At 41.4% G+C, this 55,951-nt stretch carries 65 protein-coding genes and 2 pseudogenes (1 of these 67 running past the window's edge); 28 read left to right on the forward strand and 39 right to left on the reverse strand.

The annotated features are described in order from the left end of the window. From VXQ11_RS02805 to VXQ11_RS02870, 14 genes are all read right to left on the reverse strand, one after another. A protein-coding gene (locus VXQ11_RS02805; RefSeq protein WP_416705372.1) for a hypothetical protein crosses the window boundary here: on the reverse strand, nucleotides 1-1,460 show its 5' portion. The gene continues 283 nt to the left of window position 1, outside the view; 1,460 of the gene's 1,743 nt are visible here — the first part of the coding sequence; it begins with the start codon at nucleotides 1,458-1,460; its stop codon lies off the left edge, out of view. Beyond that, entirely contained in the window at nucleotides 1,399-3,639 is a 2,241-nt protein-coding gene (locus tag VXQ11_RS02810) for a hypothetical protein (protein WP_416705373.1), read from the reverse strand. The genes VXQ11_RS02805 and VXQ11_RS02810 overlap by 62 nt, the downstream gene beginning before the upstream one ends. 12 nt (nucleotides 3,640-3,651) lie before the next feature. Beyond that, nucleotides 3,652-3,996 (reverse strand): hypothetical protein, encoded by a 345-nt coding sequence (locus tag VXQ11_RS02815; protein WP_416705374.1) that lies wholly within the window; start codon nucleotides 3,994-3,996, stop codon nucleotides 3,652-3,654. Then, nucleotides 3,996-4,754, reverse strand: a complete 759-nt coding sequence (locus tag VXQ11_RS02820) for a hypothetical protein (protein WP_416705375.1) — start codon at nucleotides 4,752-4,754, stop codon at nucleotides 3,996-3,998. Before VXQ11_RS02820 ends, VXQ11_RS02815 begins: the two co-directional genes overlap by 1 nt. A 348-nt stretch (nucleotides 4,755-5,102) precedes the next feature. After that, nucleotides 5,103-5,429: a hypothetical protein gene (locus tag VXQ11_RS02825; protein WP_416705376.1), complete on the reverse strand. Its 327-nt coding sequence runs from the start codon at nucleotides 5,427-5,429 to the stop codon at nucleotides 5,103-5,105. Next, nucleotides 5,429-6,361, reverse strand: coding sequence for a hypothetical protein (locus tag VXQ11_RS02830; RefSeq protein ID WP_416705377.1), 933 nt, complete (start codon nucleotides 6,359-6,361; stop codon nucleotides 5,429-5,431). The genes VXQ11_RS02825 and VXQ11_RS02830 overlap by 1 nt, the downstream gene beginning before the upstream one ends. Continuing rightward, entirely contained in the window at nucleotides 6,348-6,728 is a 381-nt protein-coding gene (locus VXQ11_RS02835) for a hypothetical protein (RefSeq protein ID WP_416705378.1), read from the reverse strand. The genes VXQ11_RS02830 and VXQ11_RS02835 overlap by 14 nt, the downstream gene beginning before the upstream one ends. Nucleotides 6,729-6,804: 76 nt before the next feature. Next, nucleotides 6,805-7,212: a hypothetical protein gene (locus VXQ11_RS02840; protein ID WP_416705379.1), complete on the reverse strand. Its 408-nt coding sequence runs from the start codon at nucleotides 7,210-7,212 to the stop codon at nucleotides 6,805-6,807. Nucleotides 7,213-7,297: 85 nt separating this feature from the next. Then, on the reverse strand, nucleotides 7,298-7,969 hold the full coding sequence (locus VXQ11_RS02845; protein ID WP_416705380.1) for a hypothetical protein: 672 nt from the start codon (nucleotides 7,967-7,969) through the stop codon (nucleotides 7,298-7,300). 2 nt (nucleotides 7,970-7,971) lie between these two features. Next, a complete protein-coding gene (locus VXQ11_RS02850; protein ID WP_416705381.1) occupies nucleotides 7,972-8,832 on the reverse strand; it encodes a RyR domain-containing protein in 861 nt (286 codons plus the stop codon). Nucleotides 8,833-8,919: 87 nt separating this feature from the next. Next, nucleotides 8,920-9,396, reverse strand: a complete 477-nt coding sequence (locus VXQ11_RS02855; RefSeq protein WP_416705383.1) for a hypothetical protein — start codon at nucleotides 9,394-9,396, stop codon at nucleotides 8,920-8,922. Between the two features lie 56 nt (nucleotides 9,397-9,452). Continuing rightward, nucleotides 9,453-10,745, reverse strand: a complete 1,293-nt coding sequence (locus VXQ11_RS02860; RefSeq protein WP_416705384.1) for a DUF4043 family protein — start codon at nucleotides 10,743-10,745, stop codon at nucleotides 9,453-9,455. Nucleotides 10,746-10,765: 20 nt separating this feature from the next. Beyond that, nucleotides 10,766-11,800, reverse strand: a complete 1,035-nt coding sequence (locus VXQ11_RS02865; protein ID WP_416705385.1) for a hypothetical protein — start codon at nucleotides 11,798-11,800, stop codon at nucleotides 10,766-10,768. Nucleotides 11,801-11,976: 176 nt separating this feature from the next. Further along, a complete protein-coding gene (locus VXQ11_RS02870; RefSeq protein WP_416705386.1) occupies nucleotides 11,977-12,732 on the reverse strand; it encodes a restriction endonuclease in 756 nt (251 codons plus the stop codon). 118 nt (nucleotides 12,733-12,850) lie between these two features. Between VXQ11_RS02870 and VXQ11_RS02875 the strand changes: the two genes are divergently transcribed. Continuing rightward, on the forward strand, nucleotides 12,851-13,825 hold the full coding sequence (locus VXQ11_RS02875) for a hypothetical protein (protein ID WP_416705387.1): 975 nt from the start codon (nucleotides 12,851-12,853) through the stop codon (nucleotides 13,823-13,825). 799 nt (nucleotides 13,826-14,624) lie between these two features. Here the strand turns inward: VXQ11_RS02875 and VXQ11_RS02880 are convergent. From VXQ11_RS02880 to VXQ11_RS02910, 7 genes and pseudogenes are all read right to left on the reverse strand, one after another. Then, nucleotides 14,625-14,987 (reverse strand): hypothetical protein, encoded by a 363-nt coding sequence (locus VXQ11_RS02880; RefSeq protein ID WP_312602749.1) that lies wholly within the window; start codon nucleotides 14,985-14,987, stop codon nucleotides 14,625-14,627. Between the two features lie 359 nt (nucleotides 14,988-15,346). After that, nucleotides 15,347-15,652, reverse strand: a pseudogene (locus VXQ11_RS02885) (Gp49 family protein); the annotation flags it as partial. 17 nt (nucleotides 15,653-15,669) lie between these two features. Continuing rightward, complete coding sequence (locus tag VXQ11_RS02890; protein ID WP_416705388.1) at nucleotides 15,670-15,861, reverse strand: hypothetical protein; 192 nt, start codon at nucleotides 15,859-15,861, stop codon at nucleotides 15,670-15,672. A gap of 97 nt (nucleotides 15,862-15,958) precedes the next feature. Next, entirely contained in the window at nucleotides 15,959-16,396 is a 438-nt protein-coding gene (locus VXQ11_RS02895; protein WP_312602748.1) for a DUF6367 family protein, read from the reverse strand. 443 nt (nucleotides 16,397-16,839) lie between these two features. Further along, nucleotides 16,840-19,137 (reverse strand): hypothetical protein, encoded by a 2,298-nt coding sequence (locus VXQ11_RS02900; RefSeq protein WP_416705389.1) that lies wholly within the window; start codon nucleotides 19,135-19,137, stop codon nucleotides 16,840-16,842. A 13-nt stretch (nucleotides 19,138-19,150) separates the two neighbouring features. After that, nucleotides 19,151-20,812 carry a terminase gene (locus VXQ11_RS02905; protein WP_416705390.1) on the reverse strand — a complete coding sequence of 554 codons (1,662 nt, stop codon included), beginning with the start codon at nucleotides 20,810-20,812 and terminating at the stop codon, nucleotides 19,151-19,153. A gap of 88 nt (nucleotides 20,813-20,900) precedes the next feature. Next, nucleotides 20,901-21,587 (reverse strand): hypothetical protein, encoded by a 687-nt coding sequence (locus tag VXQ11_RS02910; protein WP_416705391.1) that lies wholly within the window; start codon nucleotides 21,585-21,587, stop codon nucleotides 20,901-20,903. Nucleotides 21,588-21,965: 378 nt separating this feature from the next. On the opposite strand from VXQ11_RS02910, the gene VXQ11_RS02915 reads away from it, so the two are divergent. Together VXQ11_RS02915 and VXQ11_RS02920 are read left to right on the forward strand one after the other, a co-directional pair. Beyond that, nucleotides 21,966-22,895, forward strand: a complete 930-nt coding sequence (locus VXQ11_RS02915; protein WP_416705392.1) for a DUF2971 domain-containing protein — start codon at nucleotides 21,966-21,968, stop codon at nucleotides 22,893-22,895. Nucleotides 22,896-23,043: 148 nt separating this feature from the next. Continuing rightward, entirely contained in the window at nucleotides 23,044-23,682 is a 639-nt protein-coding gene (locus tag VXQ11_RS02920; protein WP_416705393.1) for an FMN-binding negative transcriptional regulator, read from the forward strand. A gap of 124 nt (nucleotides 23,683-23,806) precedes the next feature. On the opposite strand, the gene VXQ11_RS02925 is transcribed toward VXQ11_RS02920, so the two are convergent. The 11 genes from VXQ11_RS02925 to VXQ11_RS02975 form a co-directional block, all read right to left on the reverse strand. Next, on the reverse strand, nucleotides 23,807-24,328 hold the full coding sequence (locus VXQ11_RS02925) for a hypothetical protein (protein ID WP_416705394.1): 522 nt from the start codon (nucleotides 24,326-24,328) through the stop codon (nucleotides 23,807-23,809). Between the two features lie 9 nt (nucleotides 24,329-24,337). Beyond that, a complete protein-coding gene (locus tag VXQ11_RS02930; RefSeq protein ID WP_416705395.1) occupies nucleotides 24,338-24,763 on the reverse strand; it encodes a DUF1064 domain-containing protein in 426 nt (141 codons plus the stop codon). Between the two features lie 7 nt (nucleotides 24,764-24,770). Further along, entirely contained in the window at nucleotides 24,771-24,968 is a 198-nt protein-coding gene (locus tag VXQ11_RS02935; protein WP_416705396.1) for a hypothetical protein, read from the reverse strand. A gap of 110 nt (nucleotides 24,969-25,078) precedes the next feature. Continuing rightward, complete coding sequence (locus tag VXQ11_RS02940) at nucleotides 25,079-25,744, reverse strand: adenylosuccinate synthase (RefSeq protein ID WP_416705397.1); 666 nt, start codon at nucleotides 25,742-25,744, stop codon at nucleotides 25,079-25,081. Beyond that, nucleotides 25,741-26,196, reverse strand: a complete 456-nt coding sequence (locus tag VXQ11_RS02945) for a hypothetical protein (RefSeq protein WP_416705398.1) — start codon at nucleotides 26,194-26,196, stop codon at nucleotides 25,741-25,743. Before VXQ11_RS02945 ends, VXQ11_RS02940 begins: the two co-directional genes overlap by 4 nt. Nucleotides 26,197-26,269: 73 nt before the next feature. Next, complete coding sequence (locus VXQ11_RS02950; protein WP_174894461.1) at nucleotides 26,270-26,923, reverse strand: hypothetical protein; 654 nt, start codon at nucleotides 26,921-26,923, stop codon at nucleotides 26,270-26,272. Further along, nucleotides 26,920-27,399 (reverse strand): hypothetical protein, encoded by a 480-nt coding sequence (locus tag VXQ11_RS02955; protein ID WP_416705399.1) that lies wholly within the window; start codon nucleotides 27,397-27,399, stop codon nucleotides 26,920-26,922. The genes VXQ11_RS02950 and VXQ11_RS02955 overlap by 4 nt, the downstream gene beginning before the upstream one ends. Before the next feature lie 59 nt (nucleotides 27,400-27,458). Next, nucleotides 27,459-28,406, reverse strand: coding sequence for a helix-turn-helix domain-containing protein (locus VXQ11_RS02960; RefSeq protein WP_416705400.1), 948 nt, complete (start codon nucleotides 28,404-28,406; stop codon nucleotides 27,459-27,461). Beyond that, nucleotides 28,403-29,176 carry a phage antirepressor KilAC domain-containing protein gene (locus tag VXQ11_RS02965; RefSeq protein ID WP_064102105.1) on the reverse strand — a complete coding sequence of 258 codons (774 nt, stop codon included), beginning with the start codon at nucleotides 29,174-29,176 and terminating at the stop codon, nucleotides 28,403-28,405. Before VXQ11_RS02965 ends, VXQ11_RS02960 begins: the two co-directional genes overlap by 4 nt. Nucleotides 29,177-29,225: 49 nt before the next feature. Beyond that, complete coding sequence (locus VXQ11_RS02970) at nucleotides 29,226-29,513, reverse strand: hypothetical protein (protein ID WP_064102104.1); 288 nt, start codon at nucleotides 29,511-29,513, stop codon at nucleotides 29,226-29,228. An 8-nt stretch (nucleotides 29,514-29,521) separates the two neighbouring features. Beyond that, on the reverse strand, nucleotides 29,522-29,710 hold the full coding sequence (locus VXQ11_RS02975) for a hypothetical protein (RefSeq protein ID WP_064102103.1): 189 nt from the start codon (nucleotides 29,708-29,710) through the stop codon (nucleotides 29,522-29,524). Between the two features lie 105 nt (nucleotides 29,711-29,815). On the opposite strand from VXQ11_RS02975, the gene VXQ11_RS02980 reads away from it, so the two are divergent. The 15 genes from VXQ11_RS02980 to VXQ11_RS03050 all read left to right on the forward strand — a co-directional run bounded on the left by VXQ11_RS02980 (nucleotide 29,816) and on the right by VXQ11_RS03050 (nucleotide 37,242). Further along, nucleotides 29,816-30,496 (forward strand): XRE family transcriptional regulator, encoded by a 681-nt coding sequence (locus tag VXQ11_RS02980; protein WP_064102102.1) that lies wholly within the window; start codon nucleotides 29,816-29,818, stop codon nucleotides 30,494-30,496. Nucleotides 30,497-30,517: 21 nt separating this feature from the next. Beyond that, complete coding sequence (locus VXQ11_RS02985) at nucleotides 30,518-30,709, forward strand: hypothetical protein (protein ID WP_064102101.1); 192 nt, start codon at nucleotides 30,518-30,520, stop codon at nucleotides 30,707-30,709. Then, the gene (locus VXQ11_RS02990) at nucleotides 30,693-30,995 is read left to right on the forward strand and encodes a hypothetical protein (protein WP_064102100.1); all 303 of its coding nucleotides are present in this window, start codon (nucleotides 30,693-30,695) and stop codon (nucleotides 30,993-30,995) included. Before VXQ11_RS02985 ends, VXQ11_RS02990 begins: the two co-directional genes overlap by 17 nt. A gap of 91 nt (nucleotides 30,996-31,086) precedes the next feature. Further along, a complete protein-coding gene (locus VXQ11_RS02995) occupies nucleotides 31,087-32,034 on the forward strand; it encodes a hypothetical protein (RefSeq protein ID WP_064102099.1) in 948 nt (315 codons plus the stop codon). After that, nucleotides 32,009-32,464, forward strand: coding sequence for a hypothetical protein (locus VXQ11_RS03000; protein WP_064102098.1), 456 nt, complete (start codon nucleotides 32,009-32,011; stop codon nucleotides 32,462-32,464). Before VXQ11_RS02995 ends, VXQ11_RS03000 begins: the two co-directional genes overlap by 26 nt. Before the next feature lie 225 nt (nucleotides 32,465-32,689). Next, nucleotides 32,690-32,932 carry a hypothetical protein gene (locus tag VXQ11_RS03005; protein ID WP_064102097.1) on the forward strand — a complete coding sequence of 81 codons (243 nt, stop codon included), beginning with the start codon at nucleotides 32,690-32,692 and terminating at the stop codon, nucleotides 32,930-32,932. Next, on the forward strand, nucleotides 32,929-33,318 hold the full coding sequence (locus VXQ11_RS03010) for a hypothetical protein (protein WP_064102096.1): 390 nt from the start codon (nucleotides 32,929-32,931) through the stop codon (nucleotides 33,316-33,318). The genes VXQ11_RS03005 and VXQ11_RS03010 overlap by 4 nt, the downstream gene beginning before the upstream one ends. Before the next feature lie 25 nt (nucleotides 33,319-33,343). Next, the gene (locus VXQ11_RS03015; protein ID WP_064102095.1) at nucleotides 33,344-34,423 is read left to right on the forward strand and encodes an ATP-binding protein; all 1,080 of its coding nucleotides are present in this window, start codon (nucleotides 33,344-33,346) and stop codon (nucleotides 34,421-34,423) included. 9 nt (nucleotides 34,424-34,432) lie between these two features. Continuing rightward, entirely contained in the window at nucleotides 34,433-34,765 is a 333-nt protein-coding gene (locus tag VXQ11_RS03020; protein WP_064102094.1) for a hypothetical protein, read from the forward strand. 13 nt (nucleotides 34,766-34,778) lie between these two features. Then, a complete protein-coding gene (locus VXQ11_RS03025) occupies nucleotides 34,779-35,003 on the forward strand; it encodes a helix-turn-helix domain-containing protein (protein WP_064102093.1) in 225 nt (74 codons plus the stop codon). Nucleotides 35,004-35,025: 22 nt separating this feature from the next. Next, nucleotides 35,026-35,922 carry a hypothetical protein gene (locus tag VXQ11_RS03030; RefSeq protein WP_064102092.1) on the forward strand — a complete coding sequence of 299 codons (897 nt, stop codon included), beginning with the start codon at nucleotides 35,026-35,028 and terminating at the stop codon, nucleotides 35,920-35,922. A gap of 226 nt (nucleotides 35,923-36,148) precedes the next feature. Further along, nucleotides 36,149-36,394 (forward strand): hypothetical protein, encoded by a 246-nt coding sequence (locus tag VXQ11_RS03035; protein ID WP_416705401.1) that lies wholly within the window; start codon nucleotides 36,149-36,151, stop codon nucleotides 36,392-36,394. Next, on the forward strand, nucleotides 36,387-36,743 hold the full coding sequence (locus VXQ11_RS03040; RefSeq protein WP_416705402.1) for a hypothetical protein: 357 nt from the start codon (nucleotides 36,387-36,389) through the stop codon (nucleotides 36,741-36,743). The genes VXQ11_RS03035 and VXQ11_RS03040 overlap by 8 nt, the downstream gene beginning before the upstream one ends. Beyond that, nucleotides 36,740-36,895, forward strand: coding sequence for a hypothetical protein (locus VXQ11_RS03045; protein WP_416705403.1), 156 nt, complete (start codon nucleotides 36,740-36,742; stop codon nucleotides 36,893-36,895). The genes VXQ11_RS03040 and VXQ11_RS03045 overlap by 4 nt, the downstream gene beginning before the upstream one ends. 128 nt (nucleotides 36,896-37,023) lie before the next feature. Next, nucleotides 37,024-37,242, forward strand: a complete 219-nt coding sequence (locus VXQ11_RS03050) for a hypothetical protein (RefSeq protein ID WP_227499332.1) — start codon at nucleotides 37,024-37,026, stop codon at nucleotides 37,240-37,242. Nucleotides 37,243-37,335: 93 nt separating this feature from the next. Here the strand turns inward: VXQ11_RS03050 and ybaK are convergent, their stop codons facing one another. Next, nucleotides 37,336-37,803, reverse strand: a complete 468-nt coding sequence (ybaK, locus tag VXQ11_RS03055) for a Cys-tRNA(Pro) deacylase (RefSeq protein WP_416705404.1) — start codon at nucleotides 37,801-37,803, stop codon at nucleotides 37,336-37,338. A 972-nt stretch (nucleotides 37,804-38,775) separates the two neighbouring features. Here ybaK and aroQ point away from each other — a divergent pair. Genes aroQ through accC form a run of 3 tightly spaced genes read left to right on the forward strand, consistent with a single transcriptional unit; the run spans nucleotide 38,776 to nucleotide 41,047 of the window. Beyond that, nucleotides 38,776-39,231 (forward strand): type II 3-dehydroquinate dehydratase, encoded by a 456-nt coding sequence (aroQ, locus tag VXQ11_RS03060; protein ID WP_064096126.1) that lies wholly within the window; start codon nucleotides 38,776-38,778, stop codon nucleotides 39,229-39,231. Nucleotides 39,232-39,247: 16 nt separating this feature from the next. Further along, nucleotides 39,248-39,664, forward strand: a complete 417-nt coding sequence (gene accB, locus VXQ11_RS03065; protein WP_100355001.1) for an acetyl-CoA carboxylase biotin carboxyl carrier protein — start codon at nucleotides 39,248-39,250, stop codon at nucleotides 39,662-39,664. Nucleotides 39,665-39,682: 18 nt separating this feature from the next. Further along, nucleotides 39,683-41,047, forward strand: coding sequence for an acetyl-CoA carboxylase biotin carboxylase subunit (gene accC / locus VXQ11_RS03070; protein ID WP_144725126.1), 1,365 nt, complete (start codon nucleotides 39,683-39,685; stop codon nucleotides 41,045-41,047). 55 nt (nucleotides 41,048-41,102) lie between these two features. On the opposite strand, the gene VXQ11_RS03075 is transcribed toward accC, so the two are convergent. Beyond that, nucleotides 41,103-41,546, reverse strand: a complete 444-nt coding sequence (locus VXQ11_RS03075; protein WP_171486399.1) for a hypothetical protein — start codon at nucleotides 41,544-41,546, stop codon at nucleotides 41,103-41,105. Nucleotides 41,547-41,862: 316 nt separating this feature from the next. On the opposite strand from VXQ11_RS03075, the gene VXQ11_RS03080 reads away from it, so the two are divergent. Together VXQ11_RS03080 and VXQ11_RS03085 are read left to right on the forward strand one after the other, a co-directional pair. After that, nucleotides 41,863-43,293: a diguanylate cyclase gene (locus VXQ11_RS03080; RefSeq protein ID WP_416705405.1), complete on the forward strand. Its 1,431-nt coding sequence runs from the start codon at nucleotides 41,863-41,865 to the stop codon at nucleotides 43,291-43,293. A 49-nt stretch (nucleotides 43,294-43,342) separates the two neighbouring features. Continuing rightward, on the forward strand, nucleotides 43,343-44,833 hold the full coding sequence (locus tag VXQ11_RS03085; RefSeq protein WP_416705406.1) for an amidase: 1,491 nt from the start codon (nucleotides 43,343-43,345) through the stop codon (nucleotides 44,831-44,833). 16 nt (nucleotides 44,834-44,849) lie between these two features. Here VXQ11_RS03085 and VXQ11_RS03090 read toward each other — a convergent pair whose 3' ends face one another. From VXQ11_RS03090 to VXQ11_RS03105, 4 genes and pseudogenes are all read right to left on the reverse strand, one after another. Beyond that, on the reverse strand, nucleotides 44,850-46,016 hold the full coding sequence (locus VXQ11_RS03090) for an MFS transporter (protein WP_064096121.1): 1,167 nt from the start codon (nucleotides 46,014-46,016) through the stop codon (nucleotides 44,850-44,852). A gap of 460 nt (nucleotides 46,017-46,476) precedes the next feature. Then, nucleotides 46,477-46,665: pseudogene (locus tag VXQ11_RS03095) on the reverse strand (I78 family peptidase inhibitor); the annotation flags it as partial. A gap of 335 nt (nucleotides 46,666-47,000) precedes the next feature. Further along, nucleotides 47,001-47,138: an I78 family peptidase inhibitor gene (locus VXQ11_RS03100; protein WP_416705489.1), complete on the reverse strand. Its 138-nt coding sequence runs from the start codon at nucleotides 47,136-47,138 to the stop codon at nucleotides 47,001-47,003. A gap of 439 nt (nucleotides 47,139-47,577) precedes the next feature. Continuing rightward, on the reverse strand, nucleotides 47,578-47,862 hold the full coding sequence (locus VXQ11_RS03105; protein ID WP_416680061.1) for a hypothetical protein: 285 nt from the start codon (nucleotides 47,860-47,862) through the stop codon (nucleotides 47,578-47,580). A gap of 1,559 nt (nucleotides 47,863-49,421) precedes the next feature. Between VXQ11_RS03105 and VXQ11_RS03110 the strand changes: the two genes are divergently transcribed. From VXQ11_RS03110 to VXQ11_RS03130, 5 genes are all read left to right on the forward strand, one after another. After that, nucleotides 49,422-50,627, forward strand: a complete 1,206-nt coding sequence (locus tag VXQ11_RS03110; RefSeq protein WP_416680060.1) for an alpha/beta hydrolase family protein — start codon at nucleotides 49,422-49,424, stop codon at nucleotides 50,625-50,627. A 411-nt stretch (nucleotides 50,628-51,038) separates the two neighbouring features. After that, a complete protein-coding gene (locus tag VXQ11_RS03115; RefSeq protein WP_064096117.1) occupies nucleotides 51,039-51,254 on the forward strand; it encodes a hypothetical protein in 216 nt (71 codons plus the stop codon). A gap of 155 nt (nucleotides 51,255-51,409) precedes the next feature. Then, nucleotides 51,410-52,552, forward strand: a complete 1,143-nt coding sequence (locus VXQ11_RS03120) for a catalase family protein (RefSeq protein ID WP_416680057.1) — start codon at nucleotides 51,410-51,412, stop codon at nucleotides 52,550-52,552. A gap of 182 nt (nucleotides 52,553-52,734) precedes the next feature. Next, nucleotides 52,735-53,973, forward strand: a complete 1,239-nt coding sequence (locus tag VXQ11_RS03125) for an alpha/beta hydrolase family protein (protein ID WP_416680056.1) — start codon at nucleotides 52,735-52,737, stop codon at nucleotides 53,971-53,973. A gap of 367 nt (nucleotides 53,974-54,340) precedes the next feature. After that, a complete protein-coding gene (locus tag VXQ11_RS03130; RefSeq protein WP_179992347.1) occupies nucleotides 54,341-54,976 on the forward strand; it encodes an SOS response-associated peptidase in 636 nt (211 codons plus the stop codon). Nucleotides 54,977-55,017: 41 nt separating this feature from the next. On the opposite strand, the gene VXQ11_RS03135 is transcribed toward VXQ11_RS03130, so the two are convergent. Continuing rightward, complete coding sequence (locus VXQ11_RS03135) at nucleotides 55,018-55,164, reverse strand: hypothetical protein (RefSeq protein ID WP_171254943.1); 147 nt, start codon at nucleotides 55,162-55,164, stop codon at nucleotides 55,018-55,020. Nucleotides 55,165-55,951: the final 787 nt, after the last annotated feature.

The raw sequence follows: 55,951 nt of genomic DNA on the forward strand, positions 1-55,951 counted from the left end.
TTCGGGATCACTGGCATACGTGGACCTACATGCAAACTTTGCGGCATGTACTGCGTTCCACCTCTGGAATTACCCATGGCCAGTGCGCTATATCCGCTAGGCTTGATGGTCCGGTGGAAAAACTCAATCAAGTGCTGGCCAATGGAAAGCGTACTTAAACCCGGCAACCGAAGCTGCACATCTTTATCCTTGGCCAAGGCAATACCAGGTCGGCCAAATACAGCAAAGTCATTTAACTGGCGGTGTGTGATTTCCTGGGTGCCATCCCCGGCACTATGCCAGCCAAAGCGATAGGCTTGAAATCCTTTCACATCCACATAGCGTCGTTTCAGTTCAACCGTTGGGGTGCCATAGCCGTTAAATGGTGAAACACTTTTGGCAGCGAGATTAGGGTTATGGATCCAGACACGTGCTTCGCCAAAGACTTCACCTGGCTTTCTGGCACCCCCATCACTATTGACGGCATGTAGATTAACCACACGATGATTGTCTTTTGCCTGTTGCGGTGCTTCGGTCACGGCATAAATGGTATGCGGTGATAAACGTGGCATGCCGACGGTGATCGGATTCTCAATCCCAACCACACCGATACTACGCCTGGCCAGCTGGACATGCGGTGTACCGAGTTCCTTGTCTAGCTTGATGCCGTTCTCAATCAGGATGCCGTTGGAGTGAATATCTGTCGTGCCAAACAAAGTGGCTTGATAACCAAGTGGCCGGATCACATTGCTGCGCACGGATGGATGTGCTACCTGCTGAAAAGGTACCGCGATACCTTGGCCATCCTTCACCACATTGGTGTCATCTTCGGGTGCTTCCCCACGGTTTTCCACGTTGTTCAGGAAAATATACTGTGTGGATAGCGGAGGACTAGAAGTACCGCGAATACGCAAGGCCGACCCAATCGCACCAGCGACAAAACTGCTGACGGTAATTTTCCGGTCACGGTCTGCAATGACCGGCTTGCCGAACAGTTGCGCGTTATCCCCGAAGGTATCTACATTGCGCCATTGGGTACGGATTAAAGCCTGGCCAAATTCCTCAGCATTCCGGCCCCGGGTTTTAACTTCTGGTGTGACATTGCGCAGGTAAACATCACCAAACAGGTCACGCAAATACCAGCGTGGCGTGATGATCTTCTTGTGAATGGACAATGAAGGCACACCAAGTACCGCGAAATCATTCGATATGGTTTCGACATAACGTGTGTACAGCTCCACTTTATGAATTGGAATATAAATCGGGCCAATGGAATGACGTGATTCAATCGATACACCACGATACTTGAAGCTGATCATGGGCGATCCAAACATCAGGCTTTCAAAATTACCGATCCGTGGGAAGTAGCGACGTGTATTTACAGCTGCAGCCCTGCCAAATATTTCAGAATTAAAGCCCTTAGGCGAAACGACTGCAGCGGCATTGTGCAGAGGTCCAGCCTGAGATATATGGCGGCTCAATCCCTTGCAGATGGATCCGACGAATACCAGGTGCAATAAAGGCGATACCCAAAGGACGTGAATCAATTCCCCCTGGCTGCATTAAGGTCGCATTATTTTTAATGAAGGCACGGCCAAACAGGGCCATATTGCCACCACTAATCCCCAAAGTGCGGTTGCGATTAATGATGCTCGTCCATCCCTGCATTTTCGGAGGGTTTAGGTCGCTATCAATATCAAAGGTCTGGATAATGTACTGGCGCGAATTATAAACCTTGGCACGGCCCCAGCGGTCTGCTGGTTGTTGGCCACCGGTAGCAAAACCGGTAGCAGATAAGATCTCACGTGTTTTATGCAGTTTGGCCAAACCAAATACTGCAGATGCAAAATTGCTGGCCAGAATATCCTGGCTTTCTGGAATGATCCGGCTACCAAAGCGAGAAGCATCAAAGCCCTGGGCCTTGATATGCTGTGTACCACCGATCTTATGGCCATACTGCAGCTGATCATCATAGATCGATACCGGTGCAATGGAGCGTACCCGGAACCAGACCTGATGACTGTTGCCATACAAGCTGTGAGTTGCACCCTTGGCCAATAGCTCACGTACACCATGACTGAGTATCGGACCACCCAGGCGCATAGAATCAAAGCCATCCACCGCAAGTTTACGCTTGGCCATACCGATAGTGGCCTGACCGATTGCGGTCATCATCCGGCCAGAATTGACGATATAGCGCGTATACAGCGTTAAGGTCGGTTGACCTAAATCAAATGGCGCAATCGAACCAGGAGAAAGCTGTGGTGTCTTGGTGACAACCGGACGGCCAAAAGCTAATAGGCTGAATCCAGGCGTATTGATACGACGGATCCGTTCCGCGACCAGGGCCTTACCAAATTCGGCACCATTCCATCCATCCGGTGTGAATGAAGGTGTACCGTTATTGATAGATGCTGTACCAAACAGCGACGTATCAAAGCCTTTAAGCTGGTAATAACGTGCCGTGTTTTCTACTTTGGTCCAGTCGGACAGTGGCGGTGCTTCAATGGATCCAGGCGCAATTTTAAAATTAAGATTGCGAATCTGAATATCACCAAAAATACCACCCGGAATTACACCGGTGATAGTAACAGTCTGCTTGGCATCAAAGATTTTCGCTGAACCAAACTCGGTCAGTTCGCCAATACCTACTGTGTAAAAGCGCGGACTACGCGATACCCAGGCGGTACCATACTGCTCACTATTCCAACCTTTCGGACTTGGGTTACGCTGAACGTAAGGACTGCCCCACTGCGTACCCAAGATACCGCGAACGGTCAAGATCTGCGGTGATACGTTAGGACGTGGGAACGTAGGTGGAGCAATACCACTAAGTACAATCTTTTGATCGGCCTTGGTATTAACAACCTTGATCGCACCAAAACTGAAAGCGTTTAAGCCACCTGGACGCACATACTTCACGCCACCCTGCATATAGGCGGTACCGAAAACATTACTTTCGATGCCACGGCCATTGAGCAGCACATATTTACGCAGGTTGTAGATCGTCGGACGGCCAAGCAACTCATTTTCAAAGCCTTTGCCATAGACGTTCTTGTGAAAGTTGACAATGCTCGGCATGGCCACACGTGACAGGTCCATGCCTGGCACGGTGACGGTGACGTTTTTATTGCGGATGGTTTGCCGGCTAAATCCAAGCGCATTAAAGCCAGACGGCTTTAAATGCTGGGTGTCATTGCGTACAGCCGGAATAGCAACAAGAGATACATTAAAACCTGTCGGATAAACCTGACGATAAGCCAGACGTATAGATACATCAAGACCGAACGACGTGCCAACAAACTGCTCAGGATAAACATATTGGGCATCACGTGAAGGCGGTGCCACTTCACCTTCATCACGGACCAGGTTGAAAATGACCTGATTACCTGGGGGTGCAATGTAATTACTTTGAGTTAAGTCAAATGTAACCTTGTTACCTGGTGGTGCTTTATATTTTTCAGGGCCAAACTCAAAAGCAAAGCGATCCCCTTCCGGTGCAGTATAAGGATCGAAAAAGGCGAAACCCAACTTATCACCTGCAGGTGGAGTGTAGCGTATTGTCCTGAATCGAAACCTTAATTGCTCCCCATCTGGCGAAGTATACCGAGCATCAAATTCAAAGGAAAATTTATCATTCGTCGGCACATACTTCGCCATGGTGATCCAACCTTAGACTTTGGGTTTTACATTGGAAAAAATAATATCGTTATAACCTTCAACACGACATACCACGTCATATCTAAAATCAGGATTTAGACCATCTACACGCCACTGACCAGTATTGTCTGCAAGGGTCTTGGCGACCAGCATCCCGTCCCCGGAGCTATGCCCTCCCGTACGCAGCAATACCCGGATCTCACCAGGAGCCGGACGACCTTCTACCGTGATTAAGTAATCCGGGAAGGTGCTGGCGAAATAACCAGCGCCCCCTTTAGGTTTATATGTAACGAACCTTGTCGCAAACCTGACATAACCATAATGTACCGGAGGTGTGATGCTATAAACTTCGCTCATTAGTCACCCCATGGAAACAAGTACATCGGATGCTTTTCTACTGGAAAGCGTGCTGAATGCCACATGCTTGCACCAAGACCATATACAACGAAATATTGACGTGGACCATTCCCATCTATATCCACTGTCACAATACCATTGTCCGAAACGGCACCGCTATGAATGGTAGCCAGTGGTAACCGCACAAGCTCGTTATTATGAGTAGTCATTATCTGGGCCACACGTACCCCTATAGTATCTGACACCACCCCAAGCTGTAGGGTTGAGAAAAATGCCACCCCTAAATTTACTGTGTTACCTGTAGTGGAATCAATACGATACTGGCGCGGTAAGCCCATTTCCTGTTCTTTATAGCTTGAAACATTCACTTCGTTTGGGTACGACGTACTGTTCGATAGATTCCTTGGTATAAGCACATAAAGGTCAGGTGAATTTTCACCTTTAAAGATCGCAATAGAGCAAGTGCTATACCCGAAAGAGCAAGGGCCGCATTGCACCTGGTTACTTGCGCTACCATTCAGATAACCTGTTTCATAGGTTTGCAGGTCTTTGGTATGCCCAAGACAGAAATGATCTTGGCCAACACTGACCTTTAAAGAAAGGGCGTGCCCAACAGCATAACCAGACCCGGAACCATCAACAGGGTTGAAATATGTGCTCCAACCATTGTTAGTACCACCTCTAGGGGCGAATGTTTGCGGGTTAATCAATGCGCCGTTCTCATCTATTTCAAGCGCGATGGTGTAACGAACCGTCATTGCAGTCATCATCGCACCGTGAGTGGATGCACTTGCGCCTGTTTCATGAATCTCTACTTTAAGATAGAAATTCAGATGAGGGTGCCGAAAAACCTTATTCCCTTTAGCCGTCGTGTTAGCCGCACCGACCCATGATGCATTTGATAGTGTAACGACCACATCCTTTGGGTTAGACGTGGCGACTGTTACTAAACTATCACATTGACCGGGTATTACATCATGCGAAACCTGCACCATACCGGCATTTTCAATCGCGTCAAAAATAACATTGCCGTTATCGGCATAATGCACCGCAGCCATGGTGGTGGCTTGTTTTGTATAAAATGCTGTGCTTACTGTCCCCATGGTTTACTCCACAAAAGGTTTGATATTTGACATGATTTCGTCCTTGTAGCCTGGGTAGCGGCAGACCACATCGTATCTAAGATCTGGATTCAAATTATCTACACGCCAAGAACCTGACTCAAAAGTTGTTAGATGTTTTATAAGCCTTCCATTGTCAGGCTGCCCTATTTCGCGTCGCAAAAATATCAGGATTTCGGTTTGTGTCGGAATGCCTTCAACTTTCGTTACATAGTCAGGGAAGTCACCACCTAAATAACCATCACCACTTATATCCACATATCTTCTCGGAGGGGGTGAGGGGAATAGATAATCTGTAAACACTGCGTCCATTAGCCCACCTTAACCGCAAAGTTGTACCCTGTATCGTTTCGAGAATCAGGTATGGAATGGAAGGATTTTGAAGTCGAGGTACTACCTATCAGAAATGTGAAATATAGGTTTTCAGATACACCGTCTAGGGTTAACGGGATCTTCACGTTCGGACTGTATGCTGCTAGAGGAAAACATACACATTCAGGGATGATTGATATACCGTCATTACTTGCAACAACAGCGGGTACGGTGTGCACATTACCGTTGACAATTGAATTAGCTACGCCCATAAAAACAAGCGCCGGAAATTCTAAAGCCTGACCTGTAAAGTATTGGTAAGTGACCGAAAATAAGTCTAGCTTAGAAGTCGATCGCGCCCCTGCGTTATTTGTTGGGTATATAACAGTAAAATCACCCTCATTATTTAATCGCTTCAATAGGAAAAATAATGGGCTGCCATATCCGTAAGCAGGCCCACTAAAGCAGGTTTGACCTACCAGCGCGACCAAATAGCCATCTTCCTTGTACGCTAAAGAATGGCTCGAGCTGTAATAGCTAATTGCACCTGAAGAACCTGTACTAGAACCATAAGCATCGCCGATTGAAACAGCCCCCACCAATCCTCCCAACCCATCAGTGCCTTTACCAAAATCGACTGAACAATTTGGGGTTGTTGGCAATGTAGAGGTATTCGAAGATCGCCTAGGTGCAAATGTAACTTTTATGTAAATCGGGTAAGTAGCTGACAGGCTGTCATTCAATTCATATATGCGGTACCCCAAAGTAGAATTTACCAAAGTGATACCGGTAATGCTTTCAATATCAAGCTGGCCCGTATCTTCAGTCTGTACGCAACCTACACCGATAAACGCATCGTGAGTTAGTTGTATCCACGCTTTAATACCCTCTACTGTATCTGATCGAACAGCGTCAGTTCTATGAAATAGCATTTACAATTAACTCCCCATAAATGGTTTCATTCTTCCAGTAGCCTTTCGCATCGTGCCATTTCTTGTATTCTTCAAAGAAACGTGAAGCATCCTTATTCAGTTCTGCTACACAAAAATCAATGATCCAGTCCATGACGTTCTCATAAGAAAGCTTGGATTTCTCAATACAAAACGCCTGAAACTTAGGAATATGGATTAAAGCTTCCCACCGGACCCCACTGGTATCAGCACCGAAAGCACTGTCATTAATTCCAATCACACCTACACCCTGGGTAGGTGGTTTTTCCATACCTGCTGCACGTGCAGCTTCCATTTCAGCCTTGGTGCGTCGCTTGCGCTTTGGTTTATCTGGTACTTGCTCGGCCATCGAGGGAGAACTCCTGAAATATCTAAAAATGAACTGTGATTTACCGTCTGAATTTTTCAAACGGTAAACGTAAGCCTTAAACCTTAAAGATTTTGTTAGAGCCGTTATCCCAAGTGACAATAATGTCACCACCATTCGGGGTGATTGGCAGACCGGTTGCGGTATCAATATAGGCAATCAGTGGTGAGGTTGCTTCTGCACCGTTATCCACATAAATAATGATGGCTTCAATCGATGCACCAGAAACCGCAGTAAAGGTAACGTCTGCTGCATCGGCTGCGCCACCAGTCGTGCTTTTCGCTGTCAGGGTGACAGGACCGGCAATACGTGCGGAGGTAGGAATATCGGACAGGTATTGGTGAACTGCTGTCTGTGCTGTGTAAGCACCAGTATCCACCAGGATGACTTTAACCACGTCACTCAACCAGTTAATTTGCGCTTCCAGGAAGCGTTGACGTGCGAAGTCATAGAGGGTATTTGCCATGATTAATTATCCAACTAAATAAAACATGGCTTCATGATGTGAAAGTAGGGCTAGATTCGACCAACCCTACAAGGGCCATAAGGAGTTATGGCCAGAATAGTGTGACATGATGTTCAAAATCCTCTCGAACCTCTCGCCGTAAGTTGCTATCAGGCCGATCACCAAAGTAGTCAATAAATTTATACTCTGCGATCTGGGCACGGTTTGGATCCATGAACTCGGTATCAGGAACGCTAAATGCTTTATGTAATGCCCATTGCACCAGGTGTGCATGATGTGCCTGATTGATTTCCGGCTGATCCGTATCATCTACCATATCGACAAGTGGCAAACGATAACCTTCAATGATCAAGGTGCCATCTTGCTCAGGGCGTGGTACCAGACGTAAGCCTGTGTCAGATTGAATCGCATGCTCTGGATCACCGATTCTCGTACGCCAGTTACTGTGATAGCGATGACTCAGAATCTCCTCAGAAACCAGCTTTACTTCACATTCACATTGGCCATGGCCAAGATCAAAGCGTAAGTGTGTCAACTCATAGATACGCGGATCAAGTGGGTACTGTGCTTGCCCTGCTGTAATTTGAATCCGGCAGATCGTAGCATCCTCTGCTTCATGCAAAAGACGGCCACGAATACAGGCCTCATGAACTGCGTCATTTAGCCATGCATCCACATCTTCATCACTGGTGAAGTATGGTTGTATCGAATCACCGGCTTCAACACGAAATCGACGACGCAGTTCTTTTAAGTCCATATTTAGATCGCTCCAAACTGACGTACTTTTTCAATCGCTTTGTCTTTCAGCTCATCGAGCTTGAATGAGTTAGGATTTACCTTTTCACCGTAGTTCGCTTCGATGTAATCCGTCACAGCCTTCTTGGTACCAAATTGCTTGATTGACTCAACTTCATTGAAGATACGATCTTGGCGTTCCTGCTCCTGCTTTTGCTGGGCTTCCTGCTGGGCCAGAATCGCTGCAGTATCATCCGTACCTTCAGCTGCAGGTGCATCACCTGCTTCCACTTCTTTAAATTCAGGATGACTCAGGAACTGCTTGGCATAATTGCTGGGTACCGTACGTGATTCACCACGTTTAAATACCAACTTGGTTCCGTACAAGTTATCTTGGAACTGTTCTTTTGGTCCCTGATAAACAATCGTCACACCTGCAACTGGTGCAGCATTACCAGACTGAGGCTTGGCCTTCTGTGCAGTCACCTGAAGTTGTAATTTAACCAACTCACCATTCAATGCTGATACGTCATCAGGATCTGGCAGGTCTTTAAGCAAAGTCACTACCGCTTTAAACAAATAGTCTTTGGTTTTCTGCTCTGCTGGCAACTGCTCATATGGCAGGATGCAAGGATGGGTTTTATTTTCAAGGTCTTTGATTTCGCCATAGACCCAACCATCCGCCTCTTTCTGTGCCAGCCATGATTCATGTGACTGTTCAGGTGTGGTATGCGGGTTTTCTAAATGCAGCTTTACGCCGTACTCAATACTTTTTTTCAGTTCTTCTGAGGTTTCTTCCCAGGGTAAATGAGACTGATCGCCCAGTGATGCGGAATATGCCAGATTCATTCCATGTGCAATTGCTGCCAATAAAGCGATTTTCATAATGATTCCTCATGTGAAATATAAAAAAGGGATGGTGACTCGCTGAAAATCATCCATCCCATAAACTTCATGTTTTTATACTTTTACTTAACGCGGGCCAGTCAATTCACCAGACACCACAACCTTGATGTCCGATGCTTTGGCATTGGCCGCACCACCCGTGGTGAGTGTTAAAATCGCAGGCTTTGGCAAAGTCACTAACTTGGTACCTGTTGCACGTAAACGCGCTGCGGTCGCCAGTGCCCCGCCACTAATAAAGTAAGCTGCATCCTGCGGTACTTCGCTTGAGTCCACACCATCGGCATATTTAAAGCCCAGTGAACCAGTCACAGCTTCGGTCATCGCCGTATTGATAAGCACCTGCGCATCATCCAATCGGAAGCCTACTGGCAATAAACCCAACTCGATTACATCACCTGAAGCCACTGCCACATCGGAATTGGAATCCAATACTGCGCCTGCCGCATTCGTAGCCAATGAGAAAACAAAGGCTGTCACGTTGCCGTATGGCACTGCACCACCGAAGCGATTCACAAATCCGCTCTTACATTTAATTGTCGCCATGAGTTAAATACTCCTAAATTTTGACGGAGGGCCGATCACTCAGCCCTGTTTCAGCCTTAGCCTTGGATCTTCACTACGGTATCGACCGCAATCACACCATGATCGGTGTACTGCATGTTGCTACCATCGCCATCCACATCGACATCAAAGCGGATTTTCTTCACGCCACGAATTGTTCCGATCAAAAGCTCGGCCTTATCGCCATGATCCAGATCACCCTTTTCAGACCAGAAGTACGGCACACCTGAGGTTTTATGTGCAGCAAATGCTTCTGCAAGCGCCTGACCACCCAAGATGATGGAACGATCCACCGCATGCGTTTTACCAAAGCTTGCAGGTACAAGCGCTGATGCTTCTGCTTCAGAGGTATAGCTCGTTGCATACTTGATTGCATTACCTGCAAAGAAGCGGATGGCATGTGACATTTTGCGGATCAGGAAACCATTCCAGATACCCACATCACCACGGAACAACGGATGCAACTTGGCATTCGATGCACGCGCTACTGCATCAGCTACGAACTGACGGAAGTTTGGCTGTTTTGCGAACCAGTTGTACTGTGCTGGAGATACCAGCCATACACGTAATGGCGAATCTTCCGATCCATCATCACCTTCAACCTTAATACACGGTGGCGGTAGGATCATGTCATCCAGCACCTGCTTCATTGAATCCACAGTATCCAGGGTGAACAGGTCTGTAGTTGCCAGAGATGCTTCACCAGCATTGGTGGTAAATGATTTAACGCCTTGGCCATCGACCATAAAATGACGGTTTTTGGTTGGTGCCAGAACCTTGTTCACCATAATTTTGGCAAACTTCGGATCATCTTCAGTTGGAATTGGCCATTCCACGTTTTTAACGAAACCACGTGCACCACACAGATGAACTAAAAGAGACATATCGCTATAGCGATCCATCAAGTCCTGTGCAATTGGCCGACCCATACGGCGGAAATCTACTGGTGAGCGGATCTGCGTCATAACGTTACCAAGATCTACAGGGAAACGTGCCTGGTCTACACGCAGACGATCTTCAACGATCGACATGCCGACACCGCGACCTTCAGCATATTCGCTACCCATGATTGGATAAGCATTTACTGGCTGGATCAGGTTATAGGTAACTTCATCACCCAGGCCTTTACCCAAGTCCTGAACACGTACAATCGGCATGTGTTTGGAAGTTTGTTTTTTAATAGTCGCTTCTGCACTGCCTTCACCTTTTGGCATTGGGCCAACTAGGTTGTTCAGCGTGCTTTTACGACGTAAGCTTTTTGCAAAAAGTCCAACGGACTGTTGCATCATATTGGTTTTATCGCCGTATGCGGCATGGGTTTTATCAGTCATGGTATTCTCCACTAACAAATTTATGCACGACGGCTCATGTACGCTTCGACTTGATCAGGCGACCAGTTCTCCATTTCTGCGAGAAGTTCAGGCCCACTTAAATTCGATAAACGTTCATCAGCGGATAATGCTGCAGGTGAACCTGCAGGTAGATCCGTCACGCTGTGCGGTACTTTGGATGGAGCGTTCTGTACAGCTTGCTTGGCTTTCTCCACCATGGCCTGTGTTGGCGCTGGTGTATCAACCTTTGGACTGACATTGTTTTGGGACTTGTACAAACTTAAGAGTTCAACCACCTGCTCTGCATTACCCTTATTCAATACATCGTCATAGGCACTGCGTATAAAGCTGGGTTGCGCATCTTTCCATGCCTGAAACTCTTGCGATTCTGGAATCGATTCATAATCAGGATGTGCAGATCCGATATAAGCAAAGTGTTGCTGTTCCGCACTCAGCTGTTGCTGCTGCTTGAACGGTGCAAGGGCTGCATCCATCATGCTCTGCACTTGTGCAGATACACGCTGGCTCACCAGTGCTTCGACTCCCTTGGCAATCGCTTCTTCCGAGAAGTCACCAAACATGGCCATCACATCAGCATTGTTTCCACTTGCCTCAATGACTGCCTCTGCTACAGCTGCATTCTGCTGTGCGACCTGAGTGTTACCAGGTGTCTGCTGTGCTGCTAGCTGTGCAGTGAGTTGTTCCACTTGCTGCTTATACTGCTGTACTTGTTCACGGGTTTCTTGCAGTCGTTCATAAGGAATGGTGTGTTTACCATCCTTTGCCAAGACCACAGAATTTTCCGCATTTTCTTCAACTGGTGGCGTTGGTTCAGTGGCCGGCGGTGTTACCACAGGTTCTGACGGTACCGGATCAGGTGAAGTTGTCCCTGCATCTGCTTTTACGTCTTCTGGTGTAGTGGCTGGCACACTACCTGTTTCTGCAGCTGGTTCTGCAGTCTCGCCAAATAGCGCAGCTTCTAATAAGCTTGCGCCCAGATTCTGTTGATCAGCATCCGCGTTAATGTCTGTCGTTAAATGCTCTGTATTACTCATGCCTTTCCTGCCACTTATCGCTGTAGCCGCATATAGGTGAAGTGCTGACTTTTAAGAGTCGCTTGCTGTCGATTGCTCAACGTAGGCTTGAGTATTTGGGATATGGCAATAGATGGTCGAACCCTACACAGGGGCTAGGGATAGGCATAAAAAAACCGCCAATTGGCGGTTAAGTATTAGTATCTAGCTAGCATAGCTTTTAAATCATGAAAATCTCTCAAATCCAAACTGTGCTCATATGATTTCGCCTCTTCAATAGCAGGTTGCGTATAAAATCCTGTTGTGACAATGACACTTTTATTTGCGTGTCGCATATGATGCACACCTATGACACTTCTAATTATATCAACACTAACTTTGTTATCAGGGGCATATCTCTTACATTCAATATGTGCTAAAAAACTCGTGAGACCATTTCGAATATAAGCAATAATGTCTCGTCCTCCATCTCTAGTGGCTTGGGTTAGCTCAACCTCAAATCCCATATCTTTCATAATACTTGCTACAAGTTCTTCAAATTTCCTAGGAGAGAGTTTATATAGCTGTTCTGGATGTTTTTTAAAATATGCTTTTATATGATCATCAATAGACATAATCTCAATCTTAGGTAAATCAAGAACTTCTTTTTGATTTTGATATAATTCATGTGTGACTTTGCCTGTTCTTTCTATATTTAGCATTTTTTCATATAAATCGGTTTCAGCATTCACCTGTGAGGCAAGACTTGCATCAACATGCTGAGGTCGATAAACATTATCCTCATCTTTTGCAAATACTAAATACCCCCAATCCTTATCAATAGTATCTTTTACGACTACACCAACTAAATCCAAAGAATCACTTTTATACCAAGAATACTCTTTCGTTAGACCAGTAAAACTTCTAATAACGTTTTCTGAAAATTCTTCTTCAGAAATTGGTTTTATTGCCATCTAATTAACCTTAATATTTTGAGTTATATAAGATTTTAGTATAACTTATTATTCTACTAATTTAATAATTGCACCATTCGAATAGGGTGTTACTTACAATCAATAAGAGATCCATTTTATGACAATAAAACAATCTATTGGTGTATCAGCTAAATTCGGTTATTACCCTGAGTCTATAAATATTGAAAATGAACGTTTCTCAATTAAAACCTTATCTAACTTTCAGGAAATTGTAGCTGCTGTTAAGAATGATCCAGATATTCATAAAGATTGGATGTATTCTGGTGCCCAACAAAATATAGATTTCAGTGGGGTAACGAGCTATCGTCCATACAATGCTCGTGTATTTGGCATGCCCAAAACCCATGAGCTCACTCTCCATACAAGTGACAACATAGAAGATATTGATTTCATAGTTTGGTGTTTATCTTTTTTCACAGGCATGCGTTTGACTATTACTGAGGCAGGGTTTCTCGATGCGACACCAGTCAAAAAAGGAAAACTGGTGGACTTTGTACTATCACAATGCACTATTGAAGACGCGATTGAACTGGCGCTGGACTATTTGGAAGCAGAACGTGATAGCTTTCGTGCTACAAAGCGAATTTCTGCTGCAATTCATGCATTATTTGTAGCTCAATATCCGCATAACCTACCCTTTGAGCGGTTTCAATACCTTTATATGGGGCTGGACACCTGTTACAAACTTATAGAGAGAAAAGCAGATCCAAAACCCGATCATAGAATGCCTCATGCTTTACGCATACAATGGATGTGCGAACAGTTTGGAATTTGTATACCAGAATGGGCTGTTCTTCTTGGCAATGGATCACAAATATCTAGAGTCCGTAACGATACTATGCATGAGGCATTATTTTTTGATGAACCACTTGGATTTGCCATCTACAGTAATAATCAGCCAGATGGAAAACAAATTAACGTCATACTAGAAATGCAGCATTTAATTTGCCGACTACTGGTTTGTATCCTTGGTAGACCTGATATCGATTATGTCCACTCATGTATTAATGACCGGCAAAGAAAAGGTCTTAGGTTACGTAAACAAATAGATAACAGCATAACTCAAATTTGAGCTTTCTAATAAAAAAGCCCACCCTTGGGGAAAGGTGGGCAAAAGGGTAAGAACCCACAGCGTTATCTAGCCCTGAGCGTAGGATTCGAACCTACTGTGCATTGCAACTTGAGGGAAGAAGCGAAAGCACACACACCGCCTGTGGCCAAGGATTCGTTCCCACAAGATGCTACGAATAACATCGAGGGGAACCGGCAGTAGTTTTAAGAGATAGCAACGCTCTACTTGTCTTTCCAAGCTGTCATCAGTTTTTATTGTGCCCATAGCGGCGTTTTTGACTCATTCAAACTGAAAAACTTATCGGTCAATACTGTGCTATGCCATCCGAAGTACGTCGCACATCCCTTCGGCAGTCCTCATCGCTTGCATGGCTTTTTATCACCTACGCTACAATGGTGCGCTGTCCCATGACCTTTCGGTTTCGCTTGAGTCTCACAAGCTCATCAGATGGGTTTGCCTGTCTTTCCAGGCTGTCAGAAAACCTCTTTACGGCACTAAACACATTGGGAGTAGTCCTTATCGGTCAGCTTTCATTTTGATTGACAAGCGCACGGTACAAACGATTTCTTGTGGTTCTGCTTTGCCTGCGGTCTAGCCCCAGTTGCTACTTACATCACTCCACCACATCAGCTGTGGATTCAATCAATATGCTCGTCTTTCCGAACCGTCAATGGAGATTAAACAAACCTTGGCTTGTTCACCGAACGATGCTCAACACCACCCGATGTATTTATAGTAAGTCGCCGGTTTACGACGAGGTGTATAAAAAAAATACAAACAGATCAAAGTGGTAAAAATTTTAATTGCTCGACAAAAACTCGAAGGTTTCCTGCTGAATCGTTTCCGATTCATTATCGAATAGCAGACTATAACGGTCCTCTATACGACGGAATGAGAACGGAATACCATCGGCTGTCATACAGTACAAATCCAGTGCATCAGATGACTCATGTTCAATAGTGAACTCAGTATCATTAGTCCAGCTATTGAGGAAGTTATCAAAGCGTTCGCAAAGTGGCCCTTCCTCTACATCCAACCAGTGCGGCTCATCTTCCTGCTCTGGCTGAGTTGCAAAGGCCACAGCTATAGCCATGGTCAATGCAGAAAGTTTGAATGGTATGCCAATGACACCAACGTTGTTATAACTCAACCAAGCACCCATTCATTTTTATAAGCCATTTCTTTAAGCATGCTAATCGCACTATCAAATGCCACAACTTCGGTGATGCCATTCATTATGATTTGTGGACTGGGTGTATCACCTTCTTCCAAAATATTCACTGTAATCACACATTGCCAATAATCCAACTGGTCACTGGTCAATGTTTCTTTGAAGTCAAACGTTACTGGACCGATCAATGGCAATATCTTCAGCGTCGGAATCTTTTCCCACGGCTGCAACTTGTTATGTGCATCGATCATATCTTGTTCATATTGCAAATGGTCGAATGGTTCTTTCAGTTCGACCAAATGAATTGGCGATTCGCCACATGCTTTGCTGCATTCCATCATCGGATTACGATACAGGTTGTATCCTTCCAGTTCCCATAATTTATCTTGTGTCTTCTTTTCCGCTTCTTCTTGGGCATATTTAATACCAAGCGACACATCAAAGTTTTCTTTGGATACACAAGCGGTATGGCCAGTTGCTAAATAGAAATCACCATCTAGAAATGCATGAGCGAATGTAGAGGTCGTAAATTCTGGTTGATCAAAGACGTATTGCACACGCTTCATCATTTCTTTGATCTGATCAAGTGTGACGCGTGGAGCTTCCAAACCTTTGTCTTGAATCTCTTGTTCCATCTGTTCATCTGTATGCGACATGAATGTCTCCTGGTGAATTATTTATGGTGATCTTTAGAATTGATGTCTTTGATATATGCATGATCCATCAGGTACGACGCAGCCATGATGATCAGGGCGCAGATCGTCAAGGAAATGACGACCGCAGCAAGACCTAAGCGTTCCACTCGATAGAGAATTAATGAAAAGGCCAGCAAACTGAGAAGGATCAGAAGAATTATTTTTTTCATGTGCATCATCATCTCAAAGACTATGAGGATGATGATGCTGTGGCGGTTTACGTTATGCTGTACAAAAAGAAGGCGGTTAGATGGTATTCAATTAAACTTACTGAATAAGTAATATTTTGATTTCTTGATCATCAATTAAGCACTCGAGTAATAATTTGTCTTCTGTCGTATTTTCAATGCTTTCGAGGTTAATTGAGGAAGATAAACCTAAAACTTTTTTTGCAATTTCTCTCACTTTTTTAGTTTGCCCGACGGTGTCATTGAAAGATTTTTTGTCATGTCTAGTTCCATCCTTATTCCATGAAACTTGTTTGGTTTTACTAGAAGTATGCTTTTTTTGGGCTATATGCACATGTCTTTGTAGAGGTAAGCTTGGATCGGCTGGATCGACTCTATAACTCCATTTATTGTCATATGGTTGCCATTGGCTTTCTAAAGCAATACTAAGTGTTTTCAGAATCTGTTCAGGAACCTCAATTAAAAAATATTCTGGTTCATCTATTTGTTCTGCCAGAAACTCTTCGAAAGTTTTCATGTATAACCTTTTATCAAAATTAAAAAATCAATATATGGTGTAAATTCACAATTTCAATGAAAAGTACAATAAATTTAATACTTTAGTATTATGAAATATTCTTGCATTTATATTGTTGCCATATAAAATGACTTCGCCGACATGGAACCTAGAAATAAACAGTTGGCGCCGAAGTCTTCAGGCGGAGGTCACAGCGGAGGCTAATACACAATATTGAGTAAAACCTGTTATAGGTAATTTCTTTTGAAATTTTTACTCCTCTTGTGGCATGTCAGTAATCTGATTATTGATTTGTGCGCTGTGGTAGATCCCCATACTATGACTGTTAAAGCGATAGCATCAATTTGCATCAGAGTTTGGAAGATTTATAAGCTGACAAAACAGCTTAACAAATAAACGGGATTTACAGCTGAAGCAGGCTCATCCTTCAGCTGTGCTATCTTTTAACCAAGATTATCACTGGTCCGCGCCGTCTCAATTCCTTGCAACCCAGTAGATGGCTGCTGCGGTACCGGTGGGTTCATTGGTGATGTATTCTGCTGTACTTGCATCTCGGCAATACCTTCACTCCCGATCTGAGCACCTTCCCCTTCCAGATATGGTGAACGGATATCACGTGCTGCTACTTCACCAGGGATAGGTAAGTTCGGATCATCACCCATTGGATTAGGTCGCTGATACCCAGCACCCTGCATAATAATATCGGCAATTGGTGCAGCTTGTGGTACCTGAGCCACTTGTACTGCTCCTTGAACTGCACTGTATTGTGACTGAACGCCTGTCTGTACAGCTTTAGCATCCACCAACTTGATATCACTCTCTGTCTTACGCTCTTTCAAGCGCAGTTCTTGTAGCTTGATCTCATTGCCAGATTCTTTCAGTGCCTGAGCCACAGCATCCTTAATACGCTGTTCCACTTTCTCTGGTGTCGACGCATCCACCGCATCACGGATCGACTGAATGATGTCACGCTTAAACGGCGTATCTGTAAGCGCAATAAGGTATGGTAGAATCGTCTGCTGGATATTCGGTGGCAATGACTTGGTAACTTCGGACAGGGCTGCAAGCTGCTGTGCACGGAATCCACTGGTACTTGGCACATCCTCAAGAATGACTTTGATCCGGGTACGCTGTACATCATTAGACAGATAGGTATAACCCATTGGATCTGTCTCAGGCTTATTGATATGCACACGACGCTCTGCAGTAATCGCATCACCTTCGATCACCACGACTTCTTCCTTGCTGCCCAGATCTTCTACAATCATAGAAAGTAATAACTCACCGACCAGGGTTCGAGATTCCTTAAAGTGATCCATGATTTTACGCAATGCCTGGTTAGACTGATCAATCTGCAGCTGCTCTTGTCGTCCACTGGTTGCTGTACCCTGACGGCCCTGAAAGCCTGAAGTAATACTACTGGTACGCTCAATTGAGATCCGGCTATCTTCCAACAACTTAAATTGGTGTTGATTCAATTCAAAGTCACGCTCAACTTCAAACTTTGCCCCAGTCTTGGCCATGTGCTGCTGATTCAGTTCAATGTATGCATCTGGTCGTGCAATCTGCTGCATAATCTGGCCACGGGTCATCTGAGATGCACCACGTGTTGTGGTCACACGTACCGAGCTTAAACCCCAGCGCAGTTTAGCCTGTGTTGAATTAATCAGGTCTTGGCTGTACTTCATATCTCGTACAAAGCCATATGGAATGCCGGTATTGTCCTCACGGAATCCTATGAACGGGACATATGGGAAACTTTCATGCGGATATGGTGTCGGCCCATCATATAGACAATGTGGTCCCATCCAATAGCTACGACGCATTTTAGCCACTGGTGCACGTTCAGGAATCGCATAACCATTTGCTGCAGCATAAATATGTGCTGGATTGTTTTCGTCAAACTCAACGATCCGGCCATCATCAAAGCGCAACATGGTCAGCTCTACCCAACGACGGTACCAGACCTCTGAGACATTAATCTCTTTAGAAGCCTGATCGAACCAGAAACGTTCGGTCTTAGACCAGGCCTGAGCATCTCCCCAGGCATTACGCAGACCGGTAGAGTTACCACCATCAATCATGCTGTCATGCTGCCACCACAAAGCACCGTGTCGGCCAATTGTCTCTATCAGTTCTTTATGCTGAGGGAATGCAATCTTAAGACGCTGCGGATGTACCCAGCGATTACGACGCAACCAGCGTGCATCACTCAAGTCATCTTCCTGGGCTTTCATATCCCAATGGATTTCATTACGGTTCACCGCAACACAGCGATATGGATACTTGAGCGGATCTGCTTCACGTTTGACTTCGACCCAACCGATACCACAGCCAATCATCGGCCGGAATGCATCACTACATGCCTTATCTGCCTTAGATAGTCGCTCAGCCTGATTCAATTTATAGTTCAGTGCATCTGCGACATCTTGTCCACCAGGCTCACCATTGGGTGTCACACGCCAGTCTGTCCGTGTTTCCAACTCATGACCTTCAATGGCACGCAATGCAGGACCAATCATATTCTCAATGGCAGGAGGAATGCCGATCAGCTTCATCCGGGTCAGTAATTCACTGTCCAGCTGGTTGCCGTCGGCATAGTCCATTTCTTTATCTGCAGTCGTACGCCAGTGTGGTTGCTGCTCTATCTCGTCATGGATCTCATTGAGCTCTTGGAGGTTCAATGCCATTTCATCTATAACTTCTGGCGTATCAGTCACTGAGTTTTCATCATTCTGCATGCTGCTACCTGTTCTACATTAGTCGCCAGTCGACTGGCTCATCGTTGTAGTTATCTTGGCGTTTTGGTTCTTCTTCTGCGAACCCTACACGGCTCGTCATGTCTGCTATGTCTTCGATCATCCCTGCATCCTTGGCCTGTGCCCATTGACGTAAAGCATCAGCACCTTCGGAACAGCCATTGGCCTTGTTCGGTTGATCAATGAAGCATTTATCTGCTTTGGAGAATTTCTTCTGATAGCCTTCGATACGCTCAATACCCAATTTGCAGCCGTCTTTATCGAACCAGGCATTCTTTAGATGCTTACGTGTGGACTGAATCCCATGGATCAGCTGGGTAATACGCGGCACAATGACAAAGTTATGCCCTGGTAATAGTTCTTCCAGCTGCTCCATGACTGACTTGTTAAAGTCACCTAAGCGCTGGTGTGCTGCATCATGTGGCAGGAAGTGGGTGTGGTAGATGTAATCGTGTGACTTGATCTCTGCTACATAGTGTCTTAGATCTTGGCCATGTTTCTCGTAGTAGCGAATAAAACGGTCTTGGCCATTCATCACCTGTTGGTACCAGATTGCACAGCCGTCGTGATTCCCGATATCCCAGTAGGTATAAGTTGGTACATCCAATACTTCAATCTGGCCAATACCACCACGTTTACGCAGTGCTAGCATATCCTTGGCATAGTAGTTACCGTCTTTGGCCACCTGGAATGCTTCATCCGGGAATGATGGGTATTCCTGCCACATCTTGGCACTATCACCACGAAGGTCATTGTCCCGTGTCAGCACATACCAGGCACGCTGATCAGGATCGAGGCGCATCTTGATCCCCATTTTCTGGCGTACGATCAGCTCAACTTCATCCAGTTCTTCATGATCTCTGGCTGAAATAGTGACTTGTGTAGAATCAATCCGGTACTTCGGCTCTTGCCACCAGGCATAGAAATGGAATCGATAGTCTTTGGAAGTAAGGACTTTGCGCAGTAAGTAGTTGGTCTGTGCTGCCTGAACCATTGCATAGAATGATCCGTTACGACCTTCCGCCGTGGATTCAATCACCAGCACACCATTGGTAGGTACAGTTGGGATCGAACCGGTAATCACCTCATCATCTTTAGCCGGATCACTCGCACAGATCTTACCAAACTCTGAAATCAGCATGCGGTGGATGGTACCGGAACGGAATGAGGTCGCTACACGGATGCTCGATCCATTGTGGCCAAACTCAATTTCTGACTTGTTATAAGCTTTTAAAGGAAAGCGTGCTCTGATTTCATCTGGCAGGTTGTCATAAGCAAACTTGATCTTGTCCTTGAAGATACTGAAAACCGTCGGCAAGTCCTGAGCGATAATGGCGCAGTTCTGGTTAGCATTGAACAGTGCATGATCCAGCCACAAGATACAGATCAGCGTAGTAAAACCGAGTTGACGTGCTTTTAGGATGATGTTGCGGTGCCACAACCGATTTAAAAATTTGATCTGTGCAGCGTTTGGTTTAAATGGCAGCTCAAAGGTATCGGCTTCAATGACATTACCCAGCTCATCCTTAAAGTCATCACCCTTAATTTTGATCTTATATAGACAGCCGGAAAAAATACGCCATTGCGGGTCAGCAAGGCATCTTTCCAGTTCTTCTTTATTTGTGGGCAGTTCCGCTAAGTGGTTGTTATAAATCATATAATCACCACTTTTGCACAATCATGGTGCAGTTTTATTGCACGTACGTGCATGAAATGATTTTGATGTGGGTCGTTGGTCGTCTTATTCACGTAGCGTCCCCATTTTCATTATCGAACTCAGGGTCATGTGCTACAGGCTGGAATGTGGATGAGTTGCTTTGTGCAATTCGATTGATCAATGCAGTCAGGTCATCAGCTTTTTCTTCTTGTTTTTTATCTAAGCCATAGGCTTGCACTTCCAGACCAACCAAAGTCTTGAGCGTGTCGCCCAGATCTTTCATCGACTTCACCCGGTTCGGCAGCTGGATGATCTTCATGTACAGATCGTTTAATTTGTCCTGGCCTTTATCATCTTCCTTGCGCATGACATCGCCGAAGTCATCGAGCAGTGCAATGTTGTCCAGTCCGATCATGTGCTCAAGTTCATCGAACAGACCCATACATAAATTTCGGGCACGTTGGATATCTTTACGCTGATTGATCTGGATGCAGGCGATCAGATTGGCATTTGCGTCAATGGTTTCTTTTTCAGTGGCTTTATATTCAGGTGAGTTGCGTACCTCAGTGCGTACCACCTCAGTGCGTACTATTGCTTCGGCTTTTGCTTTGATCTTGCCGTTTAAATCGCGGGTCCATTCCTGTGTCTTTGCGCGCTTACGAATAGCACCATCAGACACGCCAAAGGCTTGTGCTATCTGCCTTATAGACTGCACGCCTGCACGATATTCGATTTCAATACGTTCCCAATCAGGAGCTGTTTTCTTCTCTGACATCACACCACCTTTGCTTACAAGGTGATGATGGGAGTGCGCAGTGCGTACTGTCGAACCCTACAGTTTTACGCAGTGCGTACAGGCTTGATATGTTCCACGATGCCACAGGAGTGGTTGAGAAGTACTTAGAATTCATTTCAAAATTTTTACTAAGATAATACAATTAAAAAAACTAGATATAGACTCATCACTTACATGAAATACAAGACTTTTTTTAAATATTACCGGTCCAACATCTTTTTCGAAAAAGCGATTCGATACAATGAGATCTATTTTTCTGAAACTTCTGAACTCAATGACCCTCATGATTTGAAAGTTCAATACTTTTTCGAAGATAATGCGCAGTATTGGGGGGACGTTCTCTCTTTGAAATCCAGTATGAATGGGCGTGTTTTTGAAAATTGGGAATTATCTAAATATTTTGATATAACAAACCAAACACTTAAAGAAAGTTTAAATAATTTATTTAAAGGTGAAGCAATATTAGATATAAGTCATTTAAAGATATTAATAGATAAATATAAAGAAGAATTAAAAAAAATCTTTATTACCTATAAAAAAACTGATATCGAAAAAGAAACTTTCAGTGCTAGCATATTTGAATTTCTTCCTACAATATTATTAGATAAACTTTGCAAAGCTTTAAATCATAGAGTTTATAGTGCCTCTTTCTCAAAAAACCCTTTGGAGCCAATGATGTGGGCGCATTATGCTGAAGGTTTTAGAGGCTGTGTAGTTATCTACAATGCCTTAGAAGATAATACTTTGGAGCTTCGTCATCATTATCAAACGCCGATAAATCAATCAGAAGTATACGAATACAAGAAGGTTAAATACTTAAATAAGAATAAGTGTATTCCATTGCTTCAATCAGCAATTGATAAGAATAATGTTTTACTTGATTCTTGTTTAATCAAAAATTCTTTCTGGGATTATGAAAAAGAATATAGATTACTCACCACAATAGAAATTGAATCTATTAGGCATGCTCATATAGAAGACTCTACTCCCTCATCAAGGGATAGAATTCTGTATCACGATCCAAACTCCATACTTGGAGTGATATTTGGTCCTCGTTGTCCTAAAGAGTACAAAGATAAAATTCAATTGATAATTGGAGATACGAGGAAGTTTAATGGTAATAAACCATTTTTTCTTTTTACGACAGAACTTAGTTCCTTTGGTGAAATAAAAATACTCCAGGGGGAATACATTAATTCTAGATATGGTATTGAGATGAGACAAATTCTTAAGGATGACCGTCTCGATAAATGTCTAAAGGATATTGGTGTTATACCTAGAAATTAAGTTTTAATGGCTATATGTAATTTACATTTAGCCAATTCCTTAAAATTAATTTCTACCGGCAGTCTTCTATATTAAATAGGGGTTGATAATCAACCTTCAGTTACATTAATTTGATTTAATACAATCTCAAAATTATAGAAAGAATCTAATGTACTTACCCCCTCATTTTGAAGAAAGACGAGTAGATCTTCTTCATGATTTAGTGAAAAAATATCCTTTCGGTTGTGTCGTAACATATTCGAATGGTGAGTTAGATGCTAATCATCTTCCTTTTGAGGTAGTGTCTGATAAAGGCAATTTTGGTAAATTACTGGCTCACATATCGAGACAGAATCCTTTAGCCGAAGTTTTAAAGAATGATTCCGACGTACTTGTAATATTTAGCATTGATGATGTTTATATTTCTCCTAATTGGTATGTAGGAAAATTTGAACATCATAAAGTTGTTCCAACTTGGAATTACGTAGTTATTCATGCAAAAGGTAAAGCCAGAATTATTGAAGATGAAAAATTATTAAGAGGGATTCTAGCCCGTCTTACTAGAGAACATGAGTCTAATCAAGATTTTCCTTGGAAAATGACAGATGCACCATATGATTTTATTAGTGAAAGAATGAAACATATTGTGGGGATAGAAATTGAGATTACAGACTTAGTTGGAAAATTTAAATTAAGTCAAAATAGAACTAAAAATGATATTTCAAGTATAGCTATGGCTTTAGATTCAAAGGGTAAAAGCGATTTAAGTAGTCTAATGTTAAATATTTCAAATATACAAGAAACATAAATTACTTAGTAATTTCTAAAGGTAACCATAATCAAAATTATGTGAGCTTATATACTTTATGACATTATTAACAAAAAACCTTGTGTCGCATGACGTCTGTTCCTATACCTGAGTGATAGGCAACTTATGCACCATTTCCATCAAACAGCCCTCCTTGAATCTTAGCTTCATGGATTCGTTCAATACTACGCGCTAACTTTCCTACCTGAGTGGCAATATTATTGGTGACATAGTTCATGCTACGACCCATCTCAATATTGCTGTATTGCATGGCATCACTTACCATTAAACAGCCAAAATCCCGTGCTTCTTTAGGTGTTAAGGTCAGCACAATATCATCACCAATTTCAATCTTTACCGTACCGTCATTAAGCACTGTCTTGGTAATCATGCGTGCAGGACGATGCTGCTGCACCGGCATATAAACGCCACGTTCAACACGATTTACCTGATTGGTATCCACCAGATAACTTAAGCGATCGTCAATCTGCCCCCGGGTAAGATGTGGCAATGCAATCTGCAGAGTTTCACGTGTAATAATTTGCCCCTGGTTATGCAGATCCACACATGCTTCAAAAATCATAATAGTCGATGACTTTTTTTCATCGTTCTGCTCTGCGTCTGTATGTCTCTTGCGCTCAGCCATGTCTCCCCCTTAAACCTCAATAATCTCTATGCTATGCACCGACATCATCAAGTGCTTCTTAATACGATAAGTATCTTTTTTACGTGTTGCTTCACTCTTAACGTCTTCCACAGTCTGCCGGCCATTACGCATATAAACAAAGTCTGCAACGTAACGTAGCTCTGGTTTAGCCCGTGATTCATTGCTGAATCTCACCTTAGGTGCCAGTACAAAGGAAACCTGCATCTTTAAATCCTGGATAATTCCGTTACGTTCCATGGCTTTTAAAGTGGTGTAGCGACGTTCCTCTTTCTTTGAATCAAACTTAAGACCATCTTTTTCAGTCTTGGTGTTGTTGTATTTTGGGGTTTTCTTTTTCGGATCGGGTGCAGGCTTGGCGCATAAGTGCCCCAAGCCTGCTTTCCGAAGTTCCCGATCAGTCAATACCGCTGGCATAGGCTATTTATTCAGCAGCCAGATCCCAGGCACAAACTAGCCCGGTATTTTCTGCCATGAGTTCATCCAAAGTTTTGACTTCTGGCAGCCCTGTGACTGCCTTTTCAGTGGTGAGCTTGAGAGCCGCCATAACACGACGTTCAAAGTTGAAATACATGCCTGAAGCCGTCAATGCAAAATGTAAAGAATTTGGTTTATGACGCATGTTGCTCCCCTTAATCTGGATTTTCATATTTCTTCGTGGTCTGATCATGTAACGCTATATGGAACGGCAACGTCTTGCTGTCTGAAAAAAGATCAAGTAATTCTTTTCATCTAATTTCTTGATAAAACATTTGAAGCGTTTGAAAGGCTGATTTCTCTTTCCAAACTTCGTACTTTTCGTTCTAAGGTTTGGTTATGCATTTCAAGTTTTGAATAATTCCTTTGCATGTAGAGAACCTGCTCTGGATCCTTTAATCTGGCCAAGGCCATAGTCAGAAGATTCATTTCGTTTTGAATATTTCTTTCTTCAAAGGCCATTAATTCAAGATTCTCTTCAATTTTTCGATGGTCCGGCCAGCTTTCATTTTTTTTGCTATATGGGTTGAGTCTCTTAATTTTTGGCACAGCCAGGACACCAGCAACTACCTTACAAATCCCCTTAGGGCTGACATAGATCAGGCCCCATTTTTCCGGGAGTTCTTCAGGCTTAATTAAACCGGTTGGGCAAATGTAATAACGATATTTACCCATACCCTGTGCTGGATTAAGACGATGAGGTTTGCTTCTATCTACCAGAAAGTCAGAGCGACTTGTCTTAGCTTCAAGTAAAAATGTCCCCATACCATTTCGATTTAAACCATGACGCACACCAAACACATCCGGGTTTTCCCCATAACATGCTGCCTCAACGATAGTGAAGTGACAGCCATGGCCATTTGCAGATTCAGGACGCTTTAAAAATCGAGCGCCGACTTCGCACAATTCACGATGGTTCAAGGTTCATTCCTCCACACCAGAATTTCAGACTCCTGACGACGGTTAAAATAAGCAAATACGTCATCACGGTTAAACGTGCATTCTGCAATCTGCAGGTCTTTCGCCTTGGCATATCGCTCAACAAACTTTTTATCCAAGCTCCAGCAAATTGACTGCTCAATTTCAATTGGATCCGCATAGGCCCGGTATGCCTTCAACTTTTTAGGCAACCGTGCAAACTCACGACGTTCGCTGGTTTTCATAATTTTCTGACGGTTTCTGCGTTTACTGCGAAACATCACCATCCAATCGTTTTGATCTTTAAAACAGCCACCAGCTTTCCATGCAGTACCCAGCATGTTCCAGTAGGCATTATCATCGATAATTTTATTGTGATTGCCCTGCATGAAAGCCAGCATCATGTGATGTGGTACCAGGCACATAGCCCGGGCAATATTGGAATCGTTATTCACACCCCACCCCCTAATCTCACCAAAGCAGCCCCGATCAACATAAAAATAAACAGCAATGTCTTGTTTAGATCTTTCATACAACCCCGCTCCAGCCATGACAGCAGTGATTACATCCATCAAAGTCATAAGGATTGTGCTGCCAGTTAATTTTTCCGCATTCAGGACAGTTGAAGCGTGTCATTGGATTCGGATTTCTCCGACTTGCTTTTTTTAGGTGTATAGGCGTTATTAATCCTGCACCTTGGACCATCGTGCGTTTATCTACTTTTCTAAAATCAAAAGTTCTGCGTTTAGATTTGTTTGCCAGATCAAAGGGAATCACAACAAAACGAGAGCTTAATTTTTTCGCTTTCTCTGCGCCCATAACGTAGGCCTGGTCAAAGTCAGTAGAAGTGTTTTGATTCTCTGAAATTAACCAATACACATCGTTTCCATCCCAGATACCCTCTTCAAAAGCCACATATGTGTTGTGAATATCTGTGAATGGCTGGGTCTTATTTGGAATGTATTGATGATCAACCTTCCAGACCGCTAATGCATCAACATGATCAGCGGATAACGGCAAGTCATACTCTCGGGCATGATTAAATTCCCATTGTGCTTCTTCAAGGGTGCATTCATGAGCCTGATCAATATCAGTGTGATACCCTTTAAATTCTTTACACTGAAAACTAACATTTGATCCAACATTGTCCCGGAAACACGCTAAATAAAATCTGTTCTTCACGACACATCCCCAAAATCAAAAGCTGACTGGTGAACAGCAGGCTGGCGATCCAGCAAAGGTCTGGTCATATCAGCTAACAAACGCTGTTCTTCTGCTTCAACCAGTGGCATCGCATTCATAATATTGCGGTACTCACGGTTACTAAGGCTCTGCTCATTGGCTGGCAAGGTGATATACAACACCTGGTCTTCAGTCATATCCACAAACTTTAAAATCATCTTGCGACGTGACAGGTTTTTAGTGCCGGCATTGAACCAGTTCTTGATTCGGCTTAATTTGATCAGACCGCAAAACTCATTTGGATCTTCACAATGGTGGTGAACGGGACGCGGTTTAAAGTTTGGCCCTGGTAACTCAGTGATCTTCCCCTTGTACCCCTTTAGCATTTCATCCAGTGCACGACGTTGCGCCTGCTTCTCTGAACAATTCCCCACGTAACGTGCTGCTTTTTGTGCTTCTATGTGCTGTAAAGTCATCTCAATTCCCCTCGAAGATGCTTAATTAATTTTTGATAGAGATCCTGAATCTGCCTGTGTTATGCAGCGATATCAGGTAAATCCCCATTAAATCCAACCTGTTTTAAATAACCTTCCCACTTCTTGGCCTGGGCCGGATCTTTGAGTTTCACGGCGATACGGGCAGCAAGTTTTTCGTAAGTCTCACCTGGTTCACTGAACTTGCTTGTGAACTCTGGGTGGTGTGAAAGTTTTTCAGCGAATACAAAAATCTGTTTTTCAGAAAGGTGCTGGCTTTGGTATTTCGTACCTGCAGGTTTTTCAGAATTCGGTTTACTCGAGTATTTGTTTTTGAATGCGTTGATCACCCAGTCAGCGAAGTGATAAATCATCAGCTCATCGCTCATTGGTTTTTCAGCGTTGTAACTTTCAAAGGCACGTTTTTCACGTTCAATCCATTTTGAATCCACGATGATTTCAAAATCGATACTGTCATCGGTCAAAAATATTTCTTCACGAAGTTTGTTAAAACAAAACCATGATTTTTTATTTTTAGATTCTATTGATAGATTCTTTGAAAGATTCCGTGTCCCAACGTTGGGACTCTTTCCACGGAACGTTGGGACTCTTTCCGCGGAACGTTGGAACTGTTCCGTTGTTGGGACTGTTCCAATATTGGTACCCTTTAAACCCTCGGTTTCAGCGTCAAAGGATTCCATTGTTGGGACTGTTTCACGGCCATTAACACCGACCAAACGATAGACTTTAACCTGCTTGGTTCTGCCCTTTCTTTCACCAGTATCTTCGATCAATCCATCCTGAATCAGCTCATCAATAATCTTAAGCACAGTCTTGCGATCCATCTCTGTATCTTCCACCAGACGTGCAACGCTCGGATAAGCACAGTGATCTTCACCTGCTCGGTCAGCCAGTGACAGAAGGACTAATCGCTTAAGAGGTTTAGTACTTCCGCCAGGCTTTTGTTTCTGGCGCACTTTCCATGCCCAGGTGGTTGCGTCTAAACTCATGCAGCTACCTTTCTATTTTTGTTGACCAACCCAGTAATGCGGGTCAGACCAAATGCAGTAACGCGCATATGTAAGAAAACGCGTTCTTTCCCATCAATGCGATTCACGATCACTGGTGACGTACGATTGGTGAATACCTTGTTCAAAACGTATTGAGCATGCGGCTGCAGCTTGCGATCCGCATCTCGATAGATCCATTTTTTGTCTATCAGAAGTTTGATTAGATCGGATTCACGGATGCCGATGGTTTTCGCACAGTCCCGTAAACAGTAGGTATTGGTGGTGTCCGCTATGGTGTCGAGTGCTTCAGCCTTAGGTGCTAACTCGGCAATTTGCTGTTGTGCCAATTGCTTGGCTTCAAATTGTTCTGCCCAGGCACGTGCTGCAGCAGCGGGATCAGTGAAGTCTGGAAGTAGTGCAACGGATTGTTTGAGTGCTTCTTCCATGGCAGTCATACGGTCAAAAACCAGAGCTTGTAACTCATAGCTGTATGACATGGCCAAGAGACAGGATTCACGTTTTGGAAAGCGGTAGCATGGATATGTACGACCACGCCCGTCCTGGTAACTTCCAATAAATTTTGGAGATTGATTTTCACCCAAAACCTTAGGTACCTTTACCATAAAACTATCGTGACGAAGTTCGACATATGGCTTTTCTGCAGTTGCAACTTCTTTGCGGTGATTGTTAATAAATTCAACAAGTTCCACTGATGACATGGTCACTGGCTGTGTGGTATTATTAGGCTGAATTTGCGGAATTGAATTCATCGTTTTAATCTCCAGAGATTGAAACACTTAAAAAGCCTGATCTCGTAAATCAGGCTTTTTCTTTGTCTGAATAGTCGATCCGTTCGGATTGTTCCTTTTGTTCGAATAAGTCAAAGCGTTCTCTCGGTATTCCTGTTACCTGTGACATAAGATTCTTATCATCTTCACAGCGCTTCATATCCAACATGGCTAACCACCTTAAATACTGGCTATTTGACCAACCACGTTCATATGCCTCTTTCGCAATATGCTCCGCTACCTGTTCGGGCAAATGTGTTGGCATACACACAGTTTTTTTCCCGAGAGTCAGTAGAGACTCTGATTTTTTTCTAGTCATGATTATTCCTAGGCTGAAAGTGCTTTTCGGTCGGCCTTTAATGCGCCACGTGTCAAAATTTCAAATGATGCTTGGGTGCGTGGTGGAATACCGTTTTTTTCCCACAGCGTTATAGTTGAACGAGCAGCAGAAATTTTTTGGGCTAGTTGTGACTTATTTTTTACTTCATAAAAAGAGATTAGCTGATCAACAGTCATATTCAAAAACCTGAACTAATTAGTTTTATTAATTGAACTATACGTTCAGGTAATTGTCAATTTATTTGTTCATAATTTTGAACACAAATAAGCGAGATTTTTCCCATGTACCAATCTGTATCAGACCGAATTCAACAACGCATGGCTGAGCTTAATCTTTCACAAGCAGACTTAATGCGGTCCACTGGTGCGGCCCGAGGAACGGTTTCCGGTTGGGTGAATGGCAGTAATAACCCTAGCGCAAAACATATTGAGGCCTTGTCCAAAGCATTAAAAACTACTTCTCATTGGCTTTTAACCGGGGAATTTTCTGGTTCTTTTCATGCAGACCAAGTGTTGGAAACAGTAGCTGTTAATGATGACATTCGTGATCATTTTGTTTGGATCGAGGTAGTTGAAGCGAATTTTTCATGTGGTGAGGGTGAATCTATTGAATTTCACTTCGATGCTATAAATGGAAAAATTCCCTTTCCACCTTCTTTTTTAAAAGATAAAAATGTCACAGAACAGACCATGAAAATAATAAAAGCCAAAGGTGACAGCATGGCTGATTTTATTAAAGATGGTGATTTGGTGGGTATCAACCTTTCCCAAACAAATATTATTGATGGTGAGATCTATGCCGTCTATCTTGCTGGCGAGGGAATGATTAAGCAGATATTCAAAGAAGCTGACGGCTCCTTAATTCTTCATAGTCTTAATGAAAAGTATCGAGATAAGTTGGTGACAGAAGAGAATGGCAAAAACTTTAAAGTAATGGGCCGTCAAATATGGCGTGCCGGATAATTAAATTATTAAGGAAATTAAATGGACAACTCTCAACTATCTATCAATCAAATTATTGAAGCTGCTACCAATAATGAAAAAATTTCTCTATCTGCCCCAGATGTAAAAATCTTAGCAACAGAAATTGGAAGTACAAGATTTGTTTCTGTTTATAGCAATGAACAAATTATTAAGTTAGTTGAAGAAGGAAAACATAATGATCGCAACACTTAATAAATCCAAAACCGCACTAACGATTAGTCGTCAAGAATTTAAATTGGCATTAGATAAAATTGGCACAGGAATTGATAAACAAATAGCCTCGCTTAAAAAAGCCAAACAAAGCTATGACGCTGCGGAAATGGCGCACGAGGTCATTAGTGAAGCAAATATCTTCGAAGCTATTATTGAAGGCTTTAACGAAGCAGAAGAGACTAATCTAAAGCTGACTGACATAACCAATCTTGGAGTAGCACAAGGATGGATAGATGAATTTTTAGAAAAGTATTCAGGGGAATAAACCCTCAAATCATTTTTTGTTGGCTGGATAAATAAAACTGCGAACCCGACGCAGCACTTTGATCGGGGGTTAGATATTTAGGGGATTCAAAATGGCTATCGCAAAATTACGTGCATTTGAAATAATTAATTCAGACGTTAATAAAAAACAATCGGATCTGGGTGAAAAATTAAGAGTCAAGCTACAAACATCTATAGCGGTTAATGAAAGGCGTATGCTTCTCAATGCAGAAGATCCGCAAAAAGAAGAAGATTTAATATCTGATTTTGCAAAAAATAGCTCTACTGGAGATCCTATTTTCTGCACTATGCTAAGAGTAGCTTTGGGAAATAATGTTCAGCATATTGATGGCACCTTGTTTTCTAAGAAACATTTCACAATTGCTGATCTAAATAGCAGTGTCGTGAATGCTGAGGCAATCTATAAAAACCATTATTATTTTTCAGTAAATAATAATTTCCTCATAACAAATATGCCGGGTAATTTAACAATTACTCGCTTACAAACTTATCTGAATTGGTTGTTAAATGATTTGTATGAGGTAAACCCTTTGGTGGCTGAGGATGCGATGCCTGAACTATCAAACATTAAGGATATTACTGTTAGGGATCCAGTTACCGGGGGGAATATTACCCCTAATGCAGCCAAACCCACATTTGGCAAAACATTCAATATTGGGAAAGTTGCATTAGATTTAGTTAAAGGAGCCCTAAACGACACTAAGGATATATCTGACCATCAGCTTGAACAGATGATCTCAGCAAAACTGGTCATTGAGTTTAAAAAGCCTAAAAAAGATGATGATGAACAGATTAGAAGAGCATTTGGTGCACTATTGAAACCTGTAGCTGACTTGGATAACTTTGAATTTCTAACTAGAAATAATAAAAAAATTATCAAAGGTAAAAAAATATTAAGAACAAAAGAGGTTACTATAGAAACTACAGATACAAACCTATTCAACGAGGCTCAGCTATCACAAGAGATGAATAGATTTATTAGAGAATTGGAAAATGAACGTAAAAAAGCTACTGCTTAATGTTTCACTTTTTTTGGTGATTTCAGTTGCCGTAGGCTCTCTTGCGTCAAAATCCCCTGATTCCTCTCTTTTAAATACTATTTATACGGTTGCTGGGATCATGTTTTCAATCGGCATGGGTATCTTATGCACACTCAATCCAGATAGGGTAAAAAATGATGCTTATTACAAAGCAATTAAGTCTAATTTATTAGATGTTAGAAACTCATATCTGGTGTACTTTTTTATAATATCTGGCATGTACTTAACATACCAAATTTTTCCAACTGCGAGCTTTGTTTTAGAATTAAGTAATTTAGAAATAGTTTTTAATCTAGCTTTTGCTGCTATGTTTTTAAATATTCTTGGAATTTTATATTTTATTGCCAACTTTATGGCAATACAAAAACTAGGATTGAACATTTCTGATCGGACAAGAGGTCTGGATTAACACTTCCCGATCCAACTCCAAACAACCCACCCCAGCGGTGGGTTTTCTTTTGTCTATTAAAACACACAGTTCAATTAATTGAATATCTTTTACATTATTTATTGAACATATTATTGACATTTTAGTTCAATTAATTGAACATATATCTCATGGCAAACAAAAAGCCCCAGCGTAGCGCGAACTACCTGGAGCGTGACCCACAATCTAACTGTGAGTGAAATAAGTATGAAACAAAACCCTATTCAAAGCAACTTGCCCGACTTTGGCACTTCTCGCCAAACGTCCGAGCGTTTGTACCAGCACCCTGAATCAAAGTCAGTAGGGAAAGAAGTCGCATCAAATGTGGCTGCTTGGATGCTTGTACTTTCGGTACTTCTTGGTCTGGCAGTAATGGTTCTTCATGCATCAGACAAAGAAGCTGCGTATCAAGCCGAAGCAATCGCCAAAGCTGTAGGAGAAGCGAAATGAAATTTGCAGAACACATCGACAGCTTCCAGCAGGAAGATCCGAATTTTCTAACCTACCACTGTGAACGCTACCGTGTGGGTACAGATCGCCCAGTGACTTATGTGCTTAAGCGCAAAAGCAGTGTAAATGCCCATAAAGCTGGAAACATCGCAGGCTTCGAAGTTCATAAACAAGCGATTGACGGCAGCATGACGCTAATCAATCTGGCTGATCAAAAAGAATGGCTAGTCAAGGCACTGAACCAAGCCCGCCAACCAATTGTAAATGCGCAATTGCGCAAAAAAAGTGAGATACGCACCCAAGCACATGAAACACGTGTGAACTCAGGTTTTTATGGTTCGAATGAGTACCGCGACTGGGCACGTCGCTACCGTTCAGCACATTAATTTTTGATTTTTTGAGGGAAAAGTCATGACAAACGTATTTTTTAAACCGGCTCAACGTAAAAATGCAAAGTTACGCTTAGCTGTCTCTGGTCCTACTGGTGCGGGTAAAACCTATGGCGCTTTAATGCTGGCCAAAGGTATTGGCGGTCGTATTGCCGTGGCAGACACTGAAAACAGTAGTGCTGAACTGTATGAAGATATTGTTGCATTTGAACATGCAAATTTACAGCCTCCTTACACACCTGAAAAATTCATTGATGCAATCAAAGCAGCTGAAGCAGCAGGTTTTGACACTTTAATCTTGGACAGCATTACCCATGAGTGGTCGGGTGTGGGTGGTTGTTTAGAAATCGTAGATAAGTTGGGTAGCACAACGTTCCGTGGCAACACTTGGGGAGCGTGGAGCGAAGTCACACCACGTCACCGTAAATTTATCGATGCGATGTTGCAGTCCAGCATCAATATCATTGTGACCTTGCGCTCAAAAATGGAAACCGTGCAAACCAACAATGGCGGCAAGAAGAAAGTTGAAAAAGTGGGTATGAAAGCAGAACAGCGTGAAGGTATTGAATACGAGTTCACCACGGTTCTGGATCTTACTCATGAAAACCTAGCCATTGCCACTAAAGACCGTACACGTTTATTCATTGAACCAAGACCGCTGACTGAAGCCGATGGTATAGCACTTAAGCGGTGGCTGAATTCTGGTTCTGCTGATGCATGTATCGACGGTAATCAATTTTTGGAACTTCAATATCTCATGCAACAGGCAGGCATTGATATTGAGAAGTACTGCGCAAAACGTGGATTGAATAGTCTGCATGACGTTCAACAACAAAAATTTGAAGAAACCTGTGAAGGGATCCGGGGAATCATTGCCCAGAAGTCTAGTCAAGCCGCTGCACAACAGCAAAGCACACAAGGCACACCTATAGACGACTTGAAAAGTCGTTTCAACGAGGCACTGAAAACATTACCTCAGGTTGAAGACATTCATGTCTTAAGTGGTGCTCTAGAAACTTTCCGAAACTCTGAGTTTTATCCAACGATCTTAAAGACATGTAAAGCACGTGCTGATCAGTTGGGCTACGAATTCACTGGCTGAGAATAAACAATGCAAGACGCAAAAATTGAACAAAAAGGTATGACCTACTTCAATCATTTACCAGATCCCACCAAGCCGGTGGGGTCGATTGACCTGACCATGAGAAAGGCATTCTTTGCGTTTTTACTCAATGATCAGTACCGCATTTTAAGCGTCTGTAAAAAGAAAAAGATTGTGACCTTTGTACACCCTACCCGTGGCCAAGTCACGATCACTTCTTCAGAGCACCTCAATGCGGAAGGAAAAAAGCGTTACCAGGTATTTTTTAAAGTTTATTTCAAACAAGGCTCGGCCTTTATTAAAAAGTTGAATTCACAAATTCGCGTCATTCAAACGTCTTAAGGGGAAATACAGCATGGTTGAGAAAAATTTGTTGACGATTAACAAGGAAGAACTTGAACACATCGTTGAAATCAGTAGAGGGGATGCATTCCGCGCTGTGGTTGAGCAAGTTGAAGCACATTTATTGTCGATGACTCTGGTTCAGACACGTGGCAACCAGACACTTACTGCAGAACTATTGGGTTTGAACCGGGGTACGCTGCGTAAAAAATTAAAAAATCACGGCATGTTGCACTAATTTTCTATTCTGGACTCCGCTCATGACAAATATTAAAGACCTTAACAGCTTAAAAATGGACAAAAACCTTGGCAAAGTGTTCGATACATTGGCCAATGATCCTTTTGGTTTATCTGCTGCACAAATTGCCAATAATTCAAAAATGTCATTAAAGACAGTTAAAAACTGCCTTGCTGTCTTGTTGCAAGACGAAAAAATTCACCTGGATGAGTTAGGTGTCTATCACACCACCCCAAAAGCCGATCAAGTACATGCTGAGCCAGTAGTTCAAAAAGAAACTCAGTTGGCAGTTAGTGCAAATACAGGCAAGGTCATGGAAGTAGCTAAGGACCAAGCCAAAGTTGATGTTCCTACTCCTCCAGCAACTCAGGTCGTTGGCGTAGAAGGTTTTGATGCCAAAATCACGCCAACCAACCTACTCGACATCATTCCAGGAACCCCTTTCAAGATAGAACAACCGTTATCCGAAACCACTCCAGATGAAAGCAAACCTATTCGTGCACGAATTATTGAGTGTATTAAATCAGAAAGTCACGGTGCCAAGCCTGCAACAGTCGCTACTGCCTTAGGTCTTACTGCCCGTCAGGTGCGTAATTCTTGTTATTCACTTGAAAACCTTGGTTGCTTACGCTCAGAAAATTCAGGTGATGAACGTACATTTTTCTATGTAAAAGATATCCCTCGTGTACGTGCTGAACCCCGCATGAGTAAAGTCTCTACTTCTAAAAAGGAAAAAAATGCCAAGTCTCCATTCGATAACTGGGTCGAGCATCGTGTGGTTGAAACTAAAACCGTAAAGCTTACCGAAAACCAGCTGGAACAAGTGCTGAAGCATGTATTCAAAATGGACAATGTCACCTTTCTGACTCCACTGCCAGATCCATATGTGGTGGAACTCAAAATGGAGGTGGTTCGTTGAAGCACGGGACGATCTCTACATATACAAACCATGGGTGTCGCTGCGATGAATGTCGTGCAGCGAACACTAACTGGAAGAAGTTGTATGAATGTGGACTGGTTGAAAAAAGACAACGTAAACACGGCACAATTAGCATGTATAACACTGGCTGTCGTTGCCCTCAATGTATCTCAGCATGCCGTGCTTATGCCCGTGCTCGGTATCAAAAATTAAAACAGGTGGCTTGATGGAAATTCAGAAAGAGCGGTGTGTAAATACAGGCAACTGGATTGAAATGTGTGAATTTCTTAGTGAAGTCACTCGCAATCATTATGGTGATATTCAGGGTCAGATCATGAGTATGCGGGAAGTTAATTCATCTCGACTTGAAATAGTGGCGGGTCGATTCAAAAAGAATCGTGTTGCTTTAAATTACTGCCCTTTTTGCGGTGTGGACATCATTACTCAGTACAAGGAATTAAATAATGACTGAAGTTCAAAAATCTATGCACTGGCTACTAAATGCGAATACAGGTATGTCGAGCAAGTGTCTGATGGCAACACTGCTTAATGATGGTCCAGTGGCGGGCAAAGCATGGGAAACTAATTTTCATCCACATGATCCGGCCGACTTTGAGCGCTGCGTGGGATTACTTAATGCAGTACCGGAGTTTCGTGCACGTCTTGGAAAAATGAAAGTGGTCTCTAAGCACTGGGCTGTTCTAGTTGATCACTGGGATGAAATCGAGACTTTGCTGAATGAAGAAGTTAAACAGCGTTTTGCACCTAAAACCTACGATCTTATGAAGTCGTTATTTAAAAGTATTGAGGTGTCTGAGTGAGCATTCAGATTGTTCAACCTACACCATACGATGATGCTCAATTTCTGTGGTGTACCACCTGGTGTGAAAAAAAAGGTTTAAACCCATACGATGAGAATCATTGGGCAGCTGCTAAAGCGGAATATCTAAAGACTCAAGGAGGACAACAGTGACTGAATACTGCTTCATCTGTAAAAAGTTCACGGTTCATTGTGACGTGTTTTGTTCAATTTGTGGATTTAAGTGAGGTGTTATGAAAGCTAATACTGAATATGAATTGCTCCAGGCAATACATAGCGAAATGCAGGAACTTAGAAAAGCACTCAAGGCAAGCAGTGAACGTCGGATTGGTCGGATCGAGTTTGCTAAATTGCTCAATATCGAACCTGAGACACTGGATTCCAGAATTCGAGACGGTCGCTACATGAAACCGCATAAGGATGGAAGGAAGAGTTTCTGGCTAAGTTCCTATGTTCAATCTGTCATTCTTGATATAGAGTTAAAAGATAAAGTCGCCTAGAGCGACTTTATCTTTTTTAGGCGTTTCATTTTGTGAGTATCATTGTGAGTAACCTTAAAAACTAAGAGCTAATTCTTAAGTTTTAAATCCTAATTATTCATCTACAATATCGGCAAATTCTGCACCTAAAATCCGCGCTAAATCTTGCGGATTTAACCCGATATCCAGCCCCCTTTTCCCACCGCTTACATACATCTTTTTAAGTTGGCTTGCACTAATACAAATTACTGTTTTTAAACGCTTCTTTTGCCCAATTGGACTAATTCCACCGACCAGATAACCAGTCAAGCGTTCTGCCTGTTTAGGATCTGCCATCTGGAGTTTCTTGCAACCCAAAGCTGTCGCTACTTTTTTCAGACTTAACTGATGATGCACAGGTAAAATTGCCACAAAATATTGTTTTTCATCCGTCACCAGTAAGGTTTTAAAGACTTCCTCTACAGAAAGCCCCAATTTTTCAGCAGCCTCCAGTCCAAAACTTTTGGCATTGGCATTATGTTCATATTCGTGAATGCTGTATTCAATTTTATTTACTTTTAACAATTTACATGCAGGGGTCATGGAAAGTCTTATGGGTGATGAGAAATCATATGATTATATAAATATTGGTTCGAGAAGTTAAATCAGATGAACTAACTAAAGAGCAAATTTTGCTTTAAATCCCTATTCTGGCCTCTTCAAACCTATTTTGTTTTAAAGCCTTCATTTTTTAGTCAATCATTGTGGCTATCAGCATTTTTTTAAGTTTTTATTACAAAGATGGAGATGAGCAAAATTACAGCAAATGTATGCGTTTTTGCCACTATCTAAGCGTTAGAGAGGTCATTTTTTGATTGCAAGAAAATATGAAGATGAACACATTCGTCACTTCATCTAGCTTATAAATAGGAAGTACATATTCCAAGGATCTTCTGTCAAACTTGCCGGGATACAGGCTTTATATCTCGGCAATAAAGTACCTCTTGAAATCATATTTATGATGCACAACTGAATTTACAGAGATATGACTAATTTTAGAATCTTAGAAAAAATGCAGATTTTACATCAAGTAAAATCCATTAAGATATTGTCTTATTTTAGGTTTTTTAAATTTCATTACATGACACTGAGGAAATTATCACTTTTATTTAAAAGAAATGAGCAGAAAAATTTTCAACATTAATCTGAAGTTTTTTTTACCGGATTCAACTTATATACCGCATTCAAATTTGTCAGGAAAAAGCTGGTTAAAATTAAAAATATCACTAAGAGGAAGAATTTAGCGTTAACATGAAGATACAGTTACACAAAGGATATTAACTGTTTTTGCCAATTGGGTTTACAATGAAAATAATATGAATACCTCGCGAATTGTAATTTTTTAACATTGCCAAATCTCTGCAAAGTTTTCATTATAGCGCCACTGTTTGCTATATGCTTTCTACGTCAATTCAAAGAAATTATAAATAGTAATGTAGAAAATCATGCAATAATAAGCAGAGTTTGCAGACATCTTGCAAACAAAACCCGATACTTTTAATTGGAGCATGCTGGATGAGTTCGACCATTTTGGTTATTCATGGACCGAATTTAAACTTGCTTGGGAAGCGCGAACCGGAAGTTTATGGTCACCTTAGTCTTGATGATATTAACCAGCAACTGACTGTCCAAGCTCAACAGGCCACATTACAACTTGAAACTTTCCAGAGCAACTGGGAAGGTGCCATTGTTGACCGGATTCATCAAGCCCAGCAAGACGGCGTTCAATACATCATTATTAATCCGGCAGCATTGACCCATACCTCTGTTGCGGTTCGCGATGCCCTCCTTGGCGTCGCCATTCCTTTCATTGAAGTCCATCTGTCGAATGTGCACGCACGTGAGGCATTTCGACATCATTCGTACTTGTCCGATAAAGCCATCGGTGTGATCTGTGGTCTGGGTGCAAAAGGCTATGCTGCTGCCCTCGATTATGTCATTGAAAAAATACAATCTTCTACACAATCTTAATTAGGAATACTGTCTCATGGATATCCGTAAAATCAAGAAACTCATCGATTTGATGATTGAATCTGACTTACAGGCGATCGAAGTTAAAGAAGGCGATCAATCGATTGCATTAACTCGTCGTAATCCAGTGGTTGCAGCAGCTGTTCCTGCGATGCCTGCACCAGCAGCCGAAGCGCCAGTGGCAAAATCTCCTCGCGGTGCTGTTGAAACTTCACCAATGGTCGGCGTGTTCTATGCAGCACCAAGCCCAGGTGAACCGACATTTGTTAAAGTTGGCCAGACCGTTTCTGCAGGCGATACGCTCGGTATTATCGAAGCAATGAAAATCATGAACCCGATTGAAGCCACTCAAAGCGGTGTGATTGAAGAAATTCTGGTGAAAAATGGTGAAGTGATTCAATTCGGTCAACCACTTTTCCGCTACCGCGCTTAATCACCCCGGGGATTTATAATGTTGCAAAAAGTTTTAATTGCAAACCGTGGTGAGATTGCGTTACGCATCACCCGAGCTTGCAGAACTTTAGGGATCAAAACTGTAGGTGTCTATTCTGACGCAGACAAGGACCTAATGCATTTGCGTTTCTGTGATGAAGCAGTATGCATTGGCCCAGGTGCGAGCAGTGACAGCTACCTGAATATTCCAGCGATTATTACTGCTGCCGAAATTACCGGTGCAGACGCTATCCATCCTGGCTATGGCTTCCTCGCTGAAAATGCAGAATTTGCCGAAATCGTAGAAAATTCTGGTTTTATCTTTATTGGTCCACGTCCTGAACATATTCGTTTAATGGGGAACAAAGTTTCTGCGATTATGGCCATGCGTAAAGCGGGTGTCCCGACTGTACCCGGTTCAGCTCATGCAGTGACGCCTAATAATGCCTTGGCTGAAGCGAAAGAAATCGGTTTCCCGCTGATCGTCAAAGCCGCTTCTGGCGGTGGTGGTCGTGGTATGCGTATCGTCGAAAATGTCGATACCCTGCTGGAATCAGTTCAGGCTGCACAGCGTGATGCGGAAATGTGGTTTGGAGATGATACGGTCTATATGGAACGTTTCCTGCAAAAGCCACGTCATGTCGAAGTACAAGTACTCGCCGATGGTAATGGCCATGCGATTCATCTGTATGATCGTGACTGCTCGCTGCAGCGCCGCCACCAAAAAGTACTGGAAGAAGCTCCGGCACCGAACTTGCCAGAGCAAGCACGTGCTGACATTCTGGAAGCCTGTGTCAATGCATGTAAGCTGATGCAATATCGTGGTGCGGGTACCTTCGAATTCTTGTTTGAAGATGATGAATTCTTCTTTATTGAAATGAATACGCGTGTTCAGGTTGAACATCCGGTGACAGAAATGGTTACGGGTATTGATATTATTGAACAGCAATTGCGTATTGCGGGTGGTTTAGGTCTCGATATCCAGCAAGAAGATGTCAAGGTTTTGGGGCATGCGATTGAATGCCGTATTAACGCAGAAGATCCCTCTACCTTCTTACCTTCACCAGGCAAGATCGAAAACTTTTATGCACCAGGGGGTGCGGGCATTCGCCTGGATTCACATGTTTATCCAGGTTATAGCATTCCACCCTATTATGATTCGATGATTGCGAAACTGATTGCACATGGTAAGGATCGTGAAACGTCTATTTCGCGCATGAGAAATGCTCTGGACGAAATGATTCTGACTGGTGTGAAAACCAATATTCCTTTGCATAAAGATTTAATCCTTCAGGACAAGAACTTCTGCAAACAGGCAATGGATATTCATTATCTGGAAAAACATTTGTTAAAGCAGCTTGAAAATGCTGAAGACAACGCCTAAAACCAAGCTTATAAAAAAAACCGCTGTCATTCAGCGGTTTTTTATTGTTTGCAATCTAAGGCAATACGCGTCTGAGGACGGCAAAACATTGCTCAGCTTTTTCATTGGCACAGAAATTAATCGTATAAGAGTTTTGCCATTTCACAAAATACTGTGAAATTTCACCAGATTGGTCAACTTGGTTACCCGAGCAGTCTTTTTCATTATTATCATATTTCACTTGCAGAATTAGTGCGGGAATCTGCTGCGAAGGGTCTTGTGCGGGTTGATAATCATATAACCCTGATGTCCATTCGTCGCCACTTTTGATCACAACATTATTATTTCCCTTAAAATTATAATATTCGATGCACTTTTTATTATTCGGAATTTCCATCCCCCACAAACCGACAATTTCCGGACGGGTTTTAACAGTAAAGGTATTTGGAATTTCAGCAGTTTTAACTGGAGTATTCTCTGATTTTTTATTTTCTGTCGCCATTAGCCAAGGTGAGCTCATGATTAAGATAAGGCTAAGACATGTTTTTTTCATATTTACTGGCATCTTTTTAACAATTAATTCTAAATTATCATATTTATTGGGATCATGTCCCACTCTAACGCAATTTCAATACAGAGTCAGAAACTATTTATCACATTGTTTAAAAACATAGATTTCTTTTCTGATTTTTTTTGTATATATTTCGTATATAAGAATCTTAATAGTTCGTATTAATAACAGATTAATCAAACAATAAAATCATATTTTGGGTCAAACTTAGTTGCTAAACAAAGTGATCATTCACACTTAAAAATTTGAATATAGGATTTTAAATTTGCAATTAGCTCGAATAATAGAAAAACAATTAAATCATGAAACTCATGCTTATTTCGTTATTGTTTTTGCTGTTTTAGTATGTTGTCTTATTGGGATCGCAACCAGACCGCTAGAGTATCTGGCCTTATTATGGCCGGCGAACGCGGCTTTGCTGGCCCTATTTTTACGCTTTCCACATTTAAATAATCTGGGAGGCTGGTTAGGCGCGTTCAGTGCTTTTATGTTTGCAGATCTGGTCACCGGGAATGGTTTACTGCATAGCCTGTTTCTTACCCTTTCCAATTTGATTAGTACCATTGTTTCGATATTTTTTATTCGATATTTCAAGATTAATTACAAATACTATAATACCGGTTATACCTTTGTTCATTTATTTGGCATCTTCGCTTTTGCAGGCTGTCTGGCCAGTGCAGCCTTTGCAGTTCTCACCTTGCCGAATCTACCAAATTCATTCATGACCAAAGAAAATTTATGGATTGATTTTGGTCTGTGGTGGACCGGTGAAATGGTGAATTATATTGTGTTTCTCCCTTTAATCTTGGCATTCCCAAGAATAAAAGACCTGCGGTATCTATTTAAAAACCGTCGTCAAAAACGTAATTATTTCAGTTATTTTTTACCGGCATCTTCAGTCGTGGCCTGTGTCATCATTACCAATATTTTTGCAGGCCCGGGCGCAATGCTCTACCCATTGGCTGCACTGATCTGGGCTGCATTGACATATCGTCTGTTTACCATGACGATGATCAATGCTTTTGTCATCATTTTGACCTATTACAGCCTGACACAGTTTTATGCAACCAATCACACCACACTGGCCGATTCCACGATTTATATTTCACTGCGGATCGGGCTGTTTATGCTGGCCTTATCTCCGCTAATCCTTTGTATTATCAGCCAAAACCGTAATGAACTGTTTAAACGGGTTCTATATCTGGCTAATCACGATAGTCTGACGCGAACCATGAATCGTCATTTCTTCTTTAAGAAAGGTGAATATTTACTGCAATATGCCAAGACGATGGAATTTTCAGTGATCATGCTGGATATTGATTATTTCAAACGCCTGAACGATCATTTTGGCCATCATGTCGGTGATAAAGTCCTGCAACACTTTGCACAAATTGTACGTAACAACTTACGTGCCCAAGATCTATTTGCACGCATTGGCGGAGAAGAATTTGTACTCTTACTCTGGAATACTGAGCCTTCAGAAGCCTGCATCATTGCAGAACGGATTCGAGACCTTGTGGAAACAACCCCGATGCATCAATCAGATGGCTCATCTTTGTATATTACAGTGAGCATAGGCATCACCCACCAAAATGAACCCAACTCCCAAGATCTGCAAAACCTGATTAATATTGCAGACCAAGCCCTATATCAGGCCAAACATCGTGGGCGCAATCAGGTGGTACTTGCATCTTAAGCATAAAACCTCTACAACCTTAACACAGTATCAACGCTAGGGAATGGCAATGAAATTAGAAGAATATCTGCAATATGACGGTTTAGGGCTCGCTGAACTGGTCAGCAATAAACAGGTACATTCAAGTGAACTTTTATCTGCTGCCCTGGAACGTAGCTCAATTGCCAATCCCGAACTGAATGCAATTATCATCCCGATGCATGAACACGCGTTAAAACGTAGCCAGCAAAATCTGTCTGGCCCTTTTGCCGGTGTACCATTTCTGGTCAAAGACCTGTTTCAGGAATATGCAGGCTATCCGACTTCTTATGGCTGTCAGGGTTTAAAACGGATCAGTTATATCGCCGAGACCAATGCCGAGATTGTCAATCGCTGGGAAAAAGCCGGAATTGTGACCTTTGGACGCACCAATACGCCTGAATTTGGCATTAAAGGTATTACTGAACCAGATGCCTGGGGTAGCTGTAAAAATCCGTGGAATTTACAGCATAATAGTGGCGGCTCTTCAGGTGGTTCGGCTTCTGCTGTGGCAGCCGGAATTGTGCCAATTGCGGGTGCTGGTGATGGTGGTGGCTCGATTCGCATCCCTGCCTCCTATTGTGGCCTGTTCGGCCTGAAACCAAGTCGTGGCCGTACACCTTGGGGACCACAAATGAGTGAAGCCATGCATGGCGCCGCAATTCAGCATGTATTAACCAAAACGGTGCGTGACAGTGCTGCAATGCTGGATGCTACTCATGGTGAAGATCATAGTTCACTATTTAAAATTCAACGTCCTCAACATCATTATCTGGATGTGATTCAGCAGCCACCCAAGAAGCTGAAAATCGCGTTTAGCACTTATTCTACGATTGGCACACCTGTCTCTCAGGATGCAATTCAAGCTATTAAACATACAGCAAAACTACTAGAGTCTCTGGGTCATGAAGTGATTGAAGACCGTCCAGCGATTGATGGGATGCAGTTGGCCAAGGATTTTATTACCACATGGTTTAGCCAGTTTTCTTTCATGCTGGATGAAATCCAGAAAAGCTATCCGTCTAGATCGAATGATTTTGAATTGGACTCTTTGGCACTGGCCGCCTTCGGAGCCAAGACCAGCGCGCTGGATTATATTCAGAACCTAAATAACTGGGGTCAGTATGTAACCCAGATGAATCATTTCTTTGATGATTATGATCTGTATTTGACGCCTGCAACGGCGACAGTGGCTCCGAAAAATGGTGAGGTCAAAACACCTGCTTGGCAAAAACCAATTTTAAAAGCTTTATTGAATGTGGGTAAAGCCCATTTGCTGGCACAAGGCAAACTGGTCGATAAAATTGTTAAAGAAAATCTGAAATGGGTGCCCTTTACCCAGCTCGCCAATATTACCGGCCTTCCGGCAATGTCGGTACCGCTGTACTGGAATGACCAGAACCTGCCGCTCGGTTCACAGTTTATTGCGCCGTTTGCACGTGAAGATCTACTGCTCCAACTGGCGGCCCAACTGGAGCAGGCACAGCCGTGGTTTGAGCAATACTCAAAAATCCGTATTTAATGTCAAGATAATATGTTCAAGCCTGTTTTTGCAGTTCGACTTTGTTAGGCAACCCGAAAACCAGCAATAAACCTGACAAGGTCGATGCCGCAGCAGCGATAAAGATAGATGTTCCGCCTATTTGATCCCAATAATGACCAGCCAGAATACTACCGCTTGCTACCCCGATCCCCCACATAGTGCTATAAAGTGCCTGTCCACGTCCTTGCTGCCCTGCAGAGAAGTTCTGGAAAATTACCCGCATCGCGATCATATGAAATAAACCAAAACTGAAAGCGTGAATCGTTTGAGCAAAAAACTGTGCCGTAAATGAAGCAGGAAATACCCCAACGATGAACCATCTTAATCCAGTCATTAACAAGCATAGCGTGACCAGATGACGCCATGACCAGCGTGTCAAAAAGAACGTCGCATAGGCAAACATGATAATTTCTGCAATAACTCCGACTGACCACAGCAAACCAATCTGGCTGGTACTAAATCCAGCCTGACTTAGATAATTGCTGTAAAAACTATAGAACGGTGCATGCGAAAATAACAGAATTAATTCGATCAGAAAAAAACTATACACGACAGGACGTTTGAATATCGGCCATAAAGGTTCGAGCTGTTTCTGTGCAGTGGGTGCCGTCCTTGGTTCTTTAATAGTAAATGACCAGAGAAAGGCCAGAAATGAAATACAGAGCAACAAGACTGGCAACATACTGATGCTGATAATTTCAAAGACGGTACCTAAGCCGAATACACCGATTATAAAACCGACAGATCCCCATTTTCGTACTTTGCCATAGAGCTCTGCTCTTTTTTCTCCGAGCCAGAACAAGGTTACGCCTTCAAACTGAGCAAGAATAGCATTCTGAAAGAAACTGAAAATCAGCATTAGCAAGGCTACAGATTGAAAGCTATTCGGAATAATGAAAATCATGAGCCAGATACAAGCTTCCATCCAGGTGGCTATACGCACCAGCAGCATTCGCTTACCCGACTTGTCTGCAATCCAGCCCCAAATCAACGGCGCAAAGAACCGGGTAATAATAGCAATAGAGGATAAAATCCCGATTTCCTGATAATTGAAGCCCTGATCTTCAAGATACAGACTCCAAAAAGGCAGGAACGCCCCGACAATTGCATAGTAAAAAAAGTAGAATCCACTGAGTCTATGCTGAATTGCTAGAGCTGGCATAGATATCTATATCCTTGTATTTTCGAAACTTGCAACTTACTAAAAGTGGTTCTTAACTGCACTGAATTGACCTTATTTTGCATTTCTACAATCTACAATTTTTATTTTTGTAGATTCCTTTCTAAATTGCTAATTCTTATAATTTTATCACTCTTAGAATTTTATATAATTCTTTTTAAAAATAATTTGGGATTCATAGATCTCGTCATTTTAATCAGTGATCTACGATATTTAAATATGGAAATTTATTTTGAATATGCACTTGATCTTATTTGGCATGAATTCAAATTGCCGCTTTTTCACATCTGAATAAGTTAGGTTAGCAATGGTTGTGATTGATGGCGAGATTTCTTCTTGGATAGAGGCTTATGGGTTAGGGTTTTAGATTAATGAGCGTCCATAAATTGCCACCATAAAAAAACCATCCGAAGATGGCTTTTTGTTAATCAGTCTTGAGTTATTAGCCACAAGATGCTTGAACGATAATTTTAGTTTGTGGATCAGTAACTACTGTAATTCTATTTGAACGGTAATCTAAAGTTACCGGCTGGCCAGGCGCCACCATACGTACAATTTCAGCTTTAGTCTTTGCCTTAATTGTCGCTTCAGATAAACCAGTTTGCCCAACAAGTTTTGCTGCTTCATCAGATATACAGCTGCTCATAGTATTTCCTTGGTGAGGAGGCATCTGTTCAGGATTATTTGCACATGCTGTCAATGCGACAGCAACTAACATTAAAGATAAATTCTGGATAATTTTCATAAAATTTTGTCTTTTCAGGATAAAAAAGGTAATCATACAGAATATGGTAGCCTCGACTACAGGCTTAACAACAATCTCTATACATTCTATTTAAACAGAAAGCTTAATAAAAAAAGTATCTTGCTTTCAGCTTGATGATTTGGCGAATTTCGTATTTTTTTAACAGTTATAATGGAAATAACCTCCCGAAGAAGATTCTGTAGACTATTGCTTTTTAGTTTTTAATCACAAAATGCCTTAACAATTTTTTGAGTTTGTGGATCAACAATTACATTGATTCGTCCTAGATGATAATCCTTAGTGATAGGTTGACCCAGTGCAACCAGTCTAACAACCTCAGCATTTGTTTTTGATTTGATATCAGCTTCACATTGCTAATGTCTTACGTGCTAATTTAGCTGCACTGTCAGGTACTTATTTTTTCATCATTTCAGGCTTGTAAACGACTTCTTTATCTGGAGTTCCGGCACAAGCATTCAAGGCCACTGCTGCAAGAATAAATGATAAATTATAAATAAATTTCATAAACTTATATCTTTAATAAATAAAAGTAGGATCATACCTAAGACAGACGGTTTATATGAGCCTAGCTTTATCAACAATCTTAATACACATTATGAAATAGAGATTTAAAAACAGAAATTAAAACCTTGATTTTTTAACAGGCAAAAAATACCTCCTAATAAAGGAGGTTTAAAATAGAGAGACCCTAATGCTATATGATCTATCTATGAGTTTTATAAAATTCTGTCTTTTAAAGATGTTAAATATTCAATTGCTAGTAATTTATAATGATTATTACAGCCTTTTAAATCCGCCAATTAAATCAAAAAGATATTCAATATATAGCTTTTTATTAGATATTTCAGGCATATCGAATACCCAATAGGTTCTAGACCTAGATCTGTATTTGCATCGTACGGTCAAAGTCTTAATTTCAATAAGAGCTGCTTCATTCCTTAATTTTGCATACAATGATAAGTATTCTGCAAGAAACTTCAACTTACCGTTTATGTCATGCGTAGCTGAACCATGCACCTTCAGAGCTTCATCATATACTAAAACCAGTGTTTCCTGTGTCATGTGAATGCCTATATCTTCTGGTCGAATTAATAAGCATTAAAAGATAAAACATTTTTAGATTTTAAAATAGTTAGAAAACGTACTTAAACCTTTACTTTACGAAACTTAAATTCACATTTTGTTCGTATTAAAAAATCCCACTTAATTCTTATAAATTAAGTAGGTGGGTTTTCGCCATAATTTTATTTTTATTTTCCATACAAATTATTATTAAAGTATTTTATTTTAATGACATAATTTTATAATCGAATAATTATTAGCCTGCTTCTCCAAAAAAACATAAAACTCCCTATTTTTCAAATATTAACCTATTTATTTTTGAAAAAAAAGAAATAGTGAAAAAAATTAAAATTTAAGCGTTAAGATCCTATGTAAATCTTTAAAAATTACATTTTCTAATATAGATTTAGACTGATATTTGGTTCTTTATTCATTTTAATTAGTTTTTTCATTTCTACTAAAAATATATCAATTTAACCTTTATAAAGCGCAGATAGAATACACAAAAGTCTAACCTTACTATTATTATTTTTATATAATACATACACTTAAAATAATACAAATTATTAATATATATAAAATCTTAAATAAAAAAGCAAAAAAAAACCTCCTTTATGAAAAAAGGAGGTTGAAAAACTAAAGAAACTACAGCCATAGAATCTATTTTTGTATTATATATATGTTTAAATTATATTCAAGACTAAAATAAATTTATTTTTCAGTTGAAAAGCCCGCTTATTCTTGCGAACAAGCGGGCCATTACTGTAGTCATTTTCTTCGTATTACATGCGTCTTCTTCAGAGCGCATATAAAATGTACCATTGAAAATCATTAAATAAAATGTAGAAAATATGAATAAAATGTTTCAAAGTGTTTTTTTAGGTTATTTTATTACTTTGTAGCATTTTCTAAACAATAAAATAATCCATCAGCCGGTGTACTTTTTATGTTACTCATACTAAAAAATGTTATAAGACCAATATAAAAAAGTTATTATTGACTCTGATCACGGTTCATCTTCATACCAATTAATTTACTTATAGCTTCTTTTATTGGTAATAAATAGTATTTATAGATGTCTAAAATTTAAAGCATAAAATTTATCAGGTTGTTTTGATAGTAAATCAATAAACTTTGGAATTGTCGTTGCCATTAATAAGCAAGGATCGTGGTCATCACGATGATTCGCTGTGAAATATTTCATATGCCTTTTAAAAAATAGACAATTTTCAATATTTTCATGAGACATCAGTTCACAATTAAAGTGAGTCATAGACCGCCCACTTAATATAAAGCTCACCTTATAAATATCAGGAAAAATCTGGGTTTTAAATTTATGGAGATGTCAGATGGTACGTCTCTTAACCACAAAGACTGAGTGCAGTTATTCCTGTGATTTTTTCAAATATCACCTACTTAAAACCATAGTACTCAGGGCATCAATTGTTGAGATCAGCTTACTAATTTTAGTTTACAAAGTTTACTCATAATTAATTTAGAAACATGGCTAAGACTGTTACATTAAAAATGAAATTATAAAAATTAAAGTGGTATCGGCAATGAAAATTCAAAATCCTATTCCTCTTAAAGTTATGATTAGTTGTATATGTCTAGGCTTTGCTAGCCATGTTGCAGCTTCTCCTACACAATCCCAAAAAGATAAAAGTCCTTTAACAGATGTGGTATCAAAAACACCAGGTACTTTGTTATCCATTCAGGAACAAAGCACCGATTTATTTCCTCATGCTTCAAAACGATTTTTAATTAATTATCGTAGTCGTGGCATACATTCAGAGCCTATCGTAACTTCCGGATTCATCCTGCTCCCTAAAGGTAATCCCCCAAAAGGTGGATGGCCTGTTGTTGCTTGGGCTCATGGTACAACTGGTGTGGCTGACACTTGTGCACCCTCTGAAGATTATGTAGGAGGGCCTGTGCATGCCTATCAGCAAATCGCCGCCCAACCGCTTGATGCCTGGCTCGCTCGTGGTTTCGCAGTGGTTGCAACGGACTATCAGGGTTTAGGTACACCAGGAAGACATCCTTATATGAATGCACAGAGCCAGTTACATACTGTCGTAGATTCTGTCAGGGCAATCCATCTATTAAAGCCTTACCAGTTCAGTAAAAACTGGTTCGTCATGGGACATAGTCAAGGAGGTGCTGCCACCCTGATGGTAGCTGCTCACGGGCAAAAAGATGCTCCTGAACTCAAGCTGCTCGGAGCAATGGCTGTTGCACCAGGTGGTTATCAATATCAAGGGATTGCCAAATACGTTTCAACTCATTCGCAAATTCCAAAAAGTGTGATTGCATTTCTTCCTATTGTTCTTCTGGGTGCCGATGCGGCAGATCCAAGCCTGAACGTCATGAATCTACTCAGTCCAGAAATGGGACAGATTACGACTAATGCACGGGATCGTTGCTTATCAGAATTGCAAGCTACAGTAAAAGAAGCTCCCAAAACAGTATTTAAATCAAATGCAAATCTTACTCCATTACTTAACTATTCCGCAAAACAGTCGATTGAAAATATGATACCTACTGTTCCTGTAATAATTGTTCAAGGTGATAAAGATCAGATTGTAGATCCTCGTGGTACTTATGCTTACTATCAGCAGATCTGCAAATTGCAAAAACCCATCGCATTCCAGCCCGTTAAAGGTGCCGATCACCATGGTTCCTTAAGACAGAGTGCATCCATGGTAGGAAATTTTATCAGCTCGGTTGAACAAGGGAAATTTATTAGTACCTGTAATAAATAATAATCAAGTAAAACTTTAAAAATTAGCCTTTAAAGAATTGTCAGCCCCTTGATTGCAAGTGAGGGGCTGTACATACATTTAATGCCATGCACAGCAATACAGGCATAGCCCTTTTCACACTTCCACAACTCAGAAGCTATACTCAGGAGATAACTGCTAAAGAGCAGAATCCACTGTGCCTACACCGGATTACAAACGCTTTTCGAAAAATTAAATAATCTATAAATTTCATAAATTTATATTATAAGCATACATCACCTTAATTGTATTTTCATCTCAATAATCTATCAATGTGTACACAAAAAATTTAATAAAAACAAGCTATTCAGTATATAGTTCTAGGTGAATACTACATAATATTGGATGATGATAAACAGTGAAAATATAAAACCAAGAATCAGGAGATACATAATGAACGAAGCATACATCTACTGCGATAGAAAAATTATCAAGTGTTCTATTTGTGAAGCACAGGATGACTATAGCTTTAATGATACTCAGCAATTTTCTATTATTGCTGCTGCAGAAGGCAAGCAAACTCATGGGCGCTACTCTATTGAAAGTATCAAGTGCAAGAACTGCAATAAAGTGGCAAAAAACAGTCAGGATCCCTATTTTTATTATTAAGTTGAATTAAAAGTAAAAACCTACTTTGAAATAGAGTATCTAATAAAGAATGATAATCAAACAAATATGATCATTATTATTGGTCTAAAGGGCCTTCAAAGAATTTCAGATCATAAGTTAAAACTAACTTTAGCGGTATATCAAGGAGATACTCAATGCCTGACTTTATAAGAGCTGTAGGCTTGGGCCTACTTTACCTCCCGCTGATGACCATCAATATCTTTAACACTATATATGCTGATACCTCGCCTATAACCCCTGAATCTCCCAAAGCTATCACATATCCCAATATAGATCGTGGTTTAAATGAAAGCCTTTATCCTGATGAAGAAATCACAGCTAAAAAGATCGCAGACATTATTGAGAAATCTATTCGGAAAGAGTATTCGACCGGTATCGCGCTACGTGATGCACACCCTAAGGCACACGGTTGTGTACGCGCAGAGTTCAAGATAGCTGAAGCACTTCCCAAAGAGTTGGCACAAGGTATTTTTCTTCCCGGAAAAACCTATCAAGCCTGGATACGTTTTTCTAATGGATCTAGTAATGCTCAACAAGCAGATATTAAAAAAGATGCCCGTGGCATGGCAATAAAGCTTTTGGCAGTACCGGGAGAAAGACTTTTAAATCATGATGAAATGTCTACTCAAGATTTCATCATGATTAATCATCCGGTTTTTTTTGTGAATGATCCAGCTCGTTATATGGCATTTATGCAGGATATAAATAGTGAAAGCTTTCTCAAAAAATTGCATACCCCTTTTGCATTAGGGGCTAAAGGAACCTGGATTGCCTTAAATACGAGAAATACAATATCTAATCCTCTGCAAACCCGATATTGGTCCATGGTGCCCTATCAATTAGGAACAGGCAGTGGTCGTCAAGCTGTAAAGTATTCAGCCCAAGCATGTTCAAGAGGAACAGATCCTATACCCTATAATCCCCACAATAATTTTCTAAGAGAAAATCTACGGAACCAATTGCAAAAAAGTAAGGCATGCATGGAGTTTTTAGTACAACCTCGAACATCAAACAGCATGTCGGTCGAAGATTCGATGACCGAATGGCCAGAAAACCAGGCACCTTTTTACAAGCTAGCGACTATTCATATTCCTCAACAGGTTTTTGATACACCTGAACAAAACGAATTTTGTGAAAACCTCTCCTTTACGCCATGGCATACAGTACCGGAACACAAACCTCTGGGAGGAGTAAACCGGATGCGAAAGGTGATTTATGAGCGTATCAGTCAGCTTAGACATGAGATGAATGCTACTAAAAGATTAGAACCACACTGAGAACTAAATATATATGAATTATTAATTAAATTATAACTTAAACTAAAATTAGAGCGATTATTGCATCATTTATTTAATTTAGCTTAATAATTTTAGTAATTTTAGTTTACAAAGTTTGTTAATAGTTAATTTAGAAACATGGCTAAGACTGCTACATTATAAATGAAATTATAAAAATTGAAATGGTATCTGTGATGAAAACAAAAAGTCCTCTCCTGAAAATTATAGTGGGCTGTGCGGGCTTAGGCTCTGCTTATTTGCTCGCCTCTCCTGCTATTTCCCGGAAATGCAAGAATCAGGATTCCCAGAAATGCAATCATCATAATTGTGATATTGCTGCAAAGACCCCCGGAACTCTACTCGCTATCGAAGAACAAAGTACTGATTTATTTCCCCATGCCGCCCAACGATTTTTAATTACCTATCGCAGCCGTGGTATACATTCAGAACCCATTGTTGTCTCCGGATTTGTTTTATTGCCACAAGGCAAACCACCTAGAGGTGGCTGGCCCGTTTTAGCCTGGGCACATGGCACCACCGGAGTGGCAGATACCTGTGCCCCCTCTGGTGATTATGTCGGTGGACCCGTGCATGCCTATCAAGAGCTGGCTTCCAAGCCACTTGATGCCTGGCTTGCCCAAGGCTATGCAGTAGTTGCCACCGATTATCAGGGCTTAGGTACACCCGGTAAACACCCCTACATGAATGCACAGAGCCAACTGCATACTGTGGTTGACTCTGTGAGAGCGCTTCATTTTTTAAAGCCTTATCATTTTAACAGGAAATGGTATGTCATGGGACACAGTCAGGGAGGCGCTGCTGCCCTAATGGTAGCTGCACATGGGCAAAAAGATGCACCCGAGTTAAAGTTACGTGGAGCACTAGTCGTTGCCCCAGGAGGATATCAATATGAGGGAATTGCTCAATACGCAGCCTTGCATCCTCAAATCGAAAAAAGTGTGGTTGCATTTCTTCCTATCGTTCTTTTAGGTGCTGAAGCCGCGGATCCTAGCCTCAATATTATGAATTTATTGAGTCCTGAAATGGCCCAGATTGTCAATTATGCGCGTAATCATGGCTTATCGGAATTACAAGCCGATGTGAAAGAAGCACCTCAAACAGTTTTCAAACCCGATGCAGATCTTAATCCCTTAATAGAATACTCGAAAAAACAATCCATCGAAAATATGATACCTACTGTCCCTGTAATGATAGTTCAGGGTAATAAAGACCAGATTGTAGATTATCAAGGTACTCATGCCTATTATCAGCTAATGTGTACCAAACAAAAGCCGATTGCATTTAAAACTGTTGAAGGTGCAGATCATCATGGCTCTTTAAGACAAAGTCAATTTATGGTCGAAGACTTTATCAACTCAGTTGAACAAGGAAAATTTATGAGTACTTGTGAGACAAATTAATGTTCATATTTTTGTCGATTAGATATTTGTGATCACGGTAACTATATGAAATCTATGAAATATGCAGTCTGTTACTAGACTGCATATCATTAAAAGTTTAGCTATTATGGCCTGAGTATGCCATTAACACGCTTATCGCAGTTAAGCTGTAACGAATATCGAAACGTAATATTTCATTTATTTGAGATTAATCCGGGCCTGCTACAGGCCAACTAACTTTAATTAATCCAAATTTTATTCCTTCGCAAACGTGTAGCTAAAGCAAGTATTAGAGCTTTTGCTGAAACTCATAATTTTGATTTTTGAGTTCCCCATTTTGATTCCTTAATTCTTTAGCAAACAACAATGAGAATGAAAGAGGTTCTTTATGTGCTCGAACTATGAATTCCCTTCAAAAAAACGTCTTTCCTTACTAGATATTCATGAAGAACAACTGGAACTCGGAATAAAAATACATGTTTATCCATTAGCACCCGCCCCAATCATTATGCGTGGTGCGGACAAGTTTGAGCTGGATATTGCACGTTTCGGACTAGTTCCATCTTGGGCAAAAGAGTTGAAATATGGCAGACATACCTACAATGCCCGGAGTGAAACAGTGGCATCCAAACCAAGTTTTCGACATGCCTGGAAAAATAACCAGTTTACTTTAGTCCCAGTCGATACATTCTTTGAGCCTAAATATATAGACGATAAACCACACTGGTTTGGTATTTCACGTGAAGATGGTCATCCTTTCACGGTTGCAGCAATTTATGAGGATGCATTGATTGAAGGTGAGAAAATCAGATCCTTTTCGATGCTTACCATAAATTCGGATCAGCACCCATTTATGAAACGGTTTCACAAGCCGAATGATGAAAAACGTTCGATTATTGTGATTCCTGAAGAATTACGACACGACTGGCTCAACTGCGACCATGAACAAGCTCATAATTTTTTCTTTGAAATGAAAGATGAATTTATAGCAAGGCCTAAAGAGCAAGGTTTGTGGACCAACTGAAAAGCCCTAAACCAAGTTAGGGCTTTATTCATATAAAATACTTATTTCTGCTCTCTCAATGGATTTTCTGGCTCGGCATTGGGTTTTTTCTCCGGCTTGACATGCTTATAAGATTCCTGATTCCCTTTATCGTCATTTGATTCTTTTTGTGGATTTGATTCCTGCTCTTGCTCTGGCTTATTTGTCATATATATCTCCTCGATCTGTTTACTCAAAATAAATATGACATCTGACAATAAACATCAATGTTATTTATGTTTCACATTTACATTATAGAAATTTAATCTCTTCAGCATGTACTCACTTCTCACAGCACCTGTCACACATAAGTTAATAAGTCTCGATAGCTGATTGGAGGATAATACCGTATGAGAATATAAACTTACTTATTGGTTAATAGAGAGTCTTGGCGGTGTAATTAAAGGATTCAGACGCCCCCTGTTTTTTGAATATTTTGCTAACGTGTGTCATTCAATATGTCTGAAATGCGATTACGTCACCACCTCAGATAAGTCTGCTTGACTGACTTTGTTGTTCCACCAGAAAGACAGAAAATGTGGTGCAATAATGGCCAGCAATCAAAAGACTGTTTTAAGCATCACATTTACAATACTTCTTTCCCATGGCCTTTATCATATTCATAGAAGAAAAAACATGACGAATATAAATTTATCTTGCCGGATACATAAGTATCGTAATCAACCAAATCTTGTTTTCACCGAGACCAAATACGAAAATCTTCCAACCTTATCTCTATTATAAGGAAAATTTCATCAGTAAAGCCCTCGCCACCTGGTGATTGAACTGGAAAGGCTTTACGTTTATTGTTGGAATATTATTCAATATTTTTCAAGCAATCACGACACTCTTTTATTTCATCATCATCACAGGTGTAATCGATTTCAGTTGCACCATGAAGACCAAATAAACAAAATATAAATTGCATCATGTTTTTCTCCTTTTATATAAATCTCG

It is taken from the genome of Acinetobacter sp. 197 (assembly GCF_048148385.1).
Taxonomy (GTDB): Bacteria; Pseudomonadota; Gammaproteobacteria; order Pseudomonadales; family Moraxellaceae; genus Acinetobacter; species Acinetobacter pecorum.

Excerpts from the sequence above, each read along its gene's own strand:
- VXQ11_RS02810 (WP_416705373.1), bottom strand. The coding sequence starts at position 3,639 with ATGGCGAAGTATGTGCCGACGAATGATAAATTTTCCTTTGAATTTGAT.
- VXQ11_RS02815 (WP_416705374.1), bottom strand. The coding sequence starts at position 3,996 with ATGAGCGAAGTTTATAGCATCACACCTCCGGTACATTATGGTTATGTC.
- VXQ11_RS02820 (WP_416705375.1), bottom strand. The coding sequence starts at position 4,754 with ATGACGGTTCGTTACACCATCGCGCTTGAAATAGATGAGAACGGCGCA.
- VXQ11_RS02825 (WP_416705376.1), bottom strand. The coding sequence starts at position 5,429 with ATGGACGCAGTGTTTACAGATTATCTATTCCCCTCACCCCCTCCGAGA.
- VXQ11_RS02830 (WP_416705377.1), bottom strand. The coding sequence starts at position 6,361 with ATGCTATTTCATAGAACTGACGCTGTTCGATCAGATACAGTAGAGGGT.
- VXQ11_RS02835 (WP_416705378.1), bottom strand. The coding sequence starts at position 6,728 with ATGGCCGAGCAAGTACCAGATAAACCAAAGCGCAAGCGACGCACCAAG.
- VXQ11_RS02840 (WP_416705379.1), bottom strand. The coding sequence starts at position 7,212 with ATGGCAAATACCCTCTATGACTTCGCACGTCAACGCTTCCTGGAAGCG.
- VXQ11_RS02845 (WP_416705380.1), bottom strand. The coding sequence starts at position 7,969 with ATGGACTTAAAAGAACTGCGTCGTCGATTTCGTGTTGAAGCCGGTGAT.
- VXQ11_RS02850 (WP_416705381.1), bottom strand. The coding sequence starts at position 8,832 with ATGAAAATCGCTTTATTGGCAGCAATTGCACATGGAATGAATCTGGCA.
- VXQ11_RS02855 (WP_416705383.1), bottom strand. The coding sequence starts at position 9,396 with ATGGCGACAATTAAATGTAAGAGCGGATTTGTGAATCGCTTCGGTGGT.
- VXQ11_RS02860 (WP_416705384.1), bottom strand. The coding sequence starts at position 10,745 with ATGACTGATAAAACCCATGCCGCATACGGCGATAAAACCAATATGATG.
- VXQ11_RS02865 (WP_416705385.1), bottom strand. The coding sequence starts at position 11,800 with ATGAGTAATACAGAGCATTTAACGACAGACATTAACGCGGATGCTGAT.
- VXQ11_RS02870 (WP_416705386.1), bottom strand. The coding sequence starts at position 12,732 with ATGGCAATAAAACCAATTTCTGAAGAAGAATTTTCAGAAAACGTTATT.
- VXQ11_RS02875 (WP_416705387.1), top strand. The coding sequence starts at position 12,851 with ATGACAATAAAACAATCTATTGGTGTATCAGCTAAATTCGGTTATTAC.
- VXQ11_RS02880 (WP_312602749.1), bottom strand. The coding sequence starts at position 14,987 with ATGGGTGCTTGGTTGAGTTATAACAACGTTGGTGTCATTGGCATACCA.
- VXQ11_RS02890 (WP_416705388.1), bottom strand. The coding sequence starts at position 15,861 with ATGAAAAAAATAATTCTTCTGATCCTTCTCAGTTTGCTGGCCTTTTCA.
- VXQ11_RS02895 (WP_312602748.1), bottom strand. The coding sequence starts at position 16,396 with ATGAAAACTTTCGAAGAGTTTCTGGCAGAACAAATAGATGAACCAGAA.
- VXQ11_RS02900 (WP_416705389.1), bottom strand. The coding sequence starts at position 19,137 with ATGCAGAATGATGAAAACTCAGTGACTGATACGCCAGAAGTTATAGAT.
- VXQ11_RS02905 (WP_416705390.1), bottom strand. The coding sequence starts at position 20,812 with ATGATTTATAACAACCACTTAGCGGAACTGCCCACAAATAAAGAAGAA.
- VXQ11_RS02910 (WP_416705391.1), bottom strand. The coding sequence starts at position 21,587 with ATGTCAGAGAAGAAAACAGCTCCTGATTGGGAACGTATTGAAATCGAA.
- VXQ11_RS02915 (WP_416705392.1), top strand. The coding sequence starts at position 21,966 with ATGAATGGGCGTGTTTTTGAAAATTGGGAATTATCTAAATATTTTGAT.
- VXQ11_RS02920 (WP_416705393.1), top strand. The coding sequence starts at position 23,044 with ATGTACTTACCCCCTCATTTTGAAGAAAGACGAGTAGATCTTCTTCAT.
- VXQ11_RS02925 (WP_416705394.1), bottom strand. The coding sequence starts at position 24,328 with ATGGCTGAGCGCAAGAGACATACAGACGCAGAGCAGAACGATGAAAAA.
- VXQ11_RS02930 (WP_416705395.1), bottom strand. The coding sequence starts at position 24,763 with ATGCCAGCGGTATTGACTGATCGGGAACTTCGGAAAGCAGGCTTGGGG.
- VXQ11_RS02935 (WP_416705396.1), bottom strand. The coding sequence starts at position 24,968 with ATGCGTCATAAACCAAATTCTTTACATTTTGCATTGACGGCTTCAGGC.
- VXQ11_RS02955 (WP_416705399.1), bottom strand. The coding sequence starts at position 27,399 with ATGACTTTACAGCACATAGAAGCACAAAAAGCAGCACGTTACGTGGGG.
- VXQ11_RS02960 (WP_416705400.1), bottom strand. The coding sequence starts at position 28,406 with ATGAGTTTAGACGCAACCACCTGGGCATGGAAAGTGCGCCAGAAACAA.
- VXQ11_RS02965 (WP_064102105.1), bottom strand. The coding sequence starts at position 29,176 with ATGAATTCAATTCCGCAAATTCAGCCTAATAATACCACACAGCCAGTG.
- VXQ11_RS02970 (WP_064102104.1), bottom strand. The coding sequence starts at position 29,513 with ATGACTAGAAAAAAATCAGAGTCTCTACTGACTCTCGGGAAAAAAACT.
- VXQ11_RS02975 (WP_064102103.1), bottom strand. The coding sequence starts at position 29,710 with ATGACTGTTGATCAGCTAATCTCTTTTTATGAAGTAAAAAATAAGTCA.
- VXQ11_RS02980 (WP_064102102.1), top strand. The coding sequence starts at position 29,816 with ATGTACCAATCTGTATCAGACCGAATTCAACAACGCATGGCTGAGCTT.
- VXQ11_RS02985 (WP_064102101.1), top strand. The coding sequence starts at position 30,518 with ATGGACAACTCTCAACTATCTATCAATCAAATTATTGAAGCTGCTACC.
- VXQ11_RS02990 (WP_064102100.1), top strand. The coding sequence starts at position 30,693 with ATGATCGCAACACTTAATAAATCCAAAACCGCACTAACGATTAGTCGT.
- VXQ11_RS02995 (WP_064102099.1), top strand. The coding sequence starts at position 31,087 with ATGGCTATCGCAAAATTACGTGCATTTGAAATAATTAATTCAGACGTT.
- VXQ11_RS03000 (WP_064102098.1), top strand. The coding sequence starts at position 32,009 with ATGAACGTAAAAAAGCTACTGCTTAATGTTTCACTTTTTTTGGTGATT.
- VXQ11_RS03005 (WP_064102097.1), top strand. The coding sequence starts at position 32,690 with ATGAAACAAAACCCTATTCAAAGCAACTTGCCCGACTTTGGCACTTCT.
- VXQ11_RS03010 (WP_064102096.1), top strand. The coding sequence starts at position 32,929 with ATGAAATTTGCAGAACACATCGACAGCTTCCAGCAGGAAGATCCGAAT.
- VXQ11_RS03015 (WP_064102095.1), top strand. The coding sequence starts at position 33,344 with ATGACAAACGTATTTTTTAAACCGGCTCAACGTAAAAATGCAAAGTTA.
- VXQ11_RS03020 (WP_064102094.1), top strand. The coding sequence starts at position 34,433 with ATGCAAGACGCAAAAATTGAACAAAAAGGTATGACCTACTTCAATCAT.
- VXQ11_RS03025 (WP_064102093.1), top strand. The coding sequence starts at position 34,779 with ATGGTTGAGAAAAATTTGTTGACGATTAACAAGGAAGAACTTGAACAC.
- VXQ11_RS03030 (WP_064102092.1), top strand. The coding sequence starts at position 35,026 with ATGACAAATATTAAAGACCTTAACAGCTTAAAAATGGACAAAAACCTT.
- VXQ11_RS03035 (WP_416705401.1), top strand. The coding sequence starts at position 36,149 with ATGGAAATTCAGAAAGAGCGGTGTGTAAATACAGGCAACTGGATTGAA.
- VXQ11_RS03040 (WP_416705402.1), top strand. The coding sequence starts at position 36,387 with ATGACTGAAGTTCAAAAATCTATGCACTGGCTACTAAATGCGAATACA.
- VXQ11_RS03050 (WP_227499332.1), top strand. The coding sequence starts at position 37,024 with ATGCAGGAACTTAGAAAAGCACTCAAGGCAAGCAGTGAACGTCGGATT.
- ybaK (WP_416705404.1), bottom strand. The coding sequence starts at position 37,803 with ATGACCCCTGCATGTAAATTGTTAAAAGTAAATAAAATTGAATACAGC.
- aroQ (WP_064096126.1), top strand. The coding sequence starts at position 38,776 with ATGAGTTCGACCATTTTGGTTATTCATGGACCGAATTTAAACTTGCTT.
- accB (WP_100355001.1), top strand. The coding sequence starts at position 39,248 with ATGGATATCCGTAAAATCAAGAAACTCATCGATTTGATGATTGAATCT.
- accC (WP_144725126.1), top strand. The coding sequence starts at position 39,683 with ATGTTGCAAAAAGTTTTAATTGCAAACCGTGGTGAGATTGCGTTACGC.
- VXQ11_RS03075 (WP_171486399.1), bottom strand. The coding sequence starts at position 41,546 with ATGAGCTCACCTTGGCTAATGGCGACAGAAAATAAAAAATCAGAGAAT.
- VXQ11_RS03085 (WP_416705406.1), top strand. The coding sequence starts at position 43,343 with ATGAAATTAGAAGAATATCTGCAATATGACGGTTTAGGGCTCGCTGAA.
- VXQ11_RS03090 (WP_064096121.1), bottom strand. The coding sequence starts at position 46,016 with ATGCCAGCTCTAGCAATTCAGCATAGACTCAGTGGATTCTACTTTTTT.
- VXQ11_RS03105 (WP_416680061.1), bottom strand. The coding sequence starts at position 47,862 with ATGACACAGGAAACACTGGTTTTAGTATATGATGAAGCTCTGAAGGTG.
- VXQ11_RS03110 (WP_416680060.1), top strand. The coding sequence starts at position 49,422 with ATGAAAATTCAAAATCCTATTCCTCTTAAAGTTATGATTAGTTGTATA.
- VXQ11_RS03115 (WP_064096117.1), top strand. The coding sequence starts at position 51,039 with ATGAACGAAGCATACATCTACTGCGATAGAAAAATTATCAAGTGTTCT.
- VXQ11_RS03120 (WP_416680057.1), top strand. The coding sequence starts at position 51,410 with ATGCCTGACTTTATAAGAGCTGTAGGCTTGGGCCTACTTTACCTCCCG.
- VXQ11_RS03125 (WP_416680056.1), top strand. The coding sequence starts at position 52,735 with ATGGTATCTGTGATGAAAACAAAAAGTCCTCTCCTGAAAATTATAGTG.
- VXQ11_RS03130 (WP_179992347.1), top strand. The coding sequence starts at position 54,341 with ATGTGCTCGAACTATGAATTCCCTTCAAAAAAACGTCTTTCCTTACTA.
- VXQ11_RS03135 (WP_171254943.1), bottom strand. The coding sequence starts at position 55,164 with ATGACAAATAAGCCAGAGCAAGAGCAGGAATCAAATCCACAAAAAGAA.